General features: G+C 46.5%; 54 protein-coding genes and 1 pseudogene (2 of these 55 running past the window's edge). 30 read left to right on the top strand and 25 right to left on the bottom strand.

All coding sequences use genetic code 11. The features are described 5' to 3' along the window. The 6 genes from H6F98_RS32890 to H6F98_RS23490 form a co-directional block, all read right to left on the bottom strand. Positions 1 to 4217 carry the 5' portion of a DUF4157 domain-containing protein gene (locus tag H6F98_RS32890; protein WP_199348837.1) on the bottom strand. 919 nt of this gene lie to the left of the window's left edge, so the window shows 4217 of its 5136 coding nt (coding positions 1–4217); the start codon lies at positions 4215 to 4217; its stop codon lies off the left edge, out of view. A 98-nt stretch (positions 4218 to 4315) separates the two neighbouring features. Then, entirely contained in the window at positions 4316 to 6343 is a 2028-nt protein-coding gene (locus H6F98_RS23470; protein WP_192221126.1) for an ATP-binding protein, read from the bottom strand. Positions 6344 to 6353: 10 nt separating this feature from the next. Continuing rightward, complete coding sequence (locus tag H6F98_RS23475) at positions 6354 to 6584, bottom strand: hypothetical protein (protein ID WP_192221127.1); 231 nt, start codon at positions 6582 to 6584, stop codon at positions 6354 to 6356. Positions 6585 to 6611: 27 nt separating this feature from the next. Next, positions 6612 to 7889: a DUF4255 domain-containing protein gene (locus tag H6F98_RS23480; RefSeq protein WP_192221128.1), complete on the bottom strand. Its 1278-nt coding sequence runs from the start codon at positions 7887 to 7889 to the stop codon at positions 6612 to 6614. A 61-nt stretch (positions 7890 to 7950) separates the two neighbouring features. After that, positions 7951 to 8634, bottom strand: a complete 684-nt coding sequence (locus H6F98_RS23485) for a response regulator transcription factor (RefSeq protein ID WP_192221129.1) — start codon at positions 8632 to 8634, stop codon at positions 7951 to 7953. 35 nt (positions 8635 to 8669) lie between these two features. Next, complete coding sequence (locus H6F98_RS23490) at positions 8670 to 9785, bottom strand: sensor histidine kinase KdpD (protein ID WP_192221130.1); 1116 nt, start codon at positions 9783 to 9785, stop codon at positions 8670 to 8672. A 343-nt stretch (positions 9786 to 10128) separates the two neighbouring features. On the opposite strand from H6F98_RS23490, the gene H6F98_RS23495 reads away from it, so the two are divergent. From H6F98_RS23495 to H6F98_RS23530, 9 genes are all read left to right on the top strand, one after another. Continuing rightward, complete coding sequence (locus H6F98_RS23495) at positions 10129 to 10707, top strand: Pvc16 family protein (protein ID WP_192221131.1); 579 nt, start codon at positions 10129 to 10131, stop codon at positions 10705 to 10707. 92 nt (positions 10708 to 10799) lie between these two features. Then, positions 10800 to 12560: a phage tail sheath C-terminal domain-containing protein gene (locus tag H6F98_RS23500; RefSeq protein WP_192221132.1), complete on the top strand. Its 1761-nt coding sequence runs from the start codon at positions 10800 to 10802 to the stop codon at positions 12558 to 12560. A gap of 171 nt (positions 12561 to 12731) precedes the next feature. Then, the gene (locus H6F98_RS23505) at positions 12732 to 13205 is read left to right on the top strand and encodes a phage tail protein (RefSeq protein WP_192221133.1); all 474 of its coding nucleotides are present in this window, start codon (positions 12732 to 12734) and stop codon (positions 13203 to 13205) included. A gap of 31 nt (positions 13206 to 13236) precedes the next feature. After that, positions 13237 to 13710: a phage tail protein gene (locus H6F98_RS23510; protein WP_192221134.1), complete on the top strand. Its 474-nt coding sequence runs from the start codon at positions 13237 to 13239 to the stop codon at positions 13708 to 13710. Between the two features lie 55 nt (positions 13711 to 13765). Beyond that, on the top strand, positions 13766 to 14254 hold the full coding sequence (locus H6F98_RS23515; protein ID WP_192221135.1) for a phage tail protein: 489 nt from the start codon (positions 13766 to 13768) through the stop codon (positions 14252 to 14254). 6 nt (positions 14255 to 14260) lie between these two features. After that, the gene (locus H6F98_RS23520; protein WP_192221136.1) at positions 14261 to 14605 is read left to right on the top strand and encodes a hypothetical protein; all 345 of its coding nucleotides are present in this window, start codon (positions 14261 to 14263) and stop codon (positions 14603 to 14605) included. Positions 14606 to 14709: 104 nt separating this feature from the next. Beyond that, entirely contained in the window at positions 14710 to 15090 is a 381-nt protein-coding gene (locus H6F98_RS23525) for a phage tail assembly protein (protein ID WP_192221137.1), read from the top strand. 17 nt (positions 15091 to 15107) lie between these two features. Then, the gene (locus H6F98_RS34505) at positions 15108 to 15236 is read left to right on the top strand and encodes a DUF6760 family protein (protein WP_313929934.1); all 129 of its coding nucleotides are present in this window, start codon (positions 15108 to 15110) and stop codon (positions 15234 to 15236) included. A gap of 156 nt (positions 15237 to 15392) precedes the next feature. Beyond that, positions 15393 to 17159, top strand: coding sequence for a CHASE2 domain-containing protein (locus H6F98_RS23530; protein ID WP_192221138.1), 1767 nt, complete (start codon positions 15393 to 15395; stop codon positions 17157 to 17159). A 136-nt stretch (positions 17160 to 17295) separates the two neighbouring features. Here the strand turns inward: H6F98_RS23530 and H6F98_RS23535 are convergent, their stop codons facing one another. Together H6F98_RS23535 and H6F98_RS23540 are read right to left on the bottom strand one after the other, a co-directional pair. Then, a complete protein-coding gene (locus H6F98_RS23535) occupies positions 17296 to 17931 on the bottom strand; it encodes a Uma2 family endonuclease (protein ID WP_192221139.1) in 636 nt (211 codons plus the stop codon). Positions 17932 to 18068: 137 nt separating this feature from the next. Continuing rightward, complete coding sequence (locus tag H6F98_RS23540) at positions 18069 to 20396, bottom strand: ATP-dependent helicase (protein WP_192221140.1); 2328 nt, start codon at positions 20394 to 20396, stop codon at positions 18069 to 18071. A gap of 198 nt (positions 20397 to 20594) precedes the next feature. On the opposite strand from H6F98_RS23540, the gene H6F98_RS23545 reads away from it, so the two are divergent. Beyond that, positions 20595 to 21062, top strand: a complete 468-nt coding sequence (locus H6F98_RS23545; protein ID WP_192221141.1) for a PAS domain-containing protein — start codon at positions 20595 to 20597, stop codon at positions 21060 to 21062. Positions 21063 to 21377: 315 nt separating this feature from the next. Next, positions 21378 to 23036, top strand: coding sequence for a PAS domain-containing sensor histidine kinase (locus H6F98_RS23550; protein ID WP_192221142.1), 1659 nt, complete (start codon positions 21378 to 21380; stop codon positions 23034 to 23036). Here the strand turns inward: H6F98_RS23550 and H6F98_RS23555 are convergent. Next, positions 23025 to 23603 (bottom strand): hypothetical protein, encoded by a 579-nt coding sequence (locus H6F98_RS23555; RefSeq protein ID WP_192221143.1) that lies wholly within the window; start codon positions 23601 to 23603, stop codon positions 23025 to 23027. The two genes, H6F98_RS23550 and H6F98_RS23555, sit on opposite strands and share 12 nt — an antisense overlap. Positions 23604 to 23960: 357 nt before the next feature. Here H6F98_RS23555 and H6F98_RS23560 point away from each other — a divergent pair, with 357 nt between their 5' ends. The 10 genes and pseudogenes from H6F98_RS23560 to H6F98_RS23600 all read left to right on the top strand — a co-directional run bounded on the left by H6F98_RS23560 (position 23961) and on the right by H6F98_RS23600 (position 32465). Beyond that, positions 23961 to 24317 (top strand): DUF565 domain-containing protein, encoded by a 357-nt coding sequence (locus H6F98_RS23560; RefSeq protein ID WP_192221144.1) that lies wholly within the window; start codon positions 23961 to 23963, stop codon positions 24315 to 24317. Between the two features lie 4 nt (positions 24318 to 24321). Next, positions 24322 to 25440 (top strand): glycerate kinase, encoded by a 1119-nt coding sequence (locus tag H6F98_RS23565; RefSeq protein ID WP_192221247.1) that lies wholly within the window; start codon positions 24322 to 24324, stop codon positions 25438 to 25440. Between the two features lie 347 nt (positions 25441 to 25787). Continuing rightward, on the top strand, positions 25788 to 26357 hold the full coding sequence (locus H6F98_RS23570; RefSeq protein WP_192221145.1) for a manganese efflux pump MntP family protein: 570 nt from the start codon (positions 25788 to 25790) through the stop codon (positions 26355 to 26357). Between the two features lie 451 nt (positions 26358 to 26808). Then, on the top strand, positions 26809 to 27504 hold the full coding sequence (locus tag H6F98_RS23575; RefSeq protein ID WP_192221146.1) for a 2,3-bisphosphoglycerate-dependent phosphoglycerate mutase: 696 nt from the start codon (positions 26809 to 26811) through the stop codon (positions 27502 to 27504). Positions 27505 to 27519: 15 nt separating this feature from the next. After that, positions 27520 to 28941, top strand: a complete 1422-nt coding sequence (gene pyk, locus H6F98_RS23580; RefSeq protein ID WP_192221147.1) for a pyruvate kinase — start codon at positions 27520 to 27522, stop codon at positions 28939 to 28941. Positions 28942 to 29283: 342 nt separating this feature from the next. Then, a complete protein-coding gene (locus tag H6F98_RS34210; RefSeq protein WP_277927610.1) occupies positions 29284 to 29418 on the top strand; it encodes a hypothetical protein in 135 nt (44 codons plus the stop codon). Between the two features lie 159 nt (positions 29419 to 29577). Then, on the top strand, positions 29578 to 31086 hold the full coding sequence (locus tag H6F98_RS23585) for a DNA-3-methyladenine glycosylase 2 (protein WP_192221148.1): 1509 nt from the start codon (positions 29578 to 29580) through the stop codon (positions 31084 to 31086). Then, positions 31083 to 31646: a methylated-DNA--[protein]-cysteine S-methyltransferase gene (locus H6F98_RS23590; protein ID WP_192221149.1), complete on the top strand. Its 564-nt coding sequence runs from the start codon at positions 31083 to 31085 to the stop codon at positions 31644 to 31646. Before H6F98_RS23585 ends, H6F98_RS23590 begins: the two co-directional genes overlap by 4 nt. 8 nt (positions 31647 to 31654) lie before the next feature. Beyond that, positions 31655 to 31777: pseudogene (locus H6F98_RS23595) on the top strand (Uma2 family endonuclease); the annotation flags it as partial. Between the two features lie 73 nt (positions 31778 to 31850). Continuing rightward, positions 31851 to 32465 carry a hypothetical protein gene (locus H6F98_RS23600; protein WP_192221150.1) on the top strand — a complete coding sequence of 205 codons (615 nt, stop codon included), beginning with the start codon at positions 31851 to 31853 and terminating at the stop codon, positions 32463 to 32465. Here the strand turns inward: H6F98_RS23600 and H6F98_RS23605 are convergent. The 5 genes from H6F98_RS23605 to H6F98_RS23625 form a co-directional block, all read right to left on the bottom strand. Then, positions 32457 to 32666 (bottom strand): type II toxin-antitoxin system HicA family toxin, encoded by a 210-nt coding sequence (locus H6F98_RS23605; protein WP_192221151.1) that lies wholly within the window; start codon positions 32664 to 32666, stop codon positions 32457 to 32459. The two genes, H6F98_RS23600 and H6F98_RS23605, sit on opposite strands and share 9 nt — an antisense overlap. Next, positions 32663 to 32866 (bottom strand): type II toxin-antitoxin system HicB family antitoxin, encoded by a 204-nt coding sequence (locus H6F98_RS23610; protein WP_192221152.1) that lies wholly within the window; start codon positions 32864 to 32866, stop codon positions 32663 to 32665. Before H6F98_RS23610 ends, H6F98_RS23605 begins: the two co-directional genes overlap by 4 nt. A gap of 478 nt (positions 32867 to 33344) precedes the next feature. Next, positions 33345 to 33992, bottom strand: a complete 648-nt coding sequence (locus tag H6F98_RS23615; protein ID WP_192221153.1) for a GIY-YIG nuclease family protein — start codon at positions 33990 to 33992, stop codon at positions 33345 to 33347. Positions 33993 to 34081: 89 nt separating this feature from the next. After that, positions 34082 to 34333 carry a UPF0175 family protein gene (locus H6F98_RS23620; RefSeq protein ID WP_192221154.1) on the bottom strand — a complete coding sequence of 84 codons (252 nt, stop codon included), beginning with the start codon at positions 34331 to 34333 and terminating at the stop codon, positions 34082 to 34084. Positions 34334 to 34516: 183 nt separating this feature from the next. Continuing rightward, positions 34517 to 36616 carry an iron uptake porin gene (locus tag H6F98_RS23625; protein ID WP_242058666.1) on the bottom strand — a complete coding sequence of 700 codons (2100 nt, stop codon included), beginning with the start codon at positions 36614 to 36616 and terminating at the stop codon, positions 34517 to 34519. 354 nt (positions 36617 to 36970) lie between these two features. Here H6F98_RS23625 and H6F98_RS23630 point away from each other — a divergent pair, with 354 nt between their 5' ends. Genes H6F98_RS23630 through H6F98_RS23640 form a run of 3 tightly spaced genes read left to right on the top strand, consistent with a single transcriptional unit; the run spans position 36971 to position 39199 of the window. Beyond that, positions 36971 to 37936, top strand: a complete 966-nt coding sequence (locus tag H6F98_RS23630) for an acetamidase/formamidase family protein (RefSeq protein ID WP_192221155.1) — start codon at positions 36971 to 36973, stop codon at positions 37934 to 37936. Beyond that, a complete protein-coding gene (locus tag H6F98_RS23635; RefSeq protein ID WP_192221156.1) occupies positions 37933 to 38739 on the top strand; it encodes a sulfite exporter TauE/SafE family protein in 807 nt (268 codons plus the stop codon). The genes H6F98_RS23630 and H6F98_RS23635 overlap by 4 nt, the downstream gene beginning before the upstream one ends. Then, positions 38702 to 39199, top strand: a complete 498-nt coding sequence (locus H6F98_RS23640) for a hypothetical protein (protein ID WP_199348839.1) — start codon at positions 38702 to 38704, stop codon at positions 39197 to 39199. Before H6F98_RS23635 ends, H6F98_RS23640 begins: the two co-directional genes overlap by 38 nt. A 278-nt stretch (positions 39200 to 39477) precedes the next feature. Here the strand turns inward: H6F98_RS23640 and H6F98_RS23645 are convergent, their stop codons facing one another. Then, positions 39478 to 42093, bottom strand: coding sequence for an HD family phosphohydrolase (locus tag H6F98_RS23645; RefSeq protein WP_192221157.1), 2616 nt, complete (start codon positions 42091 to 42093; stop codon positions 39478 to 39480). 475 nt (positions 42094 to 42568) lie between these two features. Continuing rightward, positions 42569 to 43522, bottom strand: coding sequence for an ADP-ribosylglycohydrolase family protein (locus H6F98_RS23650; protein WP_192221158.1), 954 nt, complete (start codon positions 43520 to 43522; stop codon positions 42569 to 42571). Between the two features lie 104 nt (positions 43523 to 43626). Between H6F98_RS23650 and H6F98_RS23655 the strand changes: the two genes are divergently transcribed. After that, a complete protein-coding gene (locus H6F98_RS23655; protein WP_192221159.1) occupies positions 43627 to 44835 on the top strand; it encodes a HAMP domain-containing sensor histidine kinase in 1209 nt (402 codons plus the stop codon). Between the two features lie 39 nt (positions 44836 to 44874). Here the strand turns inward: H6F98_RS23655 and aroQ are convergent, their stop codons facing one another. The 4 genes from aroQ to glyA form a co-directional block, all read right to left on the bottom strand. Then, positions 44875 to 45345 carry a type II 3-dehydroquinate dehydratase gene (gene aroQ / locus H6F98_RS23660; protein WP_313929930.1) on the bottom strand — a complete coding sequence of 157 codons (471 nt, stop codon included), beginning with the start codon at positions 45343 to 45345 and terminating at the stop codon, positions 44875 to 44877. Positions 45346 to 45354: 9 nt separating this feature from the next. Next, positions 45355 to 45495, bottom strand: coding sequence for a hypothetical protein (locus H6F98_RS23665; RefSeq protein WP_192221160.1), 141 nt, complete (start codon positions 45493 to 45495; stop codon positions 45355 to 45357). A gap of 304 nt (positions 45496 to 45799) precedes the next feature. Further along, entirely contained in the window at positions 45800 to 47074 is a 1275-nt protein-coding gene (locus H6F98_RS23670) for a competence/damage-inducible protein A (RefSeq protein ID WP_192221161.1), read from the bottom strand. Positions 47075 to 47264: 190 nt separating this feature from the next. Then, entirely contained in the window at positions 47265 to 48548 is a 1284-nt protein-coding gene (gene glyA, locus H6F98_RS23675; RefSeq protein ID WP_192221162.1) for a serine hydroxymethyltransferase, read from the bottom strand. Between the two features lie 582 nt (positions 48549 to 49130). On the opposite strand from glyA, the gene H6F98_RS23680 reads away from it, so the two are divergent. Further along, entirely contained in the window at positions 49131 to 49328 is a 198-nt protein-coding gene (locus tag H6F98_RS23680; protein ID WP_192221163.1) for a hypothetical protein, read from the top strand. A 218-nt stretch (positions 49329 to 49546) separates the two neighbouring features. Then, on the top strand, positions 49547 to 50023 hold the full coding sequence (locus tag H6F98_RS23685) for a Tic20 family protein (protein ID WP_192221164.1): 477 nt from the start codon (positions 49547 to 49549) through the stop codon (positions 50021 to 50023). A gap of 100 nt (positions 50024 to 50123) precedes the next feature. On the opposite strand, the gene H6F98_RS23690 is transcribed toward H6F98_RS23685, so the two are convergent. Beyond that, a complete protein-coding gene (locus tag H6F98_RS23690; RefSeq protein WP_192221165.1) occupies positions 50124 to 50915 on the bottom strand; it encodes a fumarylacetoacetate hydrolase family protein in 792 nt (263 codons plus the stop codon). A gap of 197 nt (positions 50916 to 51112) precedes the next feature. Here H6F98_RS23690 and rpsF point away from each other — a divergent pair, with 197 nt between their 5' ends. Continuing rightward, positions 51113 to 51436, top strand: a complete 324-nt coding sequence (rpsF, locus tag H6F98_RS23695; protein ID WP_199348855.1) for a 30S ribosomal protein S6 — start codon at positions 51113 to 51115, stop codon at positions 51434 to 51436. Between the two features lie 50 nt (positions 51437 to 51486). Here rpsF and H6F98_RS23700 read toward each other — a convergent pair whose 3' ends face one another. Then, complete coding sequence (locus H6F98_RS23700; protein ID WP_192221167.1) at positions 51487 to 53664, bottom strand: PAS domain S-box protein; 2178 nt, start codon at positions 53662 to 53664, stop codon at positions 51487 to 51489. Between the two features lie 237 nt (positions 53665 to 53901). On the opposite strand from H6F98_RS23700, the gene H6F98_RS23705 reads away from it, so the two are divergent. Continuing rightward, on the top strand, positions 53902 to 54117 hold the full coding sequence (locus H6F98_RS23705) for a DUF2945 domain-containing protein (RefSeq protein ID WP_192221168.1): 216 nt from the start codon (positions 53902 to 53904) through the stop codon (positions 54115 to 54117). 8 nt (positions 54118 to 54125) lie between these two features. Continuing rightward, positions 54126 to 54452, top strand: coding sequence for a DUF3140 domain-containing protein (locus H6F98_RS23710; protein WP_192221169.1), 327 nt, complete (start codon positions 54126 to 54128; stop codon positions 54450 to 54452). A 210-nt stretch (positions 54453 to 54662) separates the two neighbouring features. Here H6F98_RS23710 and H6F98_RS23715 read toward each other — a convergent pair whose 3' ends face one another. The 3 genes from H6F98_RS23715 to H6F98_RS23725 form a co-directional block, all read right to left on the bottom strand. Continuing rightward, the gene (locus H6F98_RS23715) at positions 54663 to 55598 is read right to left on the bottom strand and encodes an SIMPL domain-containing protein (protein ID WP_192221170.1); all 936 of its coding nucleotides are present in this window, start codon (positions 55596 to 55598) and stop codon (positions 54663 to 54665) included. Positions 55599 to 55716: 118 nt separating this feature from the next. Continuing rightward, positions 55717 to 57513: a 2-succinyl-5-enolpyruvyl-6-hydroxy-3-cyclohexene-1-carboxylic-acid synthase gene (gene menD / locus H6F98_RS23720; protein WP_192221171.1), complete on the bottom strand. Its 1797-nt coding sequence runs from the start codon at positions 57511 to 57513 to the stop codon at positions 55717 to 55719. Positions 57514 to 57646: 133 nt separating this feature from the next. After that, positions 57647 to 57671, bottom strand: partial view of a hypothetical protein gene (locus H6F98_RS23725; protein ID WP_192221172.1) — the 3' portion only. 515 nt of this gene lie beyond the right edge of the window; only the last 25 of its 540 coding nucleotides appear in the window; its start codon lies beyond the right edge, outside the window; it ends in the stop codon at positions 57647 to 57649.

The following is a 57671-nucleotide window of genomic DNA, read 5'->3' on the forward strand; positions in this document are numbered from 1 at the left end:
TTACTATCTTGATCGCCAAAGTAATGGAATAGTTGTTGCATCGTCTGAGCTAGTACTTGCTCTGCAGCCTCGGCTTGATTATCTGCTTGTTCAGCCTCGCTTACTGCCTGATCGTTGGGTTTTTGTTTAGCTTCTTGGATTTCTTTAGCTGCTTCCTGGGCTTCTTTCTGAGTATTACCCAGGTGTTGACGAGCTGTTGCCAACAACGTCTTAGCCTGTGGACGTTTGTCTTCTGCTAGGGTGTCTAACTTCCCGTCCCACTCGTTCAGCTTCGCCTCTACAGAACCAGGTGAACTGGCAACCATCACTGTGACTGAAGTTCCTTGAGTAGTAATCCACAGACGATGGCTCTCACTTTCGGCATTGAAATTGATTGTTTTGCCAACTTCAGTGTCCTTGAGTTTGCTGCCCTTTTGCTCCTTATTACCCTTCTTATCCTTTCCAAAACCAAACTTCTTACCAACATCCTGAAGCTTTTTCTTGCCACGTTCTTTCAAGTCTTGAAGCTTAGCTTTACCCTTCTCCTTCAAATCTTTAACTTTCTTCACACCCCGGTCTTTCAAATCTTTTGCCTTAGCCGCACCTGCTTTAAACTTTTGTCCAACTTTAGATCCGCTCAGTTTCTTCGCCGCCTTCACAGCCTGAGCAATCAACCAATCGATCGCCTTATCAATCGGCGCACGCACCGTCTTAATAACTCCCTCAATCTTCTCGCTGATGCCACCTAAGCCCAACAGACTCGCCATAAAGCTGATTACCACGGGTAGCGATGTACCCAGGGCATTCTCAATCAACTTCGCCGCCCCACCGACAGCACCCGACGCGATCGCTGCCACCGACTCAGTAACCGCACTCACCAACTCAGCAATCTGACTGCCACGCTCAATAAAGAACATGATGATGTCATAAATCGCCTTACACGCTCTGACAAACGCACTAGCTGGGTTCAACAAACTCAGAACCCACATCACCCCAGCCTTAATCACGCTCTCCACCACGAAGGTTTGGATAGTGTCAATCACCATCGCCTTCAAGTCGCCAATCTTATCCTGGATGAACTGCCACAGACCCCCAACTCCTTCATTCTTCAAGATGACGAACATCTCAAAGCTTGATTCCAGGGCAGTGAACATCTTCTCTCCGTTCTTGCCCAATGCCTTGATGACTCGTGACTTGATGCCGTCATAAACCACACCCAGAACCTGCATCACGAGGCTAAAGATGCCCTTGAGGTCAAAGTTCTCTGGCATCGTAATGCCTGCCCCTGCTAAAGCACCCGTTAGGAAAGCTAGCATCCCCTTCTTGAGATGCTGCGAGATATTGCCAGCAAAGTTCTGGAAGCCTTGCTTGATTCCGGAAATCAGGTTCCCCAAGAAACCAATGGGGTCTTTGATAATCTTGTCAATCGCACCTGCGGCTTTTGCCAACACGCCCATCAGCATATCTTTCAATTGCATGATGGTTTGGATTGTCCCAGCGATCGCGTCCTTGGCTTTGTCCACCAAGCCGCGATTTTCCGCCTTCATTTGATTGATGCGGTCATCCAGTTGCTTGAGGTTGTCGTTATACTTCTGTGCCAGCGAGTCAATCAACTCATCTTGCTTGTTATCGACACTAGTCTCTAGCTCATCAAACTTACCTTGAATATTTTGCGCCGCTTCCTGCCCCACTTGCCGGAGGGATGGGTCTAAACCAGCAACGTACTTCTGGATTTCCTGCCTGCCATTAGCAATCTCTGTTTTGGCGGCATTTAGCTTTGTTGAGACTAAGTTGGAAATCTGGTCAATGGTTTTTCCCATGCTAGCAAGGTACAGTTCCTTGCCTTTTTGGTAGAAGACATTCACCTCGCTGGGCATACCCATTGCTTTGTCCTTGAGCCATTTTGCCCAGCCTGTTGCCCCACTGTAGCGTTGCTCTTTGTAGAGCTTCATTTGCTGGTCAACGTGATTCTCGAACAGGGTTTTGGCAGCCCCTGCCCCCTGATCGAACTGGGTATTGACATCTGTATCTAGCTGACTGAGCGCCGTTTCGACTTTCTGCTTGGTGGTGTTGTAGATTCCTTGAATGTGGTTAGCAACCTCAGCGCGTTTTTGCTCATCTTGCCCTTTGGCTTCGCTCTGGTTGCCCAGCACCTGCGCCAAGATCTTCTCCTTGCTACCGTGCATTCCCTCCAACTGTGTAGAAGCGGTAGCCTGCGCTTGGGCTTGCGCCTGCGTCAACGTTGCCTGCTCTTGCTGGCGATAATCTTGTGGTGCTTTAGTGGCATCAGCCTGAGCTGTATTCTTGGCGGCTAAAGCTCCCTGGAATTCTGGCTGGTTTGATGTTTTGAGTTGTTCCTCAGTGACATCGGCAGAAGCCATCTGCTCGTCAATGGATTTGCTGCCCTCTTGCAAAGACACCTCAGAGCCATCCTTGGGCTTGGGTGCAGCTTCAGCCGCACCGACATCTCCAGGTTTTGCGCCAGCCGGGTTGGGTGGCAGTGGGGTAACGGGTTTGGGGGTGATGCCGTTGGTATTGAGTGGTTCTTTGGTTTTCTCTTCAACTGGCCCAGAGGCTTGCTTTTTCTCCTCTGTAACCTTCGAGGACACCTCACCCTTCACTGAGTCGATTTTGTTGTTTTCTTTGAACTTGTCCGCTTCTTCGAGGGTTTGGGGAGTAATGGCAGCAATCTTTTGCATCAGCGCTGCTTTAAAAGCCCCAGCATTGAATTGTCCAGGCTTCTGCTGGTTCATCTCCTGAACCTTCTTGTCCTGGGCTTTGCTTTCTACCTCATTAGCGGGTGGTTGGGCAGCGGATTGTGCTTCATTTGTCTTAGTCTTAGCGGGAGGATGGGCTTTTTGCTGTGAGGCTATACCCTGAGTTTTGTTAACAACTGCCTGGAAAGCGGGGTCGCCTTGGGGAGAGCCGGGAGCTTGCTTTAGCTGTATTGCTTCGCCAGTTGGGGATTTAAAAGAGAATGCAGGGCTAATTTTAGCCTGGAGGGTTTCTTTATTTGAGCGCATAGTGACAGGTTTTTGCTGGAGTCTCTTCGCTCCCGTCTGCTGCACCACATGAGTCAACTCATGAGCCGTCAAGTCAGAAATTGTAGGAGACTTCCCTGCCCCGTAGTAAATATCACTGCCATGAGTAAACGCCTGCGCTCCCAAATCCTTGTTCATCTGGACGGCAGTCGAGTCCGTATGCACCCGCACCGAGCTAAAATCAACACCAAAGCGAGGTTCCATGTGCGATCGCACGTCATCAGCTAAAGGACTCCCCCCGCCCTTACTGCTACTCAGCTTATTCTCCAAGTCGCTACCCGCCTCAGCGTTACCATCTGCCACTGCCCGTTGCAGCAACGACTTGGGTTGAATCGGTTCCTCTTGCTCCTCCGTTTGGCGCTGAACCAAGGGAGTGATAGAAGCTGCCAAGGGCGACCTTTGCACCAGTGGATCTTGCTCTTCCTCCTCACCCTGACGCTGAACTAACCCTGAGTTAGCCGTTGGTGCGCTCATAGACATCACCTGAGCCGCCACCGAATCAGCTTCCTGCTCGTACTTATCCCCTGGCTGCCCAACAACAACCTTAAGCTGAATCCGCTGCATTTGAATCGGTTCTTCGTCTACCTCTGCCTCCTGGCGTTGGATGATACCTAGCTGAGGCATCATTTGAATCGGCGACTCGTCTTCCTCTTGCGGCAAGCGTTGCAGCATAGCCAGTTGAGGCTGCATCTGAATCGGTTCTTCTTCCAACGATTCCCGTTGAATGCGTGGAGTGAGCAAGCCTAGTTGGGGCATCATCTGAATCGGCTCTTCTTCAAATGATTCCCGTTGAATGCGTGGGGAGAGCAAGCCCAGTTGAGGCATCATCTGAATCGGCTCTTCTTCAAATGATTCCCGTTGAATTGGGTTGCCTACAGGCGGAGCCATTATCTTGTCCCGTTCTACCACCGAGTCAGATTCCTGCTCGTCCTGCTGCTCTTCTGACTGTTCGTTGATGGGTTGCTGCTGAATTACCGCAGGCGTTTGGCTCTGTACCTGCACTCGACTAAAGTTGTGACCAAAGCGGGCTGCTGTGTCTAGCTGAGTTTGTAAGTCTGGGGGTTGGTGTAACGAGTCGATCGCGTCAGCCGATTCTTGCTCTGGCTCTAAGGAAGGGCGCGACTGAAATAAGCCCGTCTGCACAGGCGAAGAGGACGGGGACGGAGCTTTGGAAAGATTTTGCAGTCGGGTATCCATAGCCAACGAGAGCCTCTCAGCCTAGAGCGGTGATTTCATAGTAGTGTGGATTATCCGCCCCAAACAGTAGCCGAAAGGCGAATAAATATTAACAAGCATTAGACCCAACCTTTCACTTCAGCGTCAGTTAGGGGTCTTTCCAACTTGACATATTCACTTTGAGCTGCCTGCAACAGGTGTTTCATCCCTACGGGTTCCCCAGCATCCGCCGCAAAAAAGGCAGCATTTAGTGCAATATTGCGGATATTCCCACCCGCGACATTCAATTTCGCCAGCTTCTTCACATCCAAATCCTCCGTGGGCGTTTGACTGGGAAAGATGCGCTGCCAAATCTCCGCCCGTTGGCTGGCATCTGGGAAGGGGAAGCGGACAATAAACCGGATGCGGCGCAGAAAGGCGGTATCCAGGGCATCCTTCAAATTAGTTGTTAAAATTGCCAACCCTCGATAGGCTTCCATCCGCTGTAACAGGTAGCTGACTTCCATATTGGCGTAGCGATCGTGACTATCTTTTACATCAGAGCGCTTACCAAACAAGGCATCGGCTTCATCAAACAGCAGAATTGCCCCACCCGCCTCTGCTGCATCAAATACGCGCCGCAGGTTCTTTTCCGTTTCCCCAATGTACTTGCTAACAACGGAACTTAAGTCAATGCGGTAAAGGTCGAGTCGCAATTCACGAGCGAGTACGTCCGCTGCCATTGTTTTGCCCGTACCACTGGCTCCCGCAAACAGGGCACTAATGCCTAATCCACGCCCACTCTTGCCAGCAAACCCCCAGCCTTCATATACCTTGGCACGTTGCCGGACGTGAGCGGCAATGTCCCGCAAAACCTGACGCTCTCGCTCTGGTAATACTAAGTCATCCCAAACGGCAGAAGATTCAATATGTTGAGCTAGATCATTCAGGCGGGGGCGAGATTGAGAACGGCAGGTATCCCACAAAATAGTGCTGAGTTCTGTTGGCGTAGCGGGGGGTAGCCCATGCTGAGTGCTGAGTGAGGAGTCGATGCTGAGTGCTTCATGAGCTTGCCGTCCCAGAGCTTCAGTGCAAATCGCGTGAATAGTAGGGGCGCTAAGGTTGAAATGGGAAACTAATGTCTCTACCTGCCCATTGAGACTGGATGTTGCCGCACCCAAGGTAGACTGCCAAAGCATACGCTGCTCGTTCGTACTGGGTGGCTGAACATCAAACGTGATGAGGGGACGCAAACGCGATCGCCTTCTTTCTCGACTGGTAAGAATTAGCGGAGAGGAAATGCTCTCACTCAACTGCGCGATCGCATTTTCTCGTACCGCATCACTTAGATCCAACTCATCACAATCTAATAACAGCGCACTCGCTCTCAGCCAATATTCCCGCTCCCATAGCTGTTTTAGTTGATTGAGTTCACTAAAATTGAGCGGAATCGCTACACCGTTAATCACATTCAACTTCAACCCAACCAGTTCACAAGCTGCCGATGTGATCGCTCGTTTACTAGCCGTTTCCTCACCACATAACTGAACAAGTGGCAAGCCCGATATCCCTGATGCTTGTGACCATGTTGCTGCCAGTTGCTCTGCCAACCGCTGATGCGACGACACCAACTCTCCTGACTTCGGCAACGGCTCAATAATCGCAGCTAATCGCTCATCTAGATATTGCAAACCTGTGAGATGGTGCAGAATACGCTCGTCAATCCTTAAAGGACTAAGAGTGAGGGCACTGCCTGTCCCAACTTCAATCATTCGCCATCGACGTAAGGGAGACGCAGGCATCAGCGCCTTCCACTGTGGTGTGCTTGAAGTTGCTAGCGCCAGACTGAAGGTAGGATAGGTACGCTGTGAGTCTCCCTGAGCAGCAGCGCACAAAGCTGGAAAAGATGCATCCAGTTCCATGCCAGCACACAACAGCAGTACATCACGCTCAAAAGACGACAGACCAAAGATGGTGCAGAGTTGCTCCAATGCGGGTGCAGGCAGAGAAGGATAGGGAAAATCTAGTTTCAAATTCTCCCCTTGTGTGCCTGTGTCTCTCCCCGCCTGACGTTCTAGCACCTCACGCACCAAAGCGATCGCCTGCATCAAGTAATGCTGGTTCGCTTCACGCCAATTTGTAGATTCCGTGTACGCTGGTGCAGTCATAACAATTCCCCTACGTCCCCTCTTGAAGGGACTGAATCAAGTTTTGCAAATACTTGAGCGCTTCATCTGGAGACATCAGTAGCGCCTTTCCCTGCCGGAGAATTTCGTACTGACCCTTGTGATACCCATGACCCGCAATCAACCCCAACTTCACCGCTTGATTCCCTACTTCAGTGAGCTGGTTCCAGCTAATGCTTTCCAGTTCCAGATTAATACGTTGCTTGAGCGAATCTTCATTCATGATGTTCTGTTTCTTAATAAAGCGGCTTTAGACAAGCGAAACCCTCGGACTGATGTACCAACCCTGAGTTGGACTACCCTCAGTGTTATCCACCTCCAACTGGCTCTCTGCTCCATCAATCTGTAAGCGCACTAGATACTCTCCAGGTTTTACATCCTGAAAAGGAACTGTCACCGATTGCGTTTCTGTATCCCGTCGCTCGGCATCGAAAATATAAGCGGTAGGATTAGCCGTTGACCATTCATTGAGCGTCAAAACTACCCGTTGCTGACGACCAACCGTGAAATCGACCTGAATGCTCAACAATCCTGAACGTGGATCGTCATCAGTTCCCTCCATCTCTGAGACACTAATTTCAGTAATAGTGGGACGTAAGACAAAGGGTGCGGCATTGGACTCAGCGCCTCGCCGTCCGCGAGTCGCTCCCGGTTCTGGAGTAATCGAGATGGGGTGAATCACTTGGAGACTTTGTACCCCTGCTCGTAAGGTATTGGCTGGCAAGCTAGAAAGAGGAAGAGTAATCTGAGTTGAACTAACTTCGGGGGGAGTCACCTCAACGCCACAAATGCGAACCTGGGTGAAGCTGTTTCCTTTAAGTTGCTTTCCTTGAATGAGTAGGGTACTATTCGCTCGAATCGCGTCAAAGCGACCCGCTTGGGAAATCACCTGTTCAACTAGTGGCTGACTGGCAAACGGAGCAAAGGAAGCTGCTCGGCGATCGCGTACTGGTAAAGCTCGTTGGGGAGCCTCTTGCCCCTCAATCAGCACCACGAGTATCTTGTAAGCGATCGATAGGACATAGGGAGTCTGGAAAAACACCGTCCAAGTCTTGGAGAGGTCTTCCAAATTCAGATCCATCGGTACAATGCTCATCTGCTGGATTTGGTCAGCCAGATTAGAATCCCTTAAGAATATGAACGTGGAATCCTCACAGGTACTACGAATCATGTCTTGGGTAATCACCCGCCGATCGTTGAGGGTGCGGACAACGCTACCCAGTAGGCGCTGCGGGATTAACTCGTTGTCGTTCCCGTAGAAACTCATCATGTAGTAGAGGTCGAGAGCGGCTTGGCGTTTTGTTGGGTTTCCCTTGGAGCGAAAGGGCGTGGCATCTATATTATTTAATGCTGGATTGGTGATGACCTGATAGAGAAAAATATTGACACCCGTTTCCGGTGTGCCGTTACCGATATCACTGGGTCGCAGGGTTGTCGTTCTTGCGCCCTCCACGTCAGTCTGCACCGCAACTTGGAGAGTTCTCTGTAGGGTGGCTGTAACAGTGGCGATCGCTAAGTGGTTGCTCATAAAAGGCGGAAGGCAATAGGCAGAAGGAGGAGAGAAAGCAGAACGAACGCAGCCTTCTCGATTAGGCTGAAACAAGACCCAGTTTGAGGGCGCGTACAATTGCCTGGGTACGGCTAGTTACTCCTAATTTTTCAAAAATTGCGGTCAGGTGAGCTTTAACAGTAGCAACGGTAATGTGAAGCTGTTGGGCAATGGTTTCGTTAGAGGCTCCCTGGACTAACCAGTGTAAAACTTCCTGCTCCCGTTCGGTTAGGTTAGCTGAATGACAGGCTTCGAGCGATCGCCCTGCGTAAAAATGAAATAAACGGAAAAAGCCAGCCGCAACTTCTGGAGACAAGTACACCTCATTGTGGAGGACAGTTGCGATCGCACCACATAGTTGTGTCGAGAGATTCTGCTTGAAAACATAACCACTCGCTCCTGCCTGCATGGCACGAAAGACCCATTCATCTTCCTGGTGAGCCGATAAGACGATGACTTTACCAGATTGAGTCAAGTCCCGTCGTCTAGCAAGAAAGCTAATGCCATTATCAGGAGGCAACTCTAAATCCAGCAACGTCAAGGCAGGCGACTGTTCTACCGTTAAGCTCAATGCTTGCTCCACTGAAGCCGCATGACCGACAACATTAAACTGCATGGCTCCGTTTGTACTGTAGAAGTCTAACAGCGTCTGCACACCTTGACGGAAACGCGGGTCATCATCGACTAAAAGAACAGAAATCAGTTGTGATGCACTCACTTTCATCACGCCTCCCAAGCTTATAGTTACAACAGAACCCTCTAGGCAGATCGGGGTAAGGTGATGGAAAACTGCGCTCCGCCCTCAGGCAAATTGTCAGCCCAGATACTACCTTGATGGTCTAGGACAATTTTCTTTGCGATCGCTAAACCTAACCCAGTTCCCCCAGGACGGCGAGAATAGAAAGGGGTAAACAGTTCTTTCACGTCCTCGGCAGATAATCCCGAACCTTTGTCACAAATTTCAATTAAAACTTCTGAACAAAAGGCTTGCCAGCGACAGGTTACTACTGCTCTCGGCGGACTAAACTGTACGGCATTACTGAGAAGATTGCTCAAAACCTGCTTGATCTGCCAGCGGTCTACCTTAAGCTTTAAGGGAGTTACTGGGTAGTCTATCCGCAATTGTTTTTGCTGTATCCAAGGCTGCAACCCGGCAATACTCTCTTCCAAAATTTCCCGCAAATCGTAGTAGTCCAGTTGCAAACGCGATCGCAGTCCGCAGTTGGTCAATTGAGTTAGGCTGACACTCACTTCATCCACCGTTTCTCGGATGCTTTGGGCTTGAGAGCGTAGTTGTCCTAGGGGCAAACTGAGAGAAAGTAAGTCGGCATGAAGGGCAATCAGCGCTAGTGGACTACGAAGTTGATGCTCAGTTTTTTGGAGCGTCTGCTCTAAAAGTTGAATGCTTCTCGACTGGCGGGAACGCTCTTGATAAGTATCCAGGTGATGCCTGAATATCCGAGCTTGCTGCTCGATACAGTACTGCTGGAGTCGAGATAAAGGCTCAGATGACCAGATTAAGAGATATTCAGGATCTGCTGGCTGTTGAGTATAATTGCAGACATAGGTTTTCCAGTCCAAATCTAACGCCAGTTCAGAGAGCTTGAAAGCGGACAAGGAATCGTCCCACCATTGCTCTGATTCCAAGTAAGCAATAATGGCGGGAACAAAGCAAGGGGTTCCTCGCTCGTAATAAGCGACCCGCTGATATTTCCCTGTTTCAGGACAACGAAAAACTCCCCAAGCCGCCACTACAGGTAACTGTGCTGCCAACTCATCAAGGTAGAACTGATAAGTTGTTTGAAGATGCATCAATGAAGACGGTAAAGATACATCAAGAGCTGCTGGAATCCTCCACTGTGACTCAACCCGCATAGAGTGCTACCAAATCTAATTAGACATATCAAAATCAACTGGCTTCGTCTGCTGACTCAACCAGACTATCGCTTTTAAAAAGCTCAGGAGTTGTCCGACATTGTTCTCCCGACAGATAAATTCAGGAGCAGAATGCTCCTGTTCTGCGGCGGTTTTACGGAAGCAGCTAGAAATTTAGAACTTAAGTATAGTGGCAGGAAACAGCGATCGCACTTAATTGAAACATTCTTTTAAAAGTCTCTAATCGAGTCAGACTCGTCCCTATAAAGTTTCGACTAAAGTCTAATAACCAAGCGGCTTTTACCTCTTTAATCTAGGCTTGAGTAGCTTATCCCCCAAGTCTATGATTCCTGCTGTTGTTCAGACGTTGGCAGAAATTTTGTCTAACGGCACTTCTTTAATCAGCAAGGAACTAATCGACTTCAGCCATCCTCAAATTCACCCAAACGTCAGACCAGCCCTCAACCTTTACTGTTACGATGTCCGGGAAAGCAGCCTAATCCAATCTTTAGGTCATCAATCACTGAGGATTGACTCGAAGCCATTACTCGACATTCCAGAACCTGATTCACCTCGCTGGTTCGATTTGTCGTTTTTAATTAGTGCCTGGGACTGTACGGCTTTAGGTGAACAGCGTCTACTTTCAGAAGCGCTACAAATGCTCTTGAATTACCGCGTTCTTCCAGAGGAAGCATTAGCACCAGGGTTGAGGGGGCATGGTGCGCTACCAATACAGGTTTCCACCAGAGCCTTGGTGGATATTACCGCGCTTTGGAGGGCTTTGGGGGTTCCCCTCCGTCCCGCCCTACACGTAACGGTCGCCGTTCCGTTTACCTGTCGAGCCTCGACATCCCCCCAGGCGGCTTTCCGGGCAGTTAGACCTGGCACAAACGGATCTAGGGCATTACAGTTACCTCCCTAAGGTGGACGTACAGCAAATGTCACCCGATGTCAAGTTACAAACCGCCCAATTTAGTAGTTCTTAACCCAATTCCCAACGGAGGATAGTCAAGCATGGCACTAGATTACTTTGCTCCTGGGGTCTACGTCGAAGAGGTAGACCGTGGTAGTCGCCCAATCGAGGGCATCAGCATGAGTGTTGCTGGGTTTATCGGCTTCACCGAAGATGTCCGGGGTGATGCCGAGATGTTTAAGCCGATGATGGTCACCAACTGGAGCCAGTATCTGGAGTACTTCGCCAAACCAGGCTCCGATGGGTACACCGATTTCAACGCCTATTTGCCCTTCTCCGTCCAAGGCTGGTTTATGAATGGAGGTGGTCGCTGTTGGGTAACGAGTATCGGCACCAAGCTACCTGGAGCGAACCCTCCATCACTGGAAGAAACTGGCATTAAACTGATCAGTTCCGGCAATCGCCCCTCGTTGCACTTCGGCATCAGGCAGATAGAGGGTAATGATGACAACTCAACCCTTGCTCTCCCTGGAGGAGATCAAGGACGCCTCAAGGTATCCGTAGTTGAAAGTGAACCCAAACCTCTCCCAGACGATGCGCCCGACGATGTTACACCTCCTTTAAACACAGGTGAATTCTTCAGTGTCATTGTCAGTCAAGGAGATGAAGTCCTTGAACGCTACGACCACTTGACAATGGGGGTAAAACGGCACAACCCAGATGAGCCGAACAATCCCCAGATTGATGTCGATACCCAGGTCGCCGATTATGTCGTGACGGCACTCCAGGATTCGGAATACATCACAGTAACTGACATCTCGCCACTGGGACACAGCCTATCCCGACGACCCGGTTTGGGAGCGTATGAATTAGTTCCTCCTCCTTATATCTCTAGTCCAGAGAACTTCTCACGAGACTTGCAAGGGCAACGCGATGACCGCACGGGCACTCAAGGGATTTTTGAGATTGACGAAGTCGCCATGATTGCTTGCCCAGACCTGATGCGAGTCTACCAAGCTGGTTTGATGAATTTAGAGCAGGTTCACGGCGTCATGGAAATGATGCTGAGCCTCTGTGAAAACTCCTTCCCTGGCCCAGCCTATCGGATGGCGGTTTTAGATACCCCTCCGGTCAAAATCGGCAAAGATGAGAATCGTGCAGTTCCTCCCGAACAGCAAAAGCCTCAACACGTCGCTCAATGGCTTAAGGACTTTAACCGCCGTTCCATGTTTGGCGCACTCTACTACCCGTGGATTAAAGTCGCCAATCCCCGCAACGCAGGACGTCCGATTATGGTGCCACCCTGCGGTCACATGATGGGTATTTGGTGCCGCACGGATGAATCCCGTGGGGTATTCAAAGCACCTGCCAATGAAACACCGCGTGGTGTAATTGGTCTAGCTTACGAAACCAATATGCGGGAGCAAGAACTCTTGAACCCCATAGGTATCAACTGTATCCGTAACTTCGCCAACTACAACCGAGGCTACAAAGTTTGGGGCGCTCGTACCCTAGTTGAGCCAGACAACATTCAGTGGCGCTACATCAGTGTCCGCCGCTTGCTGAGCTACATTGAGAAGTCCATTGAGATTGGTACGCAGTGGGTTGTGTTTGAACCGAATGATATGGATCTTTGGGAGCGAGTCAAGCGGACAGTCACTAGCTTTTTGGAGCGACTCTGGCGTGAAGGGGCTTTATTTGGCGGTTCACCGGCTGAAGCGTTCTACGTTAAATGCGATGGGCAACTCAATACCCCCGAAACCATGATGATGGGTCGGTTGTATGTTGAAGTCGGTGTTTGCCCAGTGCGCCCAGCAGAATTTGTGATCTTCCGGGTTAGCCAGTGGGCACCGAATCAGTAACAGGGGAAGCAGGGGGAGAACCTATTTTTTCCCTTTTCCGAATGGCACTTTAGTTAAGGAAGATGGAGAAGGTGGGGAAGAAATTACTCCCCTATCTCCCTTAACTAAGCGTCATTCCCCCTTTTCCTTCTTTTATCTTGAGGATTTAAGTATTTACGAGGAGTAGCAATTATGCCTGAGTTAAGACCACTCCCTACTAGTCGTTTCTACGTGGAGTTTGATGGCATCACGGAGAAGATGATCAAAAGCGTGACGGAGGTAAAATTCACAGGACAAACAGCAGGACACGAAAAACCCCTAGCATCTACAAAAGCTGGAAAAACACTGTGGCAGTCCACGTCATCAGGATTTGAAGAAAATCCCAACGTTACCATTGAAGTGTATCTGATTGAAGGAGACATGGACTTCTACAACTGGATAAAATCGGTGATGCCCAAAAGTGAAGGGGGAGATGGACAGTGGACAGGCAGCCGTAAAAACGGTTCAATCGTTGGTTACGATAGCAGCGATACAGAAATTTTGCGTTGGAATCTAACGAATGCTTGGCCGAAGTCTTATAAGGTTTCAGAATGTTCATCTGAAAGCAAAGACCTTGCCATTGAAATTGTTGAAATTGTCTGCGAACAAATTAACCGAGCGAAATAGTAACTAGACAGATTGAATAAGGAGGTAACCTATGGCATCTGGAGAAATTCTCGCCTGTTCCAAGTTTTATTTTCAGTTGGATGGCTTGGATGATTTGGTTGTTAAAAAAGTTAGTGGAGTAGAAGTCGCGCTACAAACGGCTGGAGATACAAAATCGTTTGGGGTGGGTAAAGGAGGAAAAAGCCGAATTCAGGCTACTGTTACTGGGGTAGAGAATAAGAAAATAACTGTGGAGTTTGTCTCTACAGTTGAAGACGATAGACTGATGAAATGGTTCCACGACTCCCACTCAGAGCCAATCAGTGGAGGTGGTACGGCGACCAAAGGAGAACGGAAAACAGGCTCTCTCATTATGTACAACCAAGGGGGTGATGAGGCGATTCGTTATAATTTCACGGGAGTTATGCCTGCAAGCTATAAGTCAACGAAAATGGAAGCAGGTAGTACAAACCTAGCAACAGAAACCCTAGAGTTTGTCTACGAGAATCTTCATCGGGTGAAGTAGCTTAGTAATGTGAATTCACCACTAATCGTGTCCTAATTCAACAGGGAGTAAAGCTGTGGCAGAAAAAACTTATGAAGTTCTCTCTAACGCTCGCTTTTACCTGGAAATTCATGTCGATGGTAGTGACGATCGCATAGATGGCTATTTCATGGAGTGCCAAGGGTTCAAGCGTACTCAGGAAGTAGCAGAGATTTGTGAGGTAACTCCCCAAAAATGGGGAAAAAATGGCACCAGCAAGGGGCGCGTTGTCCGTACCAAACTTCCCGGTAATGTCAAAAGCGAGAATATCATCCTGCGTCGAGGGCTAACCATCTCGAAGGTAATTTGGGATTGGTTTGCGGAAGTCGAGGCAGGAAAATGGTCGGAACAACGCAGAGATGGAGATATCACTATCTACACTCAGGGTGCGGAAGAAGCTGCCAGGTTTCGCTTCCAAGGCGCTTGGCCGACGAGTTACAAACTCTCTGACTTTAAGGCGGGTAGCGGTGAGTTTGAAATTGAAGAGTTGGAGTTAGCTGTTGATGAATTTATACGGGTCAAGTAACACTAAATGATTCAGACAGAATTTGAGTTTACTTTGCCCAAAGGCTATCTCGATGACGAGGGAAATCTACACAGAAAGGGAGTGATGCGACTAGCACGGGCAATGGATGAAATCGTCCCACTACGCGATCCGCGTGTAAAATCCAATCCCGCCTACGCAACCGTGATTATCCTCTCACGGGTAATTACTCGCTTGGGCGCTTTGGACGAGGTTACGCCCCTGATTGTTGAACGGTTTTTTGCCTGTGATTTGAATTATCTGCAAAAGTTTTATCGCCAGATCAACGAACTGGAGACTGACCCAACCCAAGCCAATACAACGCCAGAATCAGCTCCCCAACTACCTACTTAAATACCCATGAACAGTTGCTCACTAACGTTGCGATGAAAATCCCTCTCCCCTACCACCTACAACCTAACCCCTAACACCTATTTTCAGATTAGGTCAATGCTTCCATGTCTAGCCGGAGCGTCTTTATTACGGAATTTGATTTTATCCTGCCAAGAGGTCTAGTCGATGAGGCAGGCGTTGTTCATCGTCAGGGGGTGATGCGGCTAGCGACGGCAAAAGATGAACTGATGACCCAAAAAGATAGGAGGGTGAAAAATGACCCCGCCTACAGCACGTTGGTAATCCTGGCACAGGTGATTTCGAGTCTGGGAAGTCTGACGACTGTCACGCCTGAGATATTAGAAAATTTATTTACCCAAGACCTCGCTTATTTACGAGAACTTTACAATCGCCTCAACCAGCAGGATTCATCGTCTCAGCCTGTTCAGTGTCCTGAATGCTCCCATCAGTTTGAGGTGGAGTTTGCCCTGTCGGGGGAGTCATAAGCTACCCCTTAGCTCAACTGTATGAGGAGGTAGCTTATATGGCTCTAAACGCTCACTGGTCTTTGACAGACATTTTGGATCTGGAACATACAGAACGCCGTCGCTGGGTTGCTGAGATTCAGAAAGCTCGACAGCAGATGGCTTAGTTAGAAATCAAAAGTCAATACGAGATTTTGGGCGATCGCAAAGCCTGTTTCTTTTGAACCTTTAGACTCAATACTGTACTAGAGCAATGTTCTATCTCCACGTCTTTGCGTTCTTCCCACCACCGAGTCTTCATTAAATTTAAAGATGGAAGTTGTATGGTGTCTCAACTTGCTCACAACCTTCGCTCTCTATTATCTGGTCATAGCCGTCTAGGCAAAGCGACCAAGGCGTTTGCTGGAACAGTACTCCTCACCAGCTTAGTCCTGACGGGTCTAATCGTTACTTTGCGGCAGTTCGGGGCACTGGAGGAGATGGAATTAGATGCATACGATCGCTTTGTTCGTTCACGTCCTGATGAAGGGTTGGATGAGCGTCTGCTGGTTGTGGGTGTGAGTGAAGAGGACATCCAAACGCGAAAAGAGTTTCCGCTACATGATGGTACACTGGCTGAGGTTTTAGAAAAACTTTTGAGGTATCAACCCAGCGCGGTTGGTATTGATATTGGTCGTGATGTGCCTCAAGGCCCAGCAGCAGGACGGGCGAGGTTAATTAATTTGTTGAAGGAAAGCGATCGCATTTCTGCCGTTTGCATCCTAAGTTCTGCAACTGAACCTGGTGTACCAGCCGCACCAGGTGTTCCACCCGAAAGGATTGGTTTTGCCGATATCCCTCAAGACCCAGACCGAGCAATACGACGAATCGCTCTTGTTTCAACACCAACCCCACCTTCTAAGCTCATTGGAACGCCTCATCTGTGCAATTATGCCGACCCCGACAACCAGCTTCTATCCTTGAGTTTCCAGTTAGCCTCAACCTATTTAGAACCAAAAGGCATCGTACCGGAGCAAACCGAGAGTGGAGAAATTCAGTTAGGCTCCGTTGTGTTTCCTCCTCTCACTGAAAATGCTGGGGGTTACGCTAAGGCGGATGCACCTGATTATCAGCTAATGCTGAATTACCGCTCGGCGAGTTCGGCTGTGCGCCAGGTCAGTATCACCCAAGTCTTGCAAGGGCAAGTCGATCCGGCGTGGGTGAAAGACCGGATTATTTTAATCGGCTATACCTCTCAGGTGGCTAAGGACACGTTTGCGACGCCCTACCTTTCTAGCGAAGAAGCCACCAGAAATATGCCAGGAGTTGTCATTCATGCTCAAGCAACGAGCCAGATTCTCAGCGCTGTTCTTGATGGGCGTCCACTCTTGTGGTACTTACCAGAGGTGGGTGAGATTCTGTGGATTTGGGGTTGGTCACTCGTTGGAGGAATCATCGCCTTTTACCTGCGGCGTCCGTTACCGTTTCTTCTCGTTTGTGGTGTTGCGTTAAGCCTGTGTTACGGACTGCCTTATCTCCTCTTTCTCCAAGGAGGCTGGATACCACTGGTACCATCTGCGATCGCTCTTTTAATGACTGCAGCCGGGGTTGGCTTCATTGATCGAGCGACAAAGGCAGGTTATACGCAAGCGATTTACGAGCAACTCAGAGAACAACTTGTCCTTGGGGGCAAGTTAGGGGCAGAGCAAGGACAGAAAGCTCGTCAGGCAGATTACCTAGAGGACTTAGTGCGAAGAGCTAGATCGATTCGCCAGCAAAGCAGTCCAACAGAAGTATTGGACTCTCATCCCTTAGAGGAGGCTCCCCAACCGCAGACAATCTCAACCTCAACTTCTGGAATGAAAGATGTGGATACTCTGTATCAACAAATTAAAGACCAAGTTGAAAGTGACCTCGAACGAGAAGAGAAGGAGCCTGAAACGACAAAAGCTCAACGCCTAGCCCAAGCTAAGGAGCAGCGGCTGCAAAACTTACTTGCGCGATCGAGGTCTACTCGGACTCATCAGGAGGGGAACCTTAAGGAGCATGGCGTTTCTGTAACGCCGCAGGACTCGACAAATGCTCAATCTGATAGCGAAGTAGAGACGTGAGTAAAGTAAGCGATCGCACATTCAAGGGCAACATCCCATCCTCCAGTGCGTGTTTATTGCAAAAAATCCCCGTTCTAGCTGAGTTCAGGGTTTTTGATTTCGGTAGTAATTACCAAAGTGTGGAGAGGAGAGTACGTCAACCCATGCCTTCCTCAAATTCATCAATCGCTTGAATCTGGTCTGAAATCATGACGCATTGTTCTAGTAAGGGTATGTTTAAATCTGGCAATAGCTCACTTAAAGTAATTTGCTCGTATCCGTGAGTTTGCAAAAACTTTGATGGCGTTTCTTCTCGTAAATGGTAGAGCGTAAGTCGATTGACTTTCCACATCCAGACTTCAGTGACTTCCAAACGTCGGTAAGTTTCTAGTTTGTCAATGCTACCGCTAGTAATAACTACTTCAATAGCTAGATCTGGGATGCTTTTCTCTTCTCCTATGCAGTAACATTCGTCGGGTTCAGCCCCAGCTCTTTTAAGTCGCTTTTTAACAGTAGGACTCCCCATTGGAGTGTGTTTAATTCGCTTTTTAAGGAGATAAAACTCTACCAGGGTAGCCAAACGTTTTTTGAGTTTTTCATGTCTTAGGGACGGCGACACAATTTCTAATACTCCATCCAAGTAGGTGACACGGTAGTGAGAATTGTTCTCCAGTTTGGCTAGCACAGCTTCGTATTGCTGCCAGTTCACCTCGCTTCTAGTGAATCTCTCCTCTGGATCGTCAAGGCTTGCGAGTTGTGGATCGTCAATGAGTTCAAAAAGACTACTAACCATTGTTTAAAACCAAATAACTGAAACAGCTTTTCGTCTTTATTAGACGATATTTGTATTTCGTAGAATAGACCTCTTAAAGCCTTGATAAACCGTAATTTCCTCGAACTAACGCATCAATTCAGCGCAAGCATAAAAGATCAACTAGGCACTGTAGATAGTGAAACAACAGACTGAGGAAACTGATTTTTTAAAGCTGGCAACACAGGACACGGCTTTTTCTGCTGCAAGTTGTCCGATGCTTGACCTGTGAAGGTATTCCACCGGAATGGCCCCTTTTCGGCGGCTGATATCCACAGAAGGCGTTTAGCTCGTGTCATGGCAACGTAGAGGAGGCGGAATTCTTCAGCCGTCTTTAGATGTCCGGCTTGTTCCCACGCATCCATTGCCATTGGGATAGGTTGTTGGTGGAGACTGGCGCGAATTTGCGCTCTAGCAACTTCTGCGAGGGTAAAGTCTCCGAGAAACTGGGATGCTGTGGGTACCCAAGGACTACCAGGAAGCGTGTCTTCATGCAAAAACGGGAGGAAGACATAATCCCAGTCCAGTCCTTTGGCTTTGTGCATGGTAATGATGGTGAGTTGACCTGCACGGAGATAACGGGAGTCGGCGTCTTCAGTTTCTACAGGTTCAAAGCGTTCGGACGTAACAATTTCAGTCAAAGCGTTGAGGGTTGCCCTCATGGAACTGTTGCCGTGGGTTTGTCTTGCAACCCGTTCTGCTAATTTATCAGCCGTTGCGAGTTCCGATTGATCGTAGTTTAAAGTCAGCGCGAGGAAGGAAATGAGCTGATAGTGGGGGAGTTCCAGACGGGCGCGAAGTAAACTACTACAATAGCGCCGAGCTTGACGGACTGGTGATGTTTGTTGGGGGTCGAGGGGGCCAGGGTAGAGGAATTGCTCTGGGAAGGTGGCGAGGGCGTTAAGGTCTTGGGTGGGTATACGCTGGCGCTGAACCAAGACTTCTAGTGCCGTTTTGAGGTAATCGGGAGAATGGGGTCGGTCGAGGAATTGTAGAAGCGCTAGCATTTCAGCCGGAACGTGGGAATGGCGATCGCTTCCTTGCACATCATATACTTCTATTCCGTGCTGACGCTTTAGATAATCAAGCTTTTGAGCAACAAAACTGCCTTGGCGATTTTCTCGTACCAATACGGCAGCTCGATGCTCTGGATTTGCAGCAAATAACTCAACAACGCGATCGCCTATGAGTTGGACAGTATCATAAATGTCCCTAGGAGTATAGATTTCTAAACCACGACCGACTGGCTGAGGGTTGGCATCTGTTTGAGGGTCATTGGCACCCACAGGACGAATCATCTGGGAACGAAAAGCTTGCTCGGCACCTGTCAACTGAGAATGATTCACCCAGTTCAAGACGAAGTTGGCGGCATCAATAATTATTGGGGTACTACGCCCCGCTTGATCCATCGTTGCCAAACGCTCTTTAGCTTGGCAGTCTTCGCAGAACCAATTGAAATAAATCGGGTCGGCTGGAGTGAAGGTGGAGTTAATCGCTTGATTGGGGTCACCAACCCGAATTAAATTTGCTGGTGCTTCTAGGTTATTTGAATCAGTAGCAAGGATTTCTAGCAGTTCAGCTTGTAAGGGTGTAGAGTCTTGCGCTTCATCTTCAAAGACGGCAAAGACTTTGTTTTGCTCAATCTGGCGGATGGTGTTGTTGGTTCTGAGTACCCGTAAAGCTGCCAGAATCATATCGTCGTAGTCGATGAAATCACGCGATCGCGATACAGTTTGGTATTGTTCATACAATCCCGCTGCGATCGCTAATGTTTCATAAGCATCGGGTGTTTGTTCAGATAGCCTCCACAAATCCTCTGGTAATAAACCAGAGCTTTTCGCTTCATGGATAACGATTTGGGCAATGCTTGGTAATACCTCAGTTCGCAGAACCGACTGCCGCCGCAACCGCTCTGTTTCTTCCCCATCAAACTGACGCCCCTCTAATAAGGTTGAGTAGCGACGAGGGTTAGCCGCAATCCACTGCTCAACACAAGCACGAATCAAGCGATGGCTTTGGTTGGGTGTCACCAGGGTTGCATTCCCAAGATTGAGTCCTGATAACTCTGGATAACGGTTGGCAATGTTTAACGCTAAACCGTGCAATGTATAGACAACAAAGCTATTTTGTGGTAAGTAAAGCTTCTTTAGATTTTCGCGGATTTTGGCTTTGATACTCGCGGCGGCAGAGCGAGTGAAGGTAACAACGACAAGTTGACGCTTGCTGTGAAGTTGGTAACGTGCGATCGCAAAAGCCGCTGCTACTGCCATACCCGTAGACTTCCCTGCCCCTGGTACAGCAGAAACCGCCAGTTGTCCTCCTTGCCAGTCTGCCATGCTTTGTTGTCCGCGCCGCAAACCCTCGCGGAGTCGCTGCAATTCCCGCTCTCGTAATACTTGTGGAGGAAGAGTTCGAGTAATTTGGTTTTGGGGGGTATCGTTTGACATCTCTAGGCTTTAGGCATTGCGACCTGTAAGCTACAGTCTAGCGTGGTGTACTTATTGAAAAAGCGATCGCATTTAGTAAAGCTAGGTTAATGAGTAGGGATACTTAGCAAATACATTATGTGACGTAGGCTTCGATCTAAATCAAGGCTTCAAGACTATCATTTAGAAGATTGTTGAAGAAACTATTCAGGTGTTTTTATGGTTTCTAATCTTAAGAGCGAGCAAGTTCGCGTTCATCAAGCGCTCGATCTAACTGAAGAAATTGAACGATACAAGGGTCTTGTCCAGGCTTTATCAGATACAGTCGAGGCAAAAGTCTCTTACATTGACTCCGAGCAGCGCTATCAATATGTCAACAAGCAGTATGAGGAGTGGTATCAAACTACCTCTGATAAGCTTGTCGGTAAAACAGTCCAAGAGCTGATGGGAGAGGATTACCAATATGTGAAGCAGCATCTGGATTCAGCCTTGTCTGGCAAGGAAGTCCGGTATGGTTTCATTTTGAACTTTCCCGATGGTCAAAAACGTTATCTTTGGATAACTTATGTTCCCCATGTCAATGAATTGTCAGAGGTTAAAGGCATCTTTGTTATCTGCCAAGACATCACGATTGAGCAGAAGCGTCTAGAGGAAAGTTTAGAACAGATAAAAGCGACCGAAGCATAGCTAATGGCAACGATTATAGAAATGGAACTGTGAATCCTCTAGCCAATGAGGGTAGTTTTTAGGTAGTGCTGTAGCCTGGTCTTGATAGCGTAAGCTTGACAGAAACAGGAAGTGCAAAAACCAACTAAGTCAGTTCGGTGGAAATAAACGTTGTTGGTTGAGCGTGATTAGCGATTAGGAAACTTTACCTAGCCACTTTCTCACCACTTCCTATTTCCCGAAAGACAAGTTATGTTTAATTATGCCTACTTCCTTAATGTTCTACAACACTACCGCTTGTTGTAGTGACTTTGACTTAAATAGTCTCTCACGAATATGAATTATGCCTCCCATACAGACAAGGCGAAGAGTCAAAAAAGCTCTACTCGATCCAATGACTATCAAGAGAAATCTAGTATCCCGATTGAGTGGTATAAGGGTTTATACAATAAAATTTCCTGTGTCTGCCTTACTGTATCGATGGATGGAGTAATTCTTGATGCCAATCGGTTCGCTTGTGAACATCTGAATTATTCAGCCGAAGAATTAGTCAAAACATCAATTTTTACTATTGTTAATCCTGAAGAGCAAGAAAGACTCCAGTTAGCTTTGACCAAGTATGCTCAAGGTTTAACTGAAAAGGTAGCTGGAGAGTTTCATTTAGTTGCCAAAACGGGTAGAACTTCAGCAATAAAATTAACCCTTGATGTTTTACAGCAAATAGATCAGAATCCAGTCCTATTATTCATCTGTGAAGAATTAACGAGAGACAAGAATTTAGAAGAGTCGTTTCAGGATGTTCAGTCACCAGTTCGACTGTTGGTAGACGCTTTCCCTGGGAAAGTCTCTTATGTAGATGCACAAAAGCGTTACCGATTTATTAGCAAGCGATATGAGGAGTGGTCGCTGATTTCCTCTGAAGCAGTTTTAGGTAAAACTGTTGAAGAATTCATGTCACCACTTAAGTATCAAGAGATTGAAAAATACATAGAATTAGCCCTATCCGGTCATAACGCTAGTTATGAATACGCTCTAAAGTTTGAGGATGGAAAACAGCGCCATCTCTCAATAGACTACGTTCCACATCTGAGTAATTCAGGGGAAGTTCTGGGTTTTTTTGTGTTCTGTCAAGATCTGAGCGATCGCAAAAAAGTTGAAGAAAAGCTGCGGCAGTTTAATGAAGAGCTAGAAAATCGAGTCAAAGAGCGCACCGCTGAGTTAGAAAAGTCTCTAACTGAGCGCAAGCGAGTACTTGAAGCACTACGTGAGGCAGAGGAAGAAGTTCGCAAAGCGCTTTTAAAAGAACAGGAACTGAGTGAACTAAAATCTCGCTTTCTTTCTACGACTTCCCATGAATTTCGGACTCCTCTAACTACTGTCCTTTCTTCATCAGAAATGCTGGAACGTTACTGGCACAAATGGAGTGAGGAGACACAACTGACTCATTTGCATCGCATTCAAAACGCTGTCAAGCAAATGACCCAGATGTTGCATGATGTGTTAACGCTCTCGCAAGCCGAAGCTGGGAAACTAGAGTTTAATCCCGAACCTCTGGATTTGGAGCAGTTTTGTCGTGAGCTGGTAGAAGATCTACAACTGAGTGATGGTGAGCGCCATACAATCGCTTTCGAGAGTGAATGCCAAGACGTTCTAGCTATTCTGGATGCCAAACTGCTACGGCATATTCTTACCAACTTACTAACGAATGCCCTTAAATATTCTCCTAACGGCGCTACAGTTAGGTTTTCTGTAATTTGTCAGGAGCAGGAAGCAACTTTTCAGATTCAAGATCAGGGTATTGGTATTCCAAAAGAAGACACAAAATGTTTGTTTGACTCCTTCTATCGCGCTACTAATGTAGGCACAATCCAAGGAACTGGATTAGGGCTTGCAATTGTCAAACAGTGTGTGGATATATACAAGGGAAAGATTGCTGTCGATAGTGTTGTTGGGAAAGGCACAACATTTACTGTAACCCTACCCTTAAGGCTGTAAAACCAGTTGCCATTCGGCTTGCTGTTGATTCCAAGCGGGTATTGGTGTCTCACCCACTACATAAGGCCCCCAATATCGGCGGGAGCCATCCTGAGCAAAAGCAACCAAAATATCTCCCTTAGATAACAGGAGATTGTCTTGGGGCAGCGAGAGAAGCAGCCCTTGGCTACCGCCTTCCATTGGTGCAAAATCCCAGTGCGCTGGCTCTTTGTAAGCTTTGGACTGTGTTGCCCGTGCCAGTAGCGCCACACGAACAGGATGTTCTGTTGGATTACTCACTCGAAAAGCCCCTCGACGTGCGGCTACCGCTTCTGGATCTGGACTTTTGGAGGGTGAGGCAACTGGGGTAGGTGATGTCGGCGAAACCGTTGGAAGGGCAGGCGGAAGCTTTTCAACCTTCTCGACTGCTGGCGTTCTGGGTGACTCAATCTCTGGTAGTGAAGAGATATCTGGTGGCTGTGGCTCTATCGAAATGGTGAACCGAAATAATCCCAGTCCTATTCCAGCGAGTCCTAAGAATAAAACAATAACCAATAAGGGATAAAGGGAAGATTTAAACTTTTTCATCCGTTTTAGGGTAATGACCCTGCACCACTGCTTAAAAGTTATCAGTTACAAGTTATCAATTATCAGTTGCAAAAGTTTTATTACTTCATAGCTAATAACTGATATTTTTTAATTTTCTCCCTCATCCCATTAAAGCTAAGCAAGTAGACACAATTAAACAGAACTCGTCCTTTTGGGGACTAGGTCTGGTGAATCCTGGCTAGGAGACGTTACCCAGTCTTCATTCCCTAAGACCCCAATTACTTAAACCAACGACGTTTATGGTTACTGAGCTACTTAGTCAATGTGTCCAACCCTTAGCAAGGGAAGGTAAAGTGTGATCTTAAAGTGTTTTTCCCGTTATTGTCAGGTCGAATCATGCAAAATACTCGTCTTAATAACCTTGTTAATGCTGCCTGGACGCGGTTAGGGGAATGGTTTACTAATCCCTGGCGACACATTTCACTTGTCTTGATTAGCTTGCTCTTGGGTGTCTTTTTGGGAACGGCGATTCCCACAACCGCTGGACAAGCGGCTAACTGGGACGTGATTGTTGCTGGGATTTTGGTTCTTTTCACAGAAGCCGTGAGCCGGATTGTTTATGGTGGCAACCGACGGCGGAAAAAAACGACTGAGGGTGTTTCTACAGCTTCCCTGCTGTCTGAAGTGGTTAATGCTCTGAAACTTGGTCTGACTTACAGCTTGTTTGTGGAAGCCTTTAAAATTGGTTCTTGATCGTATGTTGCAACCGGATACATCGCTAGGTCAAATTCTTCATGACTGGGCAGTAGAAGAGAACTCAACTACCTTGCCGTGGCAACAACTGGCAGCAGAGGAACTAACCTCATCACAGCGAGCAAAGGCATTTGGTATCACAGGCGCAAATGTAGAGGAGATTATTCAGGCGCGATCGCTTATTTTCAAAGCCGTTTACCCTCATATCCTCTCTCTCCCGGCTTTCAGAAACCAAAGCCGGGAAACAACACAGATTTCCCAATCCCCAGCCCCCAATCCCCAATCCTCAATCGCCTTATCCCTCTGGAACCTTTGGCTTCCCCTTGCGATGCAGCTAGCCTCATCACGTCAACAACTGAAACGTCCTTTAATCCAAGGAATATTAGGGGGACAAGGAACTGGCAAAACTACTCTGGCAGATGTCTTGAGTGTGATTCTTGCTCATTTAGGCTACCGTACCCTCAGCCTCTCCTTGGATGACCTCTACAAAACCTATGCAGAACGACAACATCTCCAACAACAAGACCCCCGCCTGATCTGGCGAGGTCCACCCGGAACCCATGATGTTGAGCTGGGTTTGCAGCTTTTAGACCAACTGCGTCAACCCAATCGACGAGAACCAATTCTCGTGCCTCGCTTTGACAAGTCTGCGTGGGAAGGCGCAGGGGATCGAACCACTCCTGAACAGGTAGAAGGTATTGATATTGTGCTGTTTGAAGGCTGGTTTGTTGGGGTTCGACCAATCGACTCAGCCGTATTTGATGCACCGACACCACCACCGATTCAGACTGAGGCTGACCGCTTGTTTGCTCGTGATATGAACGAGCAGTTGAAAGGCTATTTACCGTTGTGGGAACAACTAGACCGATTGATAGTGCTTTACCCAACAGACTACCGCCTCAGTCAACAGTGGCGACTGCAAGCAGAACAGCAAATGATTGCTACAGGTAGATCGGGGATGACTGAACCACAAGTTGGAGAATTTGTCGAGTATTTTTGGCGATCGCTCCATCCAGAATTATTCATCACACCACTAACCAAAAATCCTAGATTGGTAGATCTAGTCATTGAAATTAATCCTGACCATACTGTTGGTACTGTTTATCAACCAGAGGATGCTTAGAGTAAGCTGATGGGCATTTAAATTTTAGAATTGAGTCCCTTACCGCGTTATGAGCATCTCGTTGCGGAAGCGAAAAACATTATATAAATATTGTTTATTACTGCTATAACTTACACTAATTAATAATTTGTTCAGGCTCATAGTTCTCAGAAAAGACAGTCTGAATTAACAGGTTTTGTGAAGAAATGCCATTAAATTAAAGAGGCAATTGGTTACTCTGCTGGAAGCAAACTTAAATTATGAAAAAAACATGATTTAAAAATGAAGTAAGAATGATAAAAAATTAAATGCCTCTATCTTTAGTGTTACAAATAGAAAGGAATCTTCATTCGTTACATCTTTAGCAAATGGATTTAGTCACGACTGTATTGGTTTCTGTGGGATTGGCGGCTGATGCTTTTGCAGTTTCTCTTTCGAGCGGCACAGCAATCAGACACATGAAAATCAATAAAGCGCTAAAGATTTCCTTATCTTTTGGCTGTTTTCAAGCGCTCATGCCTTTAATTGGCTGGCTTGTCGGGCTAAGCTTCCGAGGTTGGATAGAAGCTGTTGATCATTGGGTGGCTTTTGGGTTACTGAGTTTCATTGGAGCCAGAATGATTTATGAAGCAACTCAGGAAGAAATCCCTGATAAAAAATTCAATCCACTAGATATTTATACTTTATTAACCTTATCTCTAGCCACTAGTATAGATGCTCTAGCTGTGGGATTTGGTTTTTCTGTACTACAAGTTTCCATTGCTGCAATTATCACTGCTATTGGATTAATTACCTTTTCTTTATCTTTTGTTGGTGTCTTTGTTGGTCATAAGTTTGGTAATTTATTCGATAATAAAGTGGAAATGTTTGGCGGATTTGTTCTAATTATTATTGGCAGTAAGATTTTAGTTGAACATTTGACGGGGCTAGCGAGTTAGCTTCTGTTGCAGTAGGTTTATTCAAAAAAATGAAATTCATTTGTCGGGACGCAAACCATTCATTAGTATCAACTTAAGACAAGAGCAACTGGAAGTCGCGGCTACCCTACAGCAATACTTTTGTTGTCATTTATAGTACATAAGTACTAAAAATAGGTTTAGTGACATTCTCAATTAATCACTTCCTCCATAGGGCAGACGAAGACAGGGTTTTCTCTAAGTAGGGTGATTATCAAGCAGTCGTGAGTGATTTCCCACTACTCGAAAGAAGCTCTATGTTGCTGAAGTGAAGGCTATAGAGCATCGAGTATTAAAGAACACATCACGACTGGAGAAATATCCATATCATTTGTGGGAAAACAGTAGCTGTAGAACAATGGGCTAATGACAAAGCTCAATAGCCGAAACTGAGTTTGTTATTGGCTGTAGTTTTGATTCTTCAAATTCAAAAATGGCAAAGCTTATTCTGGTTCGTCACGGTCAAAGCACTTGGAACGCTGCCAATCGATTTACGGGTTGGGTTGATGTTCCCCTAAATCAGGTTGGTCGTACAGAAGCGATCGCAGCCGCAAAAAAAATCAGTCCTTATCCGATTGATGTGGGTTTCACTAGTATGTTAGTGCGTGCGATCGAGACAACTGCTATCTGTCTAACGCAGTGTGAAGGAGCTTGTGGTACTAAAAGTCCTATATTTAAACACGACGATGACGACCCTAACTGGCATGGATGGGACAAGTATGATGGTGACAAAAGCCAAGAAGTCCCAATTTTCCTAAGTTCATGCCTGGATGAGCGCTACTACGGCGACTTGCAGGGGAAGAACAAAGCGGAATTGGCAGAGAAGTATGGCAAAGAACAGGTGCATATGTGGCGGCGATCGTTTTCTATTCGCCCACCAGGAGGGGAAAGTCTAGAAGACACAGCGAAAAGAACATTACCGTATTTTCGGAGCCGGATTCTCACTCACCTGAAACATGGGGATAATGTCATTGTTGCCGCTCATGGCAATTCCCTACGGTCAATCATTATGGAACTCGATCAGCTTAGTGAAGAGGAAGTTCCTAAACTTGAACTTGCAACTGGAATCCCCACCGTCTACGACATCAATGAGGAAGGTAAAGTCGTCGGTAAAGAAATAATGGATTAAGTTTTAGTGCTTCCCATGCGTAAAACAAAGATTATCTGCACACTTGGTCCCGCCAGTTCTGACTTCGACACCATCAAAGCAATGGTCGAGGCAGGCATGGACGTAGCGCGGCTGAACTTCTCTCATGGCGATCGCGCTACCCACTTAGACTATATTCGCATCGTTCGCGACGTTTCCCAAGAACTGAATCGCCCCATTGCTATCCTTCAAGACTTACAAGGCCCAAAAATCCGAGTTGGCGAAATGGAAGCAGGTGTCGTCCTCACCCCAGGTGAACAAACTGTAATCACCATGGATGATGTAGTCGGTACAGCAGGGCGATTTAGTTCCACCTACAAAGGTTTAGCTAGGGATGTAAACGTTGATGACCCAATCCTCATCAACGATGGCTTACTCAAACTTCGGGTAGACCAAGTGAGTGGTAGTGATATCCATTGCTCTGTAGTCTACGGGGGACCGCTGAAAAGCCACAAGGGAATAAACCTCAGTCTCTCCTCGATCTCTACTCCTGCCCTTACCGATAAGGATAAAGAGGACTTGGAGTTTGGCTTAAGCCAAGACGTGGACTATATCGCTTTATCCTTTGTCCGGGAAGCGGCTGATCTTGAGCAAGTTAGAGAGTTGGTGAAAGGTTCTGGCAAACGAACTCACGTCATTGCTAAGGTAGAACGTCACGAGGCAGTAGAGGCAATGGAGTCAGTTGTTGACGCATCTGATGCAGTTATGGTTGCTCGTGGTGACTTGGGCGTTGAAATGCTCTTGGAACAAGTTCCGGCAATCCAAAAGTCCTTAATTGATACTTGCCGGAGCCATCTCAAGCCAGTAATCACCGCGACTCAGATGCTAGAGTCGATGATCCAAAATCCGCGTCCCACGAGGGCAGAGGTTTCTGATGTTGCTAATGCAATTTTAGAAGGGACGGATGCTGTGATGCTTTCAGGGGAAACTTCAGTTGGGCGCTACCCTGTGGAAGCCGTGAGAACGATGGCACGGATTGCCGAGACAACAGAGGCGCGTTTGAAAACCTCCCCCCTTTACATTGATGGCTTCAAGGAACACGCTATTTCAAATTCTGTAGCTCATGCTGCTTGTCAACTCGCGCAAAACCTCAAGGCAAAAGCGATCGTTTGTTTTACAGAAAACGGTTTCTCCACCCGAATTCTCTCTAAATATCGTCAGCCAATTCCGGTGATTGCCGTCACACCGACAGAGAGTGTTCAGCGTCGGTTAGTGCTTTATTGGGGAGTTCAGTCCTTACAACTTCAAGAAGTTTATAGCACTGACGCGATGATTGTTTTGGCAGAGCAAGCTGCTGTTGAGCATGGGTTTGTTGCCAAGGGAGATGTTGTGGTGATGATTGCAGGTTTGCCGTTGGCAATTACTGGAGTGACGAACTTAATCAAGGCGCACCGCATTGGAGAACAGGTTGCGGTTTGACTTGTTGCTGTTTCAATCCCTGATAGGGATTTAAGTTGATTGAAAGCTCATCGTTGGCTACTTTACCAGTGGCGCTAAGTGCGTTTCAATCCCTGATAGGGATTTAAGTTGATTGAAAGGTCATTTAGATAATAGCATCCTAGGCAACAGCCTTGGCAAGAGGCAAAGCTTCTTATTCGACTCAAAGCTAGTATCCATAAGCCTTTGAGAAAGTGCGCGAACCTCAAAACTGAGTAATAACATTCAGACCCTTGTCCATAAAGAGATACCACTATAAATTGCCCTGTGTCCTGAAAAACACCCACCCACTCGCGCAATAAATCGCTAAGCTGCCACAAAAAAATGCAATCTGCTTTGCAGCAGTACAAGCGATCGCTTAAAGCAGTTCTCAGTTGCATGAAGTACATCAAAAAACCTTACCCCCAACCCCTTCCCTACGAGGGAAGGGGAGTAAAAATCAAAGCCTCTCAAGAGTAGGAGAGAGGTCAGACTGTATCTCATCTAATCGAGAAGGGCTATATCTCACACTATTTAGTTTAAGTTCTAATCTTAAAGACAAAACATTCAGTTCCGAAAACGGCTAGCAATTGCTAGATACCAGATTTATGCTGACAGCATGAATTCGGATTTGATGCGATGAGCAGTTTGCTTGACCCTGATGCTTGTTACCGAGCAATCCAAACTAAAGATGTCCGCTTTGACGGACGGATTTTCATCGCCGTTCGCACAACTGGCATCTTTTGCCGCCCTATCTGCCCAGCCCAGACACCAAAGCGAGAGAATTGCACGTTCTTTGCAAGTGCGGCAGCAGCGAGTGAGGCAGGGTTTCGTCCCTGTTTGCGCTGTCGCCCGGAACTATCGCCAAATTTGTTTGCACTTGTTGGAACAGCATCCACAGTTTTGCGATCGCTTCGTCTGATTGCTGAGGGCGCACTTGATGATGGTACGGTGGGAGAACTAGCGGCACGAGTGAGAGTAGGCGATCGCCATTTGCGGCAGTTATTCGCCAAACACCTAGGAACCTCACCAAGGGCAGTTGCACAGACGCGACGGCTTTTGTTTGCCAAGCAATTACTCGATGAAACCTCGCTATCAATAACAGATGTGGCAATGGCGGCTGGTTTTTCCAGTATCCGCCGATTTAATGCCGTAATTCACAAAACCTACCAGCGATCGCCTAGTGAGCTGCGATCGGCACAAAGTAAACTTGGAGATGCTACAAAAACCCCTGAAATTACGCTGAAGCTTCCTTTTAGCCCACCCTACAATTGGTCAGCTTTCGTTCGCTTTCTATCAGCTAGAGTCACTCCAGGGCTAGAGTCTTTGGGTTCTGACTTTTATCGACGGGCTATTTCCCTTGACGGGATGCATGGTGTTGTTGAAGTCCGCCCGGTTAAGGAAAAACACTATCTGGTTGCTAGTATCCGTTTTCCCAAAGTGGCGCTTTTGGGTCAAATTGTTGAGCGATTGCGTCGGATGTTTGACTTGGATGCGAATGTTGCAGAGATTACTACCCATCTGCGGTGCGATCGCATTCTTCGTCCAGCAATTTCTACCTTACCAGGACTGCGGGTGCCTGGAACCTGGGATTCCTTTGAACTAGCAGTACGTGCAATTCTTGGACAGCAAATTAGTGTTGCTGCTGCTACAACCCATGCAGGACGTTTAGTTGAAGCTTATGGTGAGCGGTTGGTAATTGAGGGAGTGCCTTGGGAAGAATCTAACTTGCGATTTGTTTTTCCCCAACCCGAAGTTTTAGCAAATGCTGACTTAACTAGCATCGGAATTATGCGATCGCGTGCCTTTGCCATTACCTCACTGGCTACTGCCGTTGCTCAAGATAGTCAAATCCTGACAAATTTCCAAAATTTAGACGATGCGGTGCAAAACTTGTCTAAGCTTTCTGGAATTGGTGAATGGACAGCTCAATATATTGCAATGCGGGCATTACGCGAACCCGATGCTTTTCCCGCTACCGATTTAGGGCTGTTACGTGCGATGGAAAAATTAGGGCATCCCGTAACAAAAACCCAGTTACTAGACGTTTCTCAAGCTTGGCGACCTTGGCGTGCTTATGCCGCAATGTTCCTCTGGTCATCACTCGATTCAACCCTATTATCCATGCAGGAGGAGCTATCCGCATGACTACACTCTTAATTGACAAAATTGATTCCGAGATTGGAGAGATTCTGGTGGTTTCCGATGGGGAAAGTCTCACTAGCCTCGACTTTTCAGACTATGAGCCACGCATGATGAGGTTACTAGAGAAACGCTATGGCTCTGTCAATCTTGTAGAGAAAAAGAATCCCCAAGGATTTAGCGATCGCATCCGTGCATATCTGAATGGTGACTATAACAGCCTGGATGATATCCCAGTCAAAACTGGAGGAACACCCTTTCAGCAGCAGGTTTGGTTAGCACTCCGAACAATTCCACTGGGAACTGTGATTTCCTACGGTGAGTTGGCGGCAAAACTGGGTAAGCCAACCGCATATCGAGCAGTAGGGATGACAAACTCACTTAATCCAGTTGCGATCGTACTGCCGTGTCATCGAGTAATCGGTACAAAGGCTTCCCTTACTGGCTACGCTGGTGGTTTGGAGCGCAAGCACTGGCTGCTTCAACACGAGGGTGTTGACTGTCACCTTGCTCCAATTCAAAGTTCACGCATTAAAAATTCAAAAGTTAGGACTTATGCAAAGTGATCTATTAGATGATTGGCAAAGATAGAATAGACCTAACGGTTGACCATCCTCCGGATTTAGCCATTGAAATTGATGTCACCTCTAAAACGCAAATCAGCGCCTATCAATCGTTGAAAGTCCCTGAAATCTGGTGATACGACAACGGCAAGATTGAGAGCATTCCGCAAGTGGATGAGAGAATAAATTGGCAAACCTTTCTAGCTTATGGCATACAGTGATTTTACAACCTTAACTAAAGTTAGAGAAGCCTTTGGGTTAACAATAGAAGAATCAATCAACCTATTTACTGATATTCCAGAAGTCTTGCCCAGTTCTCATCTACAGACTACTTTAAATGAAAATGTTTTTTTGGCAACTGCAATCAATACAGAAAAAGCGCGTGCCGAGTTAATTATTGCTCCGGTTTTATTAGAAGTCAGACGAATGCTTAATTTTCAGATCGGTTTTTTTTCTGGCTCAGAGTTCAATGTCGATTTGCAAGCAGGTTTGAGCGGATATTGCGATTATATTCTTACTGCATCAAAAGAATCTTATGAAATTCGGACTCCAGTTGTAACCTTGGTAGAAGCTAAGAATGAAAGTATTAAATCTGGCTTAGGGCAATGTATTGCTGAAATGGTAGCAGCCCAATTATTTAATCAACGGAATGGAGAGGCGATTGAAAGTATCTATGGAGCCGTAACAACGGGAACGGATTGGAAGTTTATTAAGTTGACTGATAAAACCGTCTGGGTTGATAAGCGAGACTATTTTATTAATGAAGTAAGTCAGATTTTGGGAATTTTAACAACACCGTTTAAAGATTTACAATCAGAGTAAATCTTCTTCAGATAGCTGGGCTATTTTCATCAATGCTCTCAACGTTCCAACTTTTAAATCTTGATTACGGTGAATAGGAATTGACAGAATTTGTTCGACTTCAGGGTTTTCATAGATATGATGACTGCCAGTAATTCTTCGCAAAACCCACCCTTTTTGCTCCACAATCTTGCACAGTCGCTTGCCAGAAATAGATTTCATACAGCAATTTCGACAATTTGATCTGTTGGCTCAATTGCATTACGACTGTTTGCAACATCCAGCCAACCTTCAATAGCGTCCTTTAAATTAGCTACCACCTGCTCCATCGTGTCTCCTTCAGTAATGCAACCAGGAAGCGCAGGAACCTCTGCCCAATAGCCACCTTCTTCTGCTGGATGAATGATTGCTCTAATTTTCATACACATATTGAGCTAGTTGTTGAGAATATAGTAACAGGCTTTAATGTGATAGATGAAGAGACGCGGTAAATAAAATAAGCTTGCACACACACCAAGTTACAAAGCTGAAATGGTTGCAGCCTAGTTATTTAATCAGAAAAATTGAGAGGCGATCGCAAGTATCTATGGAGCCGTAACTACGGGAATGGATTGGAAGTTTCTTAAGTTGACTAATAAAACAATATAGATTGATAAGCGAGACTATTTTATCAATGAAGTAACTCAGAGCTTAGGGATTTTAACAACACCGTTTAAAGCATTTTATTCTATAGAATGATTAAGCGATTGACTCCCTTTTGTACATTACGCTTAAGCTAATGCACACTACAAAATAGGCGATCACGCTAACGTTCCCGTTCAGGGGCGGCAAGTGACCTTTGCATCCACACCAAGATCTCCACATTCCGTCTGCTGCAACGGGAACGTTATGCCGCTCCTGTCATAACTGACTGATGTATTCGAGGAGATTAGCTTCAGCTTTGAACCATTCTCCAGCCAACCTCATCTCCCTAAACTGTTGATGCAACGCTCGTTCTAGCTCTTGAGCTTCTTTAGCTCCTTCAACTTGTACCGATTTAATTAACTTCAACTTAGCTGGACTGGATGTTTGAAGTGACATCATCCTCCTTGCCAAATTTTTGGCTCGACCTATTTTGATGGCATTGCTATCTTCATTGAGAATAAAGTAAACGAAATGAGCTTGATGGGCTAACTTCTCGCCATCGAGAGAGTGTGTTCTATTGCCTGGAGTCACAATCTTAGCGTTTGGACTTATCCAGGTTTTGAGCCAGGTACATACTGCTTGAATAGTTAGGGACTTTTGCGCCCTTATCGTAATAAGCTCTCCATCAATATTCAACGTGAACTTCTTCGCGCCAGCTTTGCCTCTAGAAGGAAGATTGCCGCCATTCGGGAGTTTTAAGCGTTCAGATGGAGAGCGGCAAAATTTTGTGTATGTATCTGGATATCCAGTGGGAATGCTAAATCGTTTGCTGTCTTCCGTTGTAACCTCTACCCATCCCCAACCCTTGTATGGGTCATTTGGATCTCTGTCAATGTAAATAGTGTTCCAGTATATCCTGCCCATCAACCTGGATCTCGCTAAACAACTCAGGTAGCCAATCGAGAGCATTAATCCGATACAGATACAACAAGGGTGAAGTATTGCTAATCGCTTCAGGCAAAATCGCTCTCCAAGTCCTGTAATTCCGCTTCCAATGGAAAAACCTTATAGCGTCCCAAATTCATCAGGAACTCAACCCGCGACATTCCAGCCAGTTCAGCCGCTCGACCCGACGAGAGGCGACCTAGTTCGTATAGCTTAACCGCTGCTAAGATGCACAATTCACGAGCAAAGGTATCTGCATCAGAGTTTTCAGCCTGCAACACTGCTTCTGGCACGTTAATCACAATCTGCCGAGTCGTCATAGGATTGTTCCTGTGGTGTGGAGAAGACTTTCTATCTTGATGATAAATTCGATTGAGCGATCACCTACCCTGAACAGACAAAAATGCGATCGCTCCTTGTTGACTGATGAAACTCAACAGGATGCGATCGCCATTCTCCCCTATTTAACTAAGAGGTGTTTTCAAAGGCAATTTAAACAAACCCTAAAAACTAAATTGGGCGCGTAAATTACCCACATAAATATTAGGATTGTCGCTGAAATTGTTCGGATTGCCAATCAGGTAGAAGGCTGGAACAATAGCAACGTTATTCGTCAGGGGATAGAAGTAAGTTGCTTCAAATTCATACTGGACACCACCATCACCACCACCAGAAACAAGAAAATCACGACCATCCAACACAGAGAAGGGTATTACATAGGATACTGTTGCCAAGGCTCCTTCCTTACCCAAGTCAGGAAATGCTACTCCTAACTGAATTGCTTGTGCATTGATTTCACCATCCGGTCGGGCTGGATTTACTGGATTGAGATTGGTACTCCCATAGGTATAGCGTCCAAAAAGACCCAAAAAGTCAGCAACTCGCCAGTCGAAGTTAAAGCCAAATGTATCGGCAGTTGCATTATTAAGAGAACCACCAAAACCATCATCGGCTAAGCCATAAATCGGTTCTCCAATAGCACCACCAATCAGTCCACCAATTTGCTGAATGTTAGAACGGTTGTAGATGAAGCGCAAGTTAATGTTTTGTGTCGGGGAAAATCCTAACTCTGCTGTAATCGTATTAGTGCCACCAAACAAGCCTTGGTCTGGGTTGGATGCAGAGTTAAACAAGCCGCCAGGAAGAAATTCATCACTCTCACCAAGATAAGCAACACGCAACCTGAACTGGTCACTAACATTCCAAAGTACTACTGCTCCAGAGCCACGATCAATTGTGTTCAGAAGAGTGCTGCCATTTGAGTTGAAGGTGCTGCCACCTGTTAAGAAGAACGTGTAAGCATTGTTGTCGAAGTAGCGATACCAATTAATCCGAGGTCCAACCACAGCCTGAATGCTATCCGTGACGGGGAAAGTGTAAAACAATTCCCGCAAGATTACGTCATTATCTCCAGTAATCGTTCCAGCCGTTTGGTCAAGAAACGGTGTACCAAAGGTGTTGTAAAGACCCGCAGAGGCAAAAACGTTGGCTGGTGAGTTGCCGTTCCCTACAGCTAGTTGAGTCACTAAGCTATCTCTACCTGTAAAGGAGGTTTCAAAGTTTAGCCATACCAGATTGCTGAATGTGATTTCGGGGTCATCTTCTACCGTCTGAGTAATCGGTTGATTTGTAATTGGATCTCGCCCTGCTTGTCTGAGGGCAAGGTCACCAAATAAGCCGTTAAGGTCAGTAGTTTCTACTAAGACATCATCATCGGCAAAAGCTCCCGTCAGGTTAAACCATGCTAAACCACTGAGCTTAGTAGTTGTGGAGAACTGGTGGTCTTCTAAGAAGGCAACACGACCCTCTAAGGTATCCACCCGTGTACCTAAGGTTGCCAGTTCTGTCTGAAATTCAGTAACCAGTCGTTGCAGTGTTTCTAAGTCCTCACGGGTGACAAAACCTTCTGTGCTAGCTGCAATTAAACGCTCAACCTGTTGCAAACAGGCGTTTAAACCTGCGGCAAATTCATAACGAGTGGTTGCTCGATTGCCTCGGAAAGTGCCATCTGGATACCCAGCAATACAACCATAACGTTCAACAAGCGATCGCAAGGCTTCATACGCCCAATCTCCCGGTGAGACATCACTGAGTTGCGAGACGTTGGTGACTTGCGACATCGGGTCATTGCGATCGCTAATCGCAGGATCTGAGGAAAGTTCGGTAACAGAGATAACACTCTCAAGCATTTGCGCGTTGGCTGGCTCAATAGCTTCTGCCTCTACTGTTGTCGGAGGTGCCGCTACAGTGTCCTGAACTTGCTCTGAGGTTAGTTCAGCTATGGGTGCTGTTGGTGAATTGCTGGAGAATCTCTCCCCTGCAAAGCTAGAAGACTCTTGCTCCCCCTTCTCTTGCTCACGAAGGGGTTGAAGGGTGATGTCTTTTAATTCGCTAGTAACATCACCAAGTCTCAACGCTGCGGCTGAGGCTTCAATCTCTTCTGCCTCTTGTGGCACAGTCGATAGCGCTACAGTGCCTTGAACTTCACTCGCCCTCACCTGCAACGACATTACAGACATTACAGTGCTTGAAACTAACAGAGACACCCACAAAGTTGTTGGCACACTAAGCCAAGCTTTCCAGGTAGTTGCATCCTTAACCATCAATCCTCACACCTATTCTTGACAAGAAGAACATGAGGATGTTACCAATTCCCCCTTTAGGTAGATGTAGTTTTGGCGACAGTATTTAATATCCTCTTAACCTGTTATCGGCGCTTCCTGACATGACGAGGAAGCAATGCTTAGCTAGCTTTATTGGCGTTTAAACTACAGTTGACTGACTGTTGATGGACTGCGTTTTGATTCATAAGAACACAAATAAATATAATTTTTCGCTTAAGAAGGTATGGGTTTTTGCACCTTTTCCCTGCATAATTTAAACGCGATCGCCTTAACATTTTTTAGTACAAGGCATTCCCCAAGCTGTTTGATTTTATTCCTTTATCCGGGTGCTAGATGACTCACCACATTCTTAAAGCCAGTTGTCAAACTGTTCATTTAGGCGGTTTTTCTCATCAGTTGGAACCTGCGTTAACTATTGATTCAGGTGACAGTATCGACGTTGAAACCTACACTGGCTTCTATGTTTCTGACAAAGCACCACCGGAATTTCTCACACCAGAATTTCTTGAGATTTGTCAGCATTTCCCCCCAGAACGTAAAGTTGGAACAGGCCCACACTTACTGACAGGGCCAATTTATGTCAAGGATGCTGAGCCTGGAGATGTTCTGGAAGTCAAGCTAGAAGCCATTTCACCTCGTCTTCCTATAGGTTTCAATGCGATTCGTCCCGGTTGGGGAGCTTTACCACAACAGTTTACAGAACCAAGACTACGCTTCATCCCTTTAGATTTAGACAAGGGCGTTGCAGAATTTCCGACAGGTAGCGGGATTAAGATTCCCTTGCAACCCTTCTTTGGTATTGTTGGCGTTGCGACAGAGGAAACCAGCCGTTCCTCTGTTCCTCCGGGTAGCTATGGCGGCAATATTGACAATCGAGAACTGCAAGCTGGCTCAAGGATATTCTTACCTGTTTTTGTTCCTGGCGGCTTATTGTCCATAGGGGACGGACATTCGGCTCAAGGAGATGGTGAAATTAATGTAACTGCGATCGAGACTTCCATGAACGGCACGATCCAAATTAATCTGCGTAAAGATTTGCCGTTCATATATCCCATAGCTGAAACACCAACTGACATCATCACTATGGGATTCGGAGAAACCCTTGATGCAGCCTTTGAGTTTGCCCTCACGCAAATGATTACTTTCTTGGAACGCTTTGCGGGATTGAGTGCAGAAGAAGCCTATGTTTTGTGCAGCCTCGCTGTAAACTTTCACATTACCCAGGTTGTCAACACTCCTCAAAAGGGCGTTCACGGTATGCTACCTAAATCGATCTTGCCCAAGGCAATCCAGTTATGACGCCTACAAGTTTATTGATTTTTGCTGCTGGTGGTTTGTTCGCGGGAATCCTTGCAGGTTTCTTGGGTATAGGGGGCGGTACGGTTCTTGTCCCTTTATTGGTGGCGCTAGGATATGAGCCAGTTGAAGCTGTTGCGACTAGTAGTCTCTCGATTGTGATTACGGCTATTTCCGGTAGCGTGCAGAATTGGCGGATGGGCTATTTTAGCTTGAAACGAGTAATGGGGATTGGCTTTCCTGCTGTCGTCACGGCTCAATTTGGAGCGTATCTGGCAGAATTATTTGCTCCCTACTGGTTACTAGCAACCTTTGGGATACTGCTACTCATTAATATTTACCTTGTCGAACTACGCAAACGCCTGAGTGCTAAGGAGAAACAGCAAAGTCAAGAGACAGCAGGCGAAAGACAACCTCAAGACTCAGGGCTTAAAGCCACGATTTCGAGAATTGCTACTGGTAGTACCGCAGGTGTACTAGCAGGTTTGTTTGGTGTTGGTGGTGGGGTAATAATGGTGCCGTTGCAAATTTTGCTGTTGGGAGAAACAATTAAAACGGCGATTCAGACAAGTTTAGGTGTGATTGTTATTACAGCGATTTCTGCTTGTGCAGGGCACGCCTTACGAGGCAATGTCCTGTGGGTTGAGGGATTGCTTTTGGGTGCTGGTGGCTTTTTAGGAGCGCAAATTAGTACTCGCTTTTTACCCAAGTTACCTGATCATGTTGTGAGTTTGGCGTTTCGTTCGTTGTTAGCCATCCTCTCTATTTATGTTTTCTACCAAGCTTGGCAAAACTATAACAGTTAGTGGTCAGCTATCAGCCATCAGCTTTTTTGTTTTCCTGACAAGTAGCGCTTGTTCCGCAGCCTTGAACTGTGGCTACTATGGAGAAACAGACACCATTGTCAAGAAAACGATGAAACTTAGCCTCTTAACCACTGCTGCACTGTTAGCCACTGCTGGTTTCTTCGCACCTATCAAAGCGCAAGACACCCAACTCCTACCAACTACGCCTTCTGTTCAAAGCCAAGCCAGTGGCGATCAAGTTCTGGAAGCGTGTTCCCAAGATCGAGCCGATACATTGCCTAACCCGTTTTCAGACGTTTCGCCCGACCATTGGGCATTCAAAGCTGTGATGAGTGTACATTACTGCGGTGCTTATCATGGGGAAATTCCTCTAGAGCGGGTTAAGCCCTTTTTACAACAACAAACACCACAGACTAGCAGCAACCAATCGCAGTGGGAGCATGACATGAAGCCATACTAAACTTGGCTTCCAGAGGTAGCAATGTCCATGAGGAATAAACGCTTCTGAACCAAAAAGGTTAAGACCTATAGCATAAAATCAGCCCTTTATTTTTTGCAATTCATTTCCTGTTATAGCCGCTCTGCATCCTTGCCGTCTTACCATAAAGCAGAGCTATGTTTCAGCAGCTATTTTTCTTTGTAATAAAAAAACAATTTGAACAGGAGTGATATCAAGCTAAGTTGATTACTTTTAACAACTAATAACTAATAACTAATAACTAACAACTAATAACCCTTTCATTTATTTGATGGTTGGCAATTTAGAGCTGCTTTTGGATAAGCAATCCGTTGGTGGTTACACTGTTGCCAAACGTTGACAAAAACTTCAGCAATTTTTGTCAAATCCTCCCGTGTTAGCCCAGAATCTATTAGTTGGTTGTCCTGCCAACGCGCTCTCAGGATTTTATTAATCATTGAAAGGGCAGTTTCTGGAGTCACATCCTTAAGCGATCGCAAAGCCGCTTCACAGGCATCAGCTAGCATGACCACCGCTGTCTCTTTTGACTGGGGAATCGGGCCATCGTAACGAAAATCGGACTCCTGTACAGGGCGACCACCTTCCTGTTGCTCTTGTTGTTGAGCTTGGAAATAGAAATAGGAAATCAACAGTGTTCCCTGATGTTCTGGAATAAAATCCCGTATTGCTTCCGGTAACTGATGCTTACGAGCCATCACCAAGCCTTCAGTGACGTGTTTCTTGATCACTTCGGCACTCTTCCAGGGATCATTAATCTCATCATGCTTGTTGGGTCCCCCCATTTGGTTTTCAATAAATCCCAAAGGATCATGCATTTTCCCAATATCGTGGTAAAGTGTGCCTGCCCGTACTAATTCGACATTGCAGTGGAGTTCTCGTGCGGCTGCTTCTGCTAAAGAAGCTACAAACATGGTATGTTGAAATGTTCCAGGTGCCTCAGTTGCTAGCCGTTTTAGCAGAGAACGGTTGGGATTCGACAATTCTGCAAGACGAATCGGGGTTACCAAGTCAAACAGGCGTTCCAGGTAAGGCGATATTCCCAGAGCGACTACGCTCCAAGAAAAACCAGCTAGACCATATAAAGCAGCTTCTTGGAGTACGGTATACCAAACTGAACCGACAGCTGCACTGAGCATGAGATTGAGAACCAGGTAAACACCGCCCTGAGTTAAACCCATCGCACCGCCAAGGAGAGCCAATTCCTCACGCGATCGCATCCGTCCCGCCATCGATGCACCTAATAGCCCAGCCGCCGCCCCAGGAATTAAATATTCCCAGCTAACTTCCATACTGAAGGTCACTAACCCACTCAGCAGACCCACAACCGTAATGCCCAAGGGGGGACTGTAAAAGCTACCCACCAATAACCCAATCGCGGGCAAATCGGTATAGGGGACACCAAATATACTGAGTAGTGGTGTACTCAGCGTCAGGAGCAACACTAAAATGTGGTCGCGCCGTCGCAATCGGGGACAGGATTTCCGTTGCACCAGCCAAAAAATACAAACTGACCCGGTAACTAAACCCCCAAATCCTACTAGACCGAGCCAGTTAATCTCTCGGCGGCTCAAGTGGAAGTAATCTAGCAAGACAAAATCCGTTTGGGTTATTTCTTCACCCGCATAAACAATCACGTCTCCTTGCTTAATGGAGACTATTTCTGGCTCGACAGCTTGCGCGGCTTGTTCTGCTCTTCGCTTGGTTTGCTCCTGATCTTCCATTAAGTTAGGCTGCAAGACAGTCATTAGCAGCCCAACGGCAAAATCCTCAGCATCTGGGGGCACAAGCGTATTCAGTTGGATTTTCACCCCTTCTTTTAGAATGTCGGGCGGTAGCCCTGGGGGAATCCCCTGAGTGAGAATCCGCTTTGATGCTTCAGTAACACCCTGGCGCGTCTGCCTCCAATCTTCATCTGATAACTCAAGCAAGGAGGCATCATAGTGACGGTCTGATTCAGCAGCAGATAGCTCCGTAATCTGACGCAATGCCTTGGCGTAACCCTCGCGAGCCAGTGAGATTGAATCAACTAATGAAGAATAGGCTTTAGGGGAAGAGAGCTTACGATAGCTTTGCAATTCGCTAACAGCTTGGGCAAAAGAGAGATGGAGCGGCTGCGCTGTCTGAGTAGACGGCGCAGCTTCATATTCTAATCGGTCAACATCTTTACCCGTGTCTGCAAAGGCTAAGACAGAATGCCATTCCCATTCTTTACTCTGGCGCAGATACCGTTGGGTAGCCTCGGATAACACAGTTGTTGCCACAAAGGGGAAGGAACCACTCAGTTGGCGTAGTTCTTCTGCTTTGTCCAGGGATTGCTGAAGGTCTTGATAAATATCTTTTGTGAGGGGTTGGTCAAACATCAACACGGGAACAAAGCCTGCACGCGCAGCTTTCCGTTTTTCTTCCGTGGTTTTTGCGTCCTCAACATTGGCACTAAATAAAGCCCGGATTGTCTGGGGAGCGGCTTTCCCGACATCCAACTTTGGCTGATTGTAGAAACGGTGTCCCATCACACTGGTGAGAGAAATCACCGCTACTACCCACATCGCGGGTGAACGTCCTCGGCGATCGCGTCTGCGTTTAGATCGCTCGGTCATTGGTGGCGATGCTGGTTCCTCCAAGGTTTCTGACGGTTTGTGATCCTCACTTTGCTTAGAGCGTTTTGCATTTGACAATAGTAACGCCGCATCACCTCGTGCGCCGGAATGTCTTTGTGGTGAGTGCCGAGGCAGCAAATCAGCCAAGTGAGTTTTCCTCCCTGAGGCGTGGGTACTCGTAGAGGAATTAGATACCTTGAATGACAACCAAGCGCGAATATGCTTAGATGTTTTCCGCAGTTGCGCGATCGGCTGCGTCAACGAATGAAGCGTTTTCATAGCACAAGAATTGCCATTTCAGGTGACGGGAGCAGTGGAAGCGCAAGATGTACGTTGAGCTTGCTTTCGTTTCAGGCAGAGTGGTAGGGTCTATCTATTCTTAACTTACATACTGTAACTTTTGAGTTCATCTCCTCTTAACATTACAAAACCCTATGGTGAGTACGTCTTTTTTAAGAAAATAAACTTCGCCTAGTTGAGTAAAATCAACTTTCTGGCTGTTTTTAGTCTAAAATTAGGACAATTTTGGACTTTTTCAGGGTTTTCATTCAGTTACTGGATAAGATAATGCCATGTGCAACTTTCCTCCTGTCTCTGTAGCAGGGAGGATATCTCGCTAGTTAATGGTAGCTTATCTGTCTGCCCAATCCCCAATTCCGATTGCTCTGTCTCATTGTTGCTTTAGAGCCGATAGCTAAAATAACAGGACGAGGAACTGGCTCCAAGAGTAGCACCTCTCACAATCAAAGCGACATCACCGTGGTTGAATCACTCGCGGTGCAGCGATCGCTACTGATGGAAATTGCTCTGCCACAGAGACATCATAAATACCTGACCAAACTGCAAACAAGCGCTCCGCTAATTGCATCCACTGGACACCCATTGGGATTTGCTGGCTAGCTAACTGCCAGCCTACTGGAATGCCAATGATGCTGTTATAAACTCCGGCCAGAGTACCTGTAAGGGTAGCTGTAAGCTGGGGTTGGTAGCCAGTACGAATAGCACGAGTCACGCAGAGGCGAAAATCTTCTGGAGTATGGAGGAAACAGTAAAGAGCAAGAGCAATAGATAGACAAGAACGCTTCAATTCTCCTTGACTTTTTGGGGCATGACGACGCAGTTGTGTAAGCGTTGTATCTAACCCAGCACCCTTTTCCAACAAGGTTTGTACCTGTTCTAGTTGTTGTACTAGAGGTGTTTGAGATGGGTTCAAATAGTTAAGGATTCGAGGAATCAGCGTCGCTGGGTTGAGTTTTTCTGTCAGAGCAAGGGCGATCGCAAAAGCGACAACCAATACCTCCTCAGATGTCTGGGAATCATGCCGCCAAACCGTTGCCGCCTGTAGCAGTTGTTGTCGCAACTTGGCTTCATCCTCATGAAAAAATAGCGCAACTGGTAGCGTTGCCACTGCCGCCTCACTACTACTCGCCGTAGACTGCAATAACAGGAGAGAAGGTTGTGTCATCTCGCAGTAACGCACCCAATCGTCTAAATCGAGTTTGCCACAGTGAATCAAGCTCTTGGTGCCACACATCGCAATCTCGCTCCAGTCTGGAGGTGTTGGACTAGGCTGAGTCTCTCTGGAATGAGGCAAAGTAAACCTTGATTCATTTATGAATTGATCTTTGCCTCCACCACTAGCTAGAGTTTTTCCCACAAAGCTACCGAGCAGTGCCCCCCGGAATCGGTTTAAAAGTGAGTACCGCATCAAGTCCTTCTACCAGTCAACAACCATCACCTACTCCTGCCATAGTATTGCAAACGATATAAAGTAAGATTTACCGTCTTTACTGAAGAACCGTATCTTATTTCATGCTAAACGCTAGCCAAGTAATTGCTGATCAGACTGACACCATCATGGCGCAATGGATTGAGGTAGTCCGTCAAGAACGCCAGATAGAAAGCTCACTGAATATGTCTGATACAGCTTTGGGAGATTCTCTTCCTATACTTCTTAAGACTTTGGCGGCGGTGCTTCAGCATCCTCAGAAAAACCTATTTGAAAGGATTGCTGAGGTAAGTCTAGAGCATGGAACTTTGCGAGCTGGACAAGGATACGATGCCGCAGAAATTGCGAAAGAGTATGGTCTCTTGCGTCGGATGATTTTTTCTGTGTTGGAAGAGGAGTGCCTTCAGGGTTCTCCTCAGGAGATTATTCAACTTTTTTCCCAAATCAACACACTGCTAGATGAAGCAATTTCTATATGCTTTAAAAGCTATATGGAAGCCCGCTTACATGAATTAGAGCAACTTCAAAGTCAGTTGACGCTTACAAACCAAGAACTCACTCGACTGATTGAAGCTAGTAAAGACAATCTTTCTTACCTCGCTCATGAGTTAAAGACACCGTTAACTGCTGTAATTGGCTACTCTGAACTTCTTTTGCGCTTACAAAAACAAAATGCCAATGCGGATATGGCATCTCCCAGTCTTCAGAGTATTGAGCGAGTGCTGCAAGGAGGACGACATTTACTACGCATCGTCAATGATTCTTTAGAACTGTCACGCTATGAATCAGCACAAATTCAGTTGAACTTGGAATGGATTGATGTTTGTTCATTAATTACTAGAGTAAGCGAGATGCTTGAACCACTAGCGCAAGCCGAGAATTTGCAGCTAAAGCTCGATTATGATCGCGCTCCTTCTAAGATACTGACAGACTCCTTCCGCTTACAGCAAGTCCTGACTAATTTGGTAGGCAATGCAATTCGCTACACTGATGTAGGCTTCATTCAAATTCGTTGTGAAAGTCTACCGGATGACAAGTGCTTCTTTGCCGTGACGGATACTGGCATTGGTATTGACCCAAGCGATTGCGATCGCATCTTTGAGCCGTTTTCCCAAGCTTTTTTAAACCAAGGACAACGCAAGCAGGAAGGGACAGGATTAGGACTCGCGATTGTTTCGCGCTTGGTCAAACTACTTCACGGTGAAATTGACCTAGTTTCTGAAGTTGGCGTGGGTTCTACCTTTACCGTTACCTTACCAATCAAGATACAAGTTGAGCAGACAGACCAATAACAGAGCTTGTGCCAACTCCTTGAACTGGACTATTCTGCTTTAGCCAGTAGACGATTTTCTTAGATAATGAACTAAAGCTTGTAACCCTAAGCGATAGCTCTGTTCACCAAAGCCACTAATTTGCCCGATCGCTACTGGTGCAATAAACGAGTGATGCCGAAAGGCTTCTCGTTGATAAATGTTGCTGAGATGAACTTCTACTGTCGGCAGAGCTACAGCGGCTATTGCATCGCGTAAGGCAACACTAGTATGGGTGTAGGCTCCAGCATTGATCAAAATGCCGTGGTGTTGACCGACAGCATCATGGATTGCATCTACCAAAAGACCCTCGTGATTTGACTGCACCACCAGGATTTTGGTTTGTAGCTTTTCACCCTCCTGCACTAGGAGGTGGTTGATCTCATCTAAGGTCACTGCACCATAAATTCCTGGCTCTCGCCGTCCCAGCAAATTGAGGTTGGGACCATGCAGAACCAAAATACTTAAAGTATTTGCAACGTCATTAGACACGAGAATTAGTTACCGACGGCGATGCCTTGGGTCATTCACGGGAATAGGAATTAGCTCAGGTTCCGGTTGTCCTTCTGGACTTAGGAGAGTTTCAATGAGCTTACGTGCCCATTCTTTGAGTTTTTCCAAGACTTTATCTATATAATCCATTAAACAGAAAGCTCCTGTGAGACAAGCTGTAGTTCTTTTAACAACAAGACAAACCTAAAAATTCAAATGGCTTCCCTTGCAGGAAGGTAGGATGTTTAAGCTTGCCGGATTCGCTTTTTTGTTCCAGACACTGGATGAGGAAAAAATTCCTCAATGTTGCATTTCTTATTAATCTAAGAGTAACACACTCACGAAAATCATTTCCATACCACTAGAGGAGGGTTGCTTAGAGAATTGGATACAACAAAAGGTAATTGATCTCCTTCTACTTTCTAAGGTAGCTGATCGCTCTTTGGTCGTCACCTTAAAGAACATTTAACAAAGGAGAGCGTCCCGCGAGTAGTCTCCGTCGCAGATGATCCAGGGCATTGCAAGCGCTAGCATGACGAATTGAGGCTCGACTGCGATTTTGACCCAACTGATATTTGAAGCATTCAACAGTTCCATCGGGTTTGGCAAGACCAATGTAAACTAACCCTACAGGTTTGGTAGCTGTCCCGCCACCTGGTCCAGCAATACCTGTGATACTAAGTCCCCAGTGGGTTGAAAGGAGCGATCGCACTCCTCGTGCCATTTGCTGTGCTACAGGTTTACTAACAGCTCCGACTGAATCCAAATCTGATGGCTTGACACCCAACAATGCAGTTTTCACGGAGTTGTCATAGGAAATGACTCCCCCTAGAAAGTAACTAGAACTTCCAGAAATATTAGTTAGCATACTACCAAGGCCGCCACCTGTACAAGATTCCGCAACACTGACGGTTTGGGATGCCTCAGTCAACAACTGACCGACTACCGAGGCAAGGGTATCATCATCATCCCCATAATAGTATGGGCTGCCAATCTGCCGGAGTTGTTGCGCTACAGGCTCAATTAATTGCTCAGCTTTAGCGGCAGAAGGCGCACAGGCAGAGACTCGTAATCGTACTTCTCCTTGACCTGCATAAGGCGCAACTGTGGGATTGGCGAGATGGAAAAAGTCAGTGACTTTTTCAGCCAGTGCTGACTCTCCAATTCCCCAAAACCTTAACGTGCGGCTATAGATGATTTCTTTCCCCCAACCTTGGCTTTTGAGATAGGAAATCGCTGTTTCTCGCCACATCTGTTGCATTTCGCTAGGGACACCGGGGAAGGTGAGAATCGTTAAACCGGAGCGAGGTTGCCAAATCATGCCGGGAGCAGTTCCGCCTGGGTTGGGTAACACTCGTGCGCCTTGTGGGATTAGGGCTTGTTTACGATTACTCGGTGTCATCTCTCGCCCCCGTTGAGCAAACTTCAGGGCAATATCTGCTAGCACGTCTTCTCGTTCAACGAGGGGAACGCCAAAGAAGTCTGCAATTGTCTCAGTTGTTAGGTCATCTGGTGTTGGTCCAAGACCACCCGTGAAGAGTAGTAGACTAGAGCGATCGCAAGCGATTGCCAACACTTGCTTCAAACGCTCTGGATTATCGCCTACTACGGTTTGATAGTAATGGGGAATCCCTAGGGACGCGAGTTCAAGCGCCAAGAACTGAGCATTGCTGTTCAGGATATCGCCTAGAAGTAACTCAGTTCCAACACAAATGATTTCAGCACTCATTGGTTATTTGTTATTGGTTGTTGGTTGTTTGGCATGAGCAACTGATGAATGACAACAAAAACTATAGTGCTTCTTGTATGAAATGCACTGCTAATCTGCAACCCCTTCCCAGAATCGAGAAGGGGAGTCAGCGCTCAAACGTTAGGATTACCCACTCAGGAATAACTCGTTAGATGTTGTCTTGAGAGATCTAAACGAGAGTTGGGACAGGGATTCTGAGATGAGGATAAAGAGGGAAGCGATCGCATAACTTCGCCACCCGTTGCCGACACTCAGTTGCTACCGTTTCGTCTTCTGGATTGAGTAGGCGATCGGCAATGATATCAGCAATTTCTGTGAATTCTGCTGTACCCATACCGCGAGTCGTCATTGCCGGGGAACCCAAGCGCAAGCCACTTGTGACAAAGGGTGACTCCGGGTCAAACGGCACAGTATTTTTATTCGCCGTAATGTTGACACCACTCACCAGTTGGTCAGCACGCTTGCCAGTCATTCCAATAGAGCGCAAATCAACCAGAACTAAGTGGTTATCAGTTCCATCAGAGACAATTTTGAAACCTCGGTGTTGCAGTTGGGTAGCCAGCGCTGAGGCATTTTCAATCACGCTAGCGGAATAGTCTTTAAACGTGGGTTGTAGTGCCTCACCAAAGGCAACTGCCTTACCCGCAATTACATGCTCCAATGGTCCACCCTGGGTGCCAGGAAACACGGCTTTATCAAACTTCTTACCCAACTCCGCATCACGAGTAAGAATCAATCCACCTCTGGGACCCCGTAGTGTTTTGTGAGTCGTTGTTGTGACCACATCACAGTGAGGAATTGGACTAGGGTGGTGACCTGTAGCCACTAACCCGGCAATGTGGGCAATATCAGCTAGCAAGTAGGCTCCAACTTCGTCGGCAATGCTTCTAAATTTTTCAAAATCAATGATGCGGGGATAAGCCGAGTAGCCGCAGATTAGTAGCTTGGGACGTTCTTTGAGGGCAAGTTCCCGAATTAAATCAAAGTCTAGCTGCTCGGTTTGGGGGCTGACACCGTAGTGACAAACTTTGAACCACTTACCGGATACGTTGACTGGTGAACCATGAGTTAGGTGTCCCCCGTGAGACAAATCCATCCCCATAATCGTGTCACCTGGCTCTAGTAGAGCCAAGAATACCGCAAAGTTAGCCTGAGCGCCGGAATGCGGCTGTACATTCGCATGGGCAGCATTGAATAGCTGCTTTGCTCGGTCAATTGCTAGTCGCTCAACATTATCGATAAATTCACAGCCACCGTAGTAGCGCTTTCCGGGTAATCCTTCGGCATACTTATTCGTTAGCACTGAGCCTTGAGCTGCTAGCACTGCTGGTGAGGTGAAGTTCTCACTGGCAATGAGTTCTAAGTGATCACGCTGGCGCTGAAGTTCTTGGGCTAGACACTCAGCTACCGCTGGATCAGTTTGAGCGAGAAAATCTAAGTTCGTTTGAGTCACTTAAGTTGGTTCCTTACAGATGCGCTTCAGTTTTGTTGCTTAGGTCAGTTGCTAGACAAGCATCTTCGCTTGTACAGTGTGATCTACACTAACGGTGCGACGACAAAGAGCGGTACCTCTGCCTATTCGCTTTGCGACTTGCGATCTAGTGCAAGCAGCAACGCTTCGCAATCGCAAGCTGTATCTTACGTTGCGATTAGCGCGGCTTGCGTCAGATGCACCTGAGCCTATCCTTGCTTTGAACCAACGATCTTAGCGCTGTTTGCCACCCGACTGGGAGTGGGAACCAGATATAGCAGTAGCCACTGAGGTTAGGACATCGACAGAAGTCAAGTTCCTTAACCGGAGCTTATTTGACTGGAAGCTGACCGCTGAAAGCTGACTGCTGATTGCTATAACCTTCTTTATCTCAATACACCTGGGACTTAACTAATACATCATTAGAACCCATGACTGTAGATAGTCGCTGAAAATTGTTGAGTATCAAAAACAAAGGTAGAGGTTCATGTACAGCCTCTCTCCAAAGACCTAAATCTAAGTAAAATACTGAGTATCAGCCTTAGGGATCGACTGGAGGAAGCCATGTTAGTCATTCTTATGGATGAGCAAATACTTTCCCCTAATCAAGTTTGTCAAAACTGCTTACTGGCTGACCAAAGTGGTCAACCACGCTGGCGTCGTGGCAAACTTGGCTGTGGTCATGCAATTCGCAAGCTCACTCCTCACCAACCTGATCAGTATGAATGTGAGATGGGTTTCCGGATTGCTAATGTCGAATAGCCTCAACTTGAGTAGATGACATTAGAGTTTTGCGCTTTGTCAGTGATGCCAAAGGCGGTTTGTTGCTTTTTCAGTTTGACTTTACTTACGCAGCTTCTTGCTTTAGTGAGGCTGGGAGGAGATACAGAGGTTCACTAAGCCGATGTAGAGCATTCAGCTGCGCTATCCTGAATTTAGTTGGGAAAAATCAGTATTAACATCCACAAGGAGAACGCACCATGGCTTGGCGTGGGTCAACAACCGTTAAAGACAGGATTTTTGCTTGCCTTCCTTATCTGCTCCCCTTAGTTTCTGTACTACCATTTGGTAGCTTTTTGTTTCGACAGTTTCCGGCGTTGGGAGTACTTTTGATTCCTCTACAACCTGTATTATTCATCTATCAGAGTATACCTTTCGCTGGAATAATCGTTTTTTTTCTGTTGTTTTTATTAGTAGTTAGAAACGAAAGAATTGTTCATTTCATTCGTTTTAATACGATGCAAGCGATTCTTTTGGACATTCTTTTAGTTTTATGCAGTCTACTGTTTAATATTTTACTGCGGGGGCTAGGTACCAACTTAATAACAGAAACGTTGTTTAATATCGTTTTTCTTGGAACAGTTGTTGCTTGCGGTTATTCAATCGTGCAGTCGCTGATTGGACGTTATGCAGAAATCCCGGCGCTCTCGGAAGCTGTTTACGCACAAGTTCCTTAAAAGCCAGAAGCTTGCTTTTAGGATGAATTGATACAGCTTCGAGACAAAGTGGCTCAGAAAGCACTAGCACTGGTACTACTCAGAGCCAAAGCTCTTTATTTTAAGGTGACTCAGGTAAAGAGCGTGCGACAACAGTGTTTTCTAAATGACCGATACCTTCGATTTCAACACGAACGCGATCGCCTATTTGCACAGGCCCAACGCCTTCGGGTGTCCCGGTAAGGATGACATCGCCCGGTAGGAGTGTCATCACCTGAGAAATGTAAGACACCAAAAATTCGGGTGAAAATACCATCTGATTAGTTAATGCTGATTGTACTGGCTGTGGGGCATCATTCAAAAAGGTTTGAATTCTTGCCCCTGCACTGAGTTCCCGAACAATCCATGGCCCAAGTGGACAAAAGCTGTTAAATCCTTTTGCTCGCGTCCATTGTCCATCCTGCTTTTGTAAATCGCGGGCAGTGACATCATTCGCAATTGTGTAGCCCCAAATTTTGCCTTGAGCTTCTGCTGGTGAACAGTCTACGCAAGGTGCGCCAATGACCAATGCCAACTCCCCTTCATAATCCACTCGTTGTGACTGCGGTGGGTAGTGTATTTCTCGATTAGCAGCAGTGATAGCTGTTGGGGGTTTCATAAAAAGGAGCGGTTCTTTGGGTACAGGTGTTCCCATCTCTGCCGCATGATCTACATAGTTTTTGCCCACCGCAACAATTTTTGAAGGAGAACAGGGAGCTAGTAACTGGTAACTACCTGCTTCTAACTCAATATCGGTAGGTTGCCCCTGTAACCAAGGGGGAGCATCAAGGACTTGGATGCGGCTTGTGAGTTGTAACAAACCGTAGTAGGTTTGCCCTTGATTGGTTTTGACTCGGACGTAGCGCTGCGCCATAACTGAGATTTTCCTTACTGACGAGAGCAAAGCTGTCTAGTAGTTAGAATGAATACCGGAAAGTAGTAAGATTTTAAGTCCTTGCTTCTTTTCTAATTGGGTTCGTTGAGAAATCTTTTTTGAGTTCTGTCCACCCAACTAGAGAAAAGGCCAAACTGTCCAAAAGGAGATTAGCACCAGTGAGTAACAATTACGAAATGATGTACATCCTGCGCCCTGATTTGGGGGATGAGCAGGTGGATCAAGCGATCGCAAAATACCAAAATCTTCTGACTGAACAAGGCGCAGAGGATATCGACATTCAACATCGTGGCAGACGTCGTTTGGCTTATGAAATCGATCGACAACGCGAAGGTATATATATCCAGATGAACTACAAAGCGCCTGGTAGTCATGTTGCCCCAGTTGAACGTGCCATGCGTCTTAGTGAAGAAGTGATTCGCTATCTAACCCTAACGGTTGAAGTTCCCACAGAAGAAGCTACAGAAGCCACACCAGAACCCGTACAGGTAGAAGCGTAAAGGCTATTAAGGGAAAAGGTTTCTCAGGAAGCCTTTTCCTCTTGCGTGAGTTATCCTGCCTTCTGGATGTTCAATGGCAGGGTAACAACAAAAGTTGTTCCGACACCGACTTCACTTTCTACAGTAATCTGACCATTGTGTAAGCCCACGCACTTCTTAACAATCGCTAACCCCAATCCTGTACCAGGAATTGTGCCAACATTGCTAGCACGTTGGAATGACTCAAAAAGTTGTTGCTGGTCGTCTTTGGGAATCCCAATGCCTTCGTCTTGAATACGGAAGAGTACTTTATCAGGTTCACACAAGAGCGCAAAATCGACAGTACCGCTTTCGGGAGAATACTTAATTGCGTTGGAAAGTAAATTGGTAAGGATTTGTCGCAGGAGTTTTTCGTCTAAATAAGCTAGACGACACTCACCCTGGCTAACAAAGATAAGCTTGTGCTTGTTACCTACCGTTAGTTGTATTTCTTCTACTAATTCAGCGCAAAACGTCACTACTTCTAAGAAAGTTGGGTTGAATTCCACTTTTCCTGCTTCTGTTTTATCAAGAAACAGCACATCACTAACTAGCTGAGTTAGATGATGGACAGTACTTTGAATGCGGCGAAGATGTAAGAGTTTTTTCTCCTCTGTCCATTTATTACCGTAGTGTTCTATTAACTCAGCGGAAGAGAGAATTGTTGTCAGTGGTGTTCGATATTCATGAGAAACGACAGTGACGATGCTGGATTTCAGTTCATTGAGTTCTCTTTCTTTTTCCAGCGCTTTAAGTAATTCCGCTTGTGTTTGCTTGCGCTGCGTAATATCTGTGAAATAGATAGCTAAACCATCTCTAGAGGGGTAAGCGTGTATTTCATACCAACAATTCCAGGGTGAATAGAACCCTTCAAACTCTAGAGATACCTGTTTCGCTACAGCTTCGTGATACTTTTCAAAGAAAATTGTGCCAACGGCTTCTGGAAACACATCCCAAATTCTCCGACCTAGGAGTTCTTCTCGCGTCTTCTGCAAAAGCTTCTCGGCTTGCTGATTGAGGTAGGTGTACCGCCACTGATGATCTACGGTAAGAAAAGCATCTGTGATGCTTTCAAGGATATTGACGATTTGTTGGTTTGATTCCTTTAAAGACGCTTCCGCTTGTTTTCGCTCTGTGATGTCCTGTGCTACGGCATAGATTGATTGTTGATTGAGGATGGTCGTACAATTCCACGAGAGCCACTTGTAAGAGCCGTCTTTGCAGCGATAGCGATTCTCAAAAGAGACGATTTCACTACCCGTGTTAAGCTGCTGAGCTACGGTAACAGTTGCGGTGCGGTCTTCTGGATGAACTAATTCCAGGTAGGGAAGAGCGAGGAGTTCTTCCTGCGTGAAGCCAAGTTTTCTTTCCCAAGTGGGGTTTAGCTGTTTGAAATAGCCGTCAAAACCAGCGATGCAAGACATATCCAGGGAGAGCATAAAAAATTGGTCGCGCTCTTCCTCGGCGCGTTGGCGTTCGCTAATCTCGGCTCCTAATTGCTCAGTTGCCTGCTGTAATTGAGCGGTTTGCTTTTGAACTCTGAAGTCTAGTTCTTCGTTGAGCTTTCGTAGTCCAGCTTCTAATTGCTTGCGATTGGTAATATCCTCAGCGACACCCGCTATGCGATTAACTTGTCCGGCTTGTTCGCAAACGGGAAAGGCGCGATCGCGAATCCAACGAATCGACCCATCCGGCTGTACAATTCGATACTCTTGGTCACTGTTTCCTTGCGATCGGTAGCGTCTCTCAACCGCAGCGAGTACCTGTTCTCGGTCATCCGGATGAACGGCTTCAAGCCAAGACATTGGCTGTTTGTACAAGCTTTCACAAGTGCGACCCCAGACTGACTCATAAGTCGGGCTGACATAGATTACCTCAGTTGGATTGAGCGATAATAGCCAGAAGACTTCGCGAATATTTTCTGTCAACTGGCGGAACTTGCCCTCACTTGCAGGTGATGCCGATTCGGAAAGCTGGAAGGCAAGTAGGCGATTGCTCAATACATAAAGTAGTCCTGCTGTCAAGATAAGGTAGAAGCTGTTTTTATAGGGTTGAAGTTGTCCAAGAATCTCCGAATTTTTGACTAAAAAAGCCAGTAATTCGTCAGAAAAGAGAATCCAGAGACTTCCTACAATCAGATAGATTGCAGCGATAGAGAAAGAGGTTAGTCGCCGCGAGAATATCGTCCGTACAACTGAAGTGCTAGTCATGGCGACTTTTTGTTACTAAGTCCACTAGTTTGACTGGTTCAAGGAGTTAGCCGCTCTGTTTGTAAGTAAGTATGCCCAGTTACTTAATATATTTACTCATAACAAACTAGTCACAAAAGAGAGACTTGTCTAGGAAAATTGCTAACTAACAATCTGTACTTGGAGCGATCGCTTCTTTGCCAGCCGCCGACATACTGGCAGAATAAGCCGTGTAAAAAATTAAACAGGTATAAATCCGTGTCTGATCAATTCAAAAAAGGCGACAAGGTTGAATGGAATTCAGCCCAAGGCAAAATTACTGGTGAAGTAAAGAAGAAGCTAACCTCGCCTACTGATATCAAAGGACACCATGTAGCTGCCTCGAAAGATAACCCAGAGTATCTGGTTGAAAGCGAGAAGACAGGGAAACAAGCCGCTCACAAACCAGATTCCTTGAAAAAGCTGGAGGAGTAATAATCGTCATGAGTAAAGATGTGAAATCGGTGGTTGATGAGTTTCACCAAGTCGTCAACATGACTCCTAAAACGCTTGAATCTTGGTTAGATACAGAAGAATCGCAATCAGTAGGGCAAAAAGACGGAGATGATGAGTCAATTGGTCACAAATCGGGTAGGCACATCATTCAACTCTTAGAGAAGAAGGATGACTATAGCGATGATGATTTATCGCACATGAAAAAGGTCATTAGTTACGTCCATCGCCACAGCGCACAAAAACCATCCGGTGATATTGAACATTCACGCTGGCGATATTCGTTGATGAACTGGGGTCATGACCCACTCAAGTAAGACAGACTATTGATAAGCTAATGCACCTTTAAGTTGCATTTCACTGTAGATGGTTAAAGGTGTTAAGGATGACTTGCCTTCCCCCTTTGACCTTTTTCTTTTATCGTTCTAAAACGATGAATCTGTATTGCCATTTAAAGGCTCATCAGCTTATGGAGGGGGAAACGATCGCACCACAAAAGCAGTAGTGTAGAAGCTTGTCCCGCTAGTTTAGCGAATTGCGTATGTCGCAAAAATATCCTTCTTCACCTCTACCGTTGCTGGCACAGATGGATCATAAGGTTGTTGAAGACCATTAAAAGGGAAAGGAAGGGAACTACTCTGAGCATTGCATGAAGAGGACGGTGCGGAAGGCAAAAAACCTGCAAAGGGAGCTTCAGCTACCGATGGTATCTCTGCAATTCTGACCCCTAGAGCTTCTGAAAGCGCTCTTGCCCGATTTCGGGCATCATTAACGGCAGCTACATAGGCTGCCTTTTCTAAAGGTTGGCAGTCACTGACTGTGTAGCTGACATTCACGGTTTGGATAGTAACGTTTTCACCCAATGTTTTTGGATCACCTCCAACAGTGACAACCTCCTGCACTCGGTCACGGGTTGGAGTGTCTAGTGTGACTAGGATTTGAGCCGTGCCACTACTGGTTGGAAAGGGGAAGGGGAAAGGAAAAGCTGATGAATTAGTAGGGCTAATGTTGACCTCAATTGCACTGGCTGGAATACCCCTCGCTACTAGCGCATCAACTACAGGCTTCAACGTTGCCTGTGTAATTGGTTCTAGTTCCGGAGGAGTAGCGCTTTCTGGTATCTCAGATGAGGAAGAATCTCCCTCGAATACTGCCTCAAAGGCACTGGAGGTGTTTGTAAATTGGAATTCAATCCGCGCTCTATCGGCTGGCGCACTTGCCCTGCCCTGACCTTGCACCATCAAGCCTTGGCGATCGCTAACACTGGGGTAAAATAGCTGAGCGATTAGGCGATCGCGATCGGGTGAATCAACGGCTTCCTCCGTTGCGGTGGTGGTTAATACCTTGTCGCTGTGGCTGTCCTGACTAGTTGCTACGCTTGCTGCTGAGGCATTATTGCTTGCTGCCCCTAGCCCAGCAACCATTGTTGCTAATACCAGTAACCGTACACTTATCTTGTTCATGTTTGGGAATCTCCTTGTGGGTAATCTTGCTTGTAAACGGAAATTATCCACGCTTGACCCCAAAATCAGCAGTATTTCAACATAAACTGTCACGGAGCAAAAAAGCATCGGCTCAATTCTATCCAGGCAAGTCCCATCCCATATCTGCCGCAAATTTTGGGAGATGTTCTTGACGCCAACGAGCATCAGCTTTGCGATCGGTTTGTAACTCCAAAATCCGAATTCCTTGGGTAGGTAGTGGGTTTAGTCGCTGCTTTAACTGCTCCCAGGATGAAATTAACTGATGTTCTACTCCATAAGTGACACACAAGTGAGCAAAGTTGATATTTTGTGGAGTGGCAAAAAATTCTTCAAAAGGTGGGTCAAACTTGGAAATCGGCAACATCTCAAAAATTCCACCACCATTATTGTTGATTAAAACAATGGTTAGATGACCAACAAACTTGTTTTTCAGTAAGAAGCCATTCGTGTCGTGCAACAAGGCTAAGTCACCTGTCAGCATCACACTACTTTGATTACGGTGAGCAACGCCCAAAGCAGTTGATAAGGTGCCATCAATGCCATTAGCACCCCGATTAAAGAACGGTCGAACACCCGTATTACCTGGAGACCAAAAGAACTCAACATCCCGCACAGGCATACTGTTAGCAATAAATAGCGGTGTCATCGGCGGCAAGATTTGGGACAGTAACCAAGCCACTTTGCCTTCAAATAGCTGAGTCATTGTAGTCATGGTTTGGTCAACCGCTGCCCTCACCTTAGCCTCAGCCTCACACCATCGTTGAAGGTAGGAGCAGTTTTGGCTTGGAGAACCTGGAATGTTCTCTCTCTTCCCCTGCTTCCCCATCTCCTCATCTGTCCACAGCCCTAACTGTTCTACACTCATCCGTAAATGAATCGTTTTCCCATGAAGAGGGTCGAGGTTGTGGTCACTGGAGTCAATGATCCAACGTCGTGGTTGGGAATTATCCAGCCAAGTCCGCAGTTCCTTACTAGTTGGGAGTTCACCCAACTGAATGACCATTTTGGGTGTCAGTTGCTGCGCTAGTTGTCGGTTACGCAGAATTAGGTCATAGGTGGAAATCAGATAAGGGTTGAGGTCAGCGTAGTTTCTCACTGGTGAAAGACCTTCAGCCAGTACAGCCCATCCTAAGGCTTTAGATAAATTTGCGATCGCTTCACAATATTCCCGTGGGTGTTGCGGTTGAGCAGAACCCGCGATGATAATCCCTTGTTCACACTGCTGCCACTCTTGGTAGGGAATGGGGGATGGGGAATTGGGAATTGGGAATTGGGAATTGGGAATGTGAGCGAAAAAATCTTCTAGTTGAAGTTGGGGCTTGAGGATATCGGTATCGAGTTGTGGTAAGGGGTCGAGGGGGTCACGGAAGGGAATGTTGAGATGAACAGCACCAGGAACCGGAAAAAGCGATCGCTCCCAAGCATGGATAACTGTTTGCCGTAGATAATTCAGCATCCCAATTTCCAGAGAAGGCACTGCTAACTCCGCTTGCCAATTTGGGTAGTTGCCATATAACTTCAGTTGGTCTATTGTTTGCCCTGAATGACAATCCCGCAATTCCGAAGGACGGTCAGCCGTTAATACTAACAGTGGTACTCGACTTTCTTTGGCTTCAATCACTGCCGGATAAAAATTGGCACCCGCTGTTCCAGACGTGCAAACCAAGACAACAGGGCATCCTGTTGTCCTAGCAATTCCTAATGCAAAGAAGGCGGCTGAGCGTTCATCCAACACAGGAATCGCCTCTATCTGATGATGTTGGGCAAAGGCAATGGTAAGAGGCGTTGAGCGTGACCCTGGACAGATAACTGCTGTAGTCAATCCCAACCGCTGCAACGTTTCTACTAGGATGGAAGCCCAGACGGTATTAGTGTTGCGAAAATCAATGGGCATTAAGCGGCTCGGTGGCAATAAATCAACTTATAGCGCTTCTCAATTCAGTGAAATACATCTGTAGAGGCGCATGGCTGTGCGCCCTACTGTATGGTCAGTTGAACACAAGTGAAAAACGATAAATCTCTATCTCTTATAAATTAGAAGCAACTGCCTCA

Source organism: Microcoleus sp. FACHB-SPT15 (assembly GCF_014849525.1).
GTDB classification, from domain to species: Bacteria; Cyanobacteriota; Cyanobacteriia; order Cyanobacteriales; family Coleofasciculaceae; genus Symplocastrum; species Symplocastrum torsivum.

Bases quoted from the DNA above. Each gene is read 5' to 3' on its own strand.
- H6F98_RS23470 (WP_192221126.1), bottom strand. From the start codon at position 6,343: ATGACTGCACCAGCGTACACGGAATCTACAAATTGGCGTGAAGCGAAC.
- H6F98_RS23475 (WP_192221127.1), bottom strand. From the start codon at position 6,584: ATGAATGAAGATTCGCTCAAGCAACGTATTAATCTGGAACTGGAAAGC.
- H6F98_RS23480 (WP_192221128.1), bottom strand. From the start codon at position 7,889: ATGAGCAACCACTTAGCGATCGCCACTGTTACAGCCACCCTACAGAGA.
- H6F98_RS23485 (WP_192221129.1), bottom strand. From the start codon at position 8,634: ATGAAAGTGAGTGCATCACAACTGATTTCTGTTCTTTTAGTCGATGAT.
- H6F98_RS23490 (WP_192221130.1), bottom strand. From the start codon at position 9,785: ATGCGGGTTGAGTCACAGTGGAGGATTCCAGCAGCTCTTGATGTATCT.
- H6F98_RS23495 (WP_192221131.1), top strand. From the start codon at position 10,129: ATGATTCCTGCTGTTGTTCAGACGTTGGCAGAAATTTTGTCTAACGGC.
- H6F98_RS23500 (WP_192221132.1), top strand. From the start codon at position 10,800: ATGGCACTAGATTACTTTGCTCCTGGGGTCTACGTCGAAGAGGTAGAC.
- H6F98_RS23505 (WP_192221133.1), top strand. From the start codon at position 12,732: ATGCCTGAGTTAAGACCACTCCCTACTAGTCGTTTCTACGTGGAGTTT.
- H6F98_RS23510 (WP_192221134.1), top strand. From the start codon at position 13,237: ATGGCATCTGGAGAAATTCTCGCCTGTTCCAAGTTTTATTTTCAGTTG.
- H6F98_RS23520 (WP_192221136.1), top strand. From the start codon at position 14,261: ATGATTCAGACAGAATTTGAGTTTACTTTGCCCAAAGGCTATCTCGAT.
- H6F98_RS23525 (WP_192221137.1), top strand. From the start codon at position 14,710: ATGTCTAGCCGGAGCGTCTTTATTACGGAATTTGATTTTATCCTGCCA.
- H6F98_RS23530 (WP_192221138.1), top strand. From the start codon at position 15,393: ATGGTGTCTCAACTTGCTCACAACCTTCGCTCTCTATTATCTGGTCAT.
- H6F98_RS23535 (WP_192221139.1), bottom strand. From the start codon at position 17,931: ATGGTTAGTAGTCTTTTTGAACTCATTGACGATCCACAACTCGCAAGC.
- H6F98_RS23540 (WP_192221140.1), bottom strand. From the start codon at position 20,396: ATGTCAAACGATACCCCCCAAAACCAAATTACTCGAACTCTTCCTCCA.
- H6F98_RS23545 (WP_192221141.1), top strand. From the start codon at position 20,595: ATGGTTTCTAATCTTAAGAGCGAGCAAGTTCGCGTTCATCAAGCGCTC.
- H6F98_RS23550 (WP_192221142.1), top strand. From the start codon at position 21,378: ATGAATTATGCCTCCCATACAGACAAGGCGAAGAGTCAAAAAAGCTCT.
- H6F98_RS23555 (WP_192221143.1), bottom strand. From the start codon at position 23,603: ATGAAAAAGTTTAAATCTTCCCTTTATCCCTTATTGGTTATTGTTTTA.
- H6F98_RS23560 (WP_192221144.1), top strand. From the start codon at position 23,961: ATGCAAAATACTCGTCTTAATAACCTTGTTAATGCTGCCTGGACGCGG.
- H6F98_RS23565 (WP_192221247.1), top strand. From the start codon at position 24,322: ATGTTGCAACCGGATACATCGCTAGGTCAAATTCTTCATGACTGGGCA.
- H6F98_RS23570 (WP_192221145.1), top strand. From the start codon at position 25,788: ATGGATTTAGTCACGACTGTATTGGTTTCTGTGGGATTGGCGGCTGAT.
- H6F98_RS23575 (WP_192221146.1), top strand. From the start codon at position 26,809: ATGGCAAAGCTTATTCTGGTTCGTCACGGTCAAAGCACTTGGAACGCT.
- pyk (WP_192221147.1), top strand. From the start codon at position 27,520: ATGCGTAAAACAAAGATTATCTGCACACTTGGTCCCGCCAGTTCTGAC.
- H6F98_RS34210 (WP_277927610.1), top strand. From the start codon at position 29,284: ATGCAATCTGCTTTGCAGCAGTACAAGCGATCGCTTAAAGCAGTTCTC.
- H6F98_RS23585 (WP_192221148.1), top strand. From the start codon at position 29,578: ATGAGCAGTTTGCTTGACCCTGATGCTTGTTACCGAGCAATCCAAACT.
- H6F98_RS23590 (WP_192221149.1), top strand. From the start codon at position 31,083: ATGACTACACTCTTAATTGACAAAATTGATTCCGAGATTGGAGAGATT.
- H6F98_RS23600 (WP_192221150.1), top strand. From the start codon at position 31,851: ATGGCATACAGTGATTTTACAACCTTAACTAAAGTTAGAGAAGCCTTT.
- H6F98_RS23605 (WP_192221151.1), bottom strand. From the start codon at position 32,666: ATGAAATCTATTTCTGGCAAGCGACTGTGCAAGATTGTGGAGCAAAAA.
- H6F98_RS23610 (WP_192221152.1), bottom strand. From the start codon at position 32,866: ATGAAAATTAGAGCAATCATTCATCCAGCAGAAGAAGGTGGCTATTGG.
- H6F98_RS23615 (WP_192221153.1), bottom strand. From the start codon at position 33,992: ATGGGCAGGATATACTGGAACACTATTTACATTGACAGAGATCCAAAT.
- H6F98_RS23620 (WP_192221154.1), bottom strand. From the start codon at position 34,333: ATGACGACTCGGCAGATTGTGATTAACGTGCCAGAAGCAGTGTTGCAG.
- H6F98_RS23625 (WP_242058666.1), bottom strand. From the start codon at position 36,616: ATGGTTAAGGATGCAACTACCTGGAAAGCTTGGCTTAGTGTGCCAACA.
- H6F98_RS23630 (WP_192221155.1), top strand. From the start codon at position 36,971: ATGACTCACCACATTCTTAAAGCCAGTTGTCAAACTGTTCATTTAGGC.
- H6F98_RS23635 (WP_192221156.1), top strand. From the start codon at position 37,933: ATGACGCCTACAAGTTTATTGATTTTTGCTGCTGGTGGTTTGTTCGCG.
- H6F98_RS23640 (WP_199348839.1), top strand. From the start codon at position 38,702: ATGTTTTCTACCAAGCTTGGCAAAACTATAACAGTTAGTGGTCAGCTA.
- H6F98_RS23645 (WP_192221157.1), bottom strand. From the start codon at position 42,093: ATGAAAACGCTTCATTCGTTGACGCAGCCGATCGCGCAACTGCGGAAA.
- H6F98_RS23650 (WP_192221158.1), bottom strand. From the start codon at position 43,522: ATGCGGTACTCACTTTTAAACCGATTCCGGGGGGCACTGCTCGGTAGC.
- H6F98_RS23655 (WP_192221159.1), top strand. From the start codon at position 43,627: ATGCTAAACGCTAGCCAAGTAATTGCTGATCAGACTGACACCATCATG.
- H6F98_RS23665 (WP_192221160.1), bottom strand. From the start codon at position 45,495: ATGGATTATATAGATAAAGTCTTGGAAAAACTCAAAGAATGGGCACGT.
- H6F98_RS23670 (WP_192221161.1), bottom strand. From the start codon at position 47,074: ATGAGTGCTGAAATCATTTGTGTTGGAACTGAGTTACTTCTAGGCGAT.
- H6F98_RS23680 (WP_192221163.1), top strand. From the start codon at position 49,131: ATGTTAGTCATTCTTATGGATGAGCAAATACTTTCCCCTAATCAAGTT.
- H6F98_RS23685 (WP_192221164.1), top strand. From the start codon at position 49,547: ATGGCTTGGCGTGGGTCAACAACCGTTAAAGACAGGATTTTTGCTTGC.
- H6F98_RS23690 (WP_192221165.1), bottom strand. From the start codon at position 50,915: ATGGCGCAGCGCTACGTCCGAGTCAAAACCAATCAAGGGCAAACCTAC.
- rpsF (WP_199348855.1), top strand. From the start codon at position 51,113: ATGATGTACATCCTGCGCCCTGATTTGGGGGATGAGCAGGTGGATCAA.
- H6F98_RS23700 (WP_192221167.1), bottom strand. From the start codon at position 53,664: ATGACTAGCACTTCAGTTGTACGGACGATATTCTCGCGGCGACTAACC.
- H6F98_RS23710 (WP_192221169.1), top strand. From the start codon at position 54,126: ATGAGTAAAGATGTGAAATCGGTGGTTGATGAGTTTCACCAAGTCGTC.
- H6F98_RS23715 (WP_192221170.1), bottom strand. From the start codon at position 55,598: ATGAACAAGATAAGTGTACGGTTACTGGTATTAGCAACAATGGTTGCT.
- menD (WP_192221171.1), bottom strand. From the start codon at position 57,513: ATGCCCATTGATTTTCGCAACACTAATACCGTCTGGGCTTCCATCCTA.